Origin of the sequence: Serratia sp. OS31 (assembly GCF_014164835.1) — a bacterium.
GTDB classification, from domain to species: domain Bacteria; phylum Pseudomonadota; class Gammaproteobacteria; order Enterobacterales; family Enterobacteriaceae; genus Serratia; species Serratia liquefaciens_A.
Genome location: NZ_JACJFQ010000038.1, coordinates 1 through 42,392 on the forward strand (window position 1 = coordinate 1; position 42,392 = coordinate 42,392).

General features: G+C 56.8%; 45 protein-coding genes. 32 read left to right on the forward strand and 13 right to left on the reverse strand.

Annotated elements, in window-relative coordinates; all coding sequences use genetic code 11:
- A partial coding sequence (locus tag H5P17_RS22915; protein WP_182825407.1) for an integrase core domain-containing protein occupies positions 1–415 on the forward strand: 415 nt, incomplete at its 5' end.
- 45 nt (positions 416–460) lie between these two features.
- Here the strand turns inward: H5P17_RS22915 and H5P17_RS22920 are convergent.
- The 5 genes from H5P17_RS22920 to H5P17_RS22940 all read right to left on the reverse strand — a co-directional run bounded on the left by H5P17_RS22920 (position 461) and on the right by H5P17_RS22940 (position 5,019).
- The gene (locus H5P17_RS22920) at positions 461–685 is read right to left on the reverse strand and encodes a hypothetical protein (protein WP_182825409.1); all 225 of its coding nucleotides are present in this window, start codon (positions 683–685) and stop codon (positions 461–463) included.
- 239 nt (positions 686–924) lie between these two features.
- Positions 925–2,109, reverse strand: coding sequence for an MFS transporter TsgA (gene tsgA / locus H5P17_RS22925; RefSeq protein ID WP_182825411.1), 1,185 nt, complete (start codon positions 2,107–2,109; stop codon positions 925–927).
- A 193-nt stretch (positions 2,110–2,302) separates the two neighbouring features.
- The gene (locus tag H5P17_RS22930) at positions 2,303–3,280 is read right to left on the reverse strand and encodes a LacI family DNA-binding transcriptional regulator (RefSeq protein ID WP_044554855.1); all 978 of its coding nucleotides are present in this window, start codon (positions 3,278–3,280) and stop codon (positions 2,303–2,305) included.
- A 96-nt stretch (positions 3,281–3,376) separates the two neighbouring features.
- On the reverse strand, positions 3,377–4,684 hold the full coding sequence (locus H5P17_RS22935; protein ID WP_182825413.1) for a 6-phospho-beta-glucosidase: 1,308 nt from the start codon (positions 4,682–4,684) through the stop codon (positions 3,377–3,379).
- Positions 4,681–5,019, reverse strand: a complete 339-nt coding sequence (locus H5P17_RS22940; protein WP_041415733.1) for a PTS lactose/cellobiose transporter subunit IIA — start codon at positions 5,017–5,019, stop codon at positions 4,681–4,683. Before H5P17_RS22940 ends, H5P17_RS22935 begins: the two co-directional genes overlap by 4 nt.
- 357 nt (positions 5,020–5,376) lie before the next feature.
- Here H5P17_RS22940 and ppiA point away from each other — a divergent pair, with 357 nt between their 5' ends.
- From ppiA to H5P17_RS22970, 6 genes are all read left to right on the forward strand, one after another.
- Entirely contained in the window at positions 5,377–5,946 is a 570-nt protein-coding gene (ppiA, locus tag H5P17_RS22945) for a peptidylprolyl isomerase A (RefSeq protein WP_044554762.1), read from the forward strand.
- A gap of 161 nt (positions 5,947–6,107) precedes the next feature.
- Positions 6,108–7,793: a sensor histidine kinase gene (locus H5P17_RS22950; RefSeq protein WP_182825415.1), complete on the forward strand. Its 1,686-nt coding sequence runs from the start codon at positions 6,108–6,110 to the stop codon at positions 7,791–7,793.
- Entirely contained in the window at positions 7,793–8,518 is a 726-nt protein-coding gene (btsR, locus tag H5P17_RS22955; protein WP_020837306.1) for a two-component system response regulator BtsR, read from the forward strand. The genes H5P17_RS22950 and btsR overlap by 1 nt, the downstream gene beginning before the upstream one ends.
- A gap of 134 nt (positions 8,519–8,652) precedes the next feature.
- A complete protein-coding gene (locus H5P17_RS22960) occupies positions 8,653–10,179 on the forward strand; it encodes a helicase HerA-like domain-containing protein (protein WP_182825417.1) in 1,527 nt (508 codons plus the stop codon).
- Between the two features lie 105 nt (positions 10,180–10,284).
- The gene (locus H5P17_RS22965) at positions 10,285–10,860 is read left to right on the forward strand and encodes an aminodeoxychorismate synthase component II (protein ID WP_044554756.1); all 576 of its coding nucleotides are present in this window, start codon (positions 10,285–10,287) and stop codon (positions 10,858–10,860) included.
- Between the two features lie 131 nt (positions 10,861–10,991).
- Positions 10,992–12,209: an aspartate aminotransferase family protein gene (locus H5P17_RS22970; RefSeq protein WP_182825419.1), complete on the forward strand. Its 1,218-nt coding sequence runs from the start codon at positions 10,992–10,994 to the stop codon at positions 12,207–12,209.
- 37 nt (positions 12,210–12,246) lie between these two features.
- On the opposite strand, the gene H5P17_RS22975 is transcribed toward H5P17_RS22970, so the two are convergent.
- Positions 12,247–14,322, reverse strand: coding sequence for a YccS/YhfK family putative transporter (locus tag H5P17_RS22975; RefSeq protein WP_044554854.1), 2,076 nt, complete (start codon positions 14,320–14,322; stop codon positions 12,247–12,249).
- A 54-nt stretch (positions 14,323–14,376) separates the two neighbouring features.
- Positions 14,377–15,009: a cAMP-activated global transcriptional regulator CRP gene (gene crp, locus H5P17_RS22980; protein ID WP_004718520.1), complete on the reverse strand. Its 633-nt coding sequence runs from the start codon at positions 15,007–15,009 to the stop codon at positions 14,377–14,379.
- Positions 15,010–15,388: 379 nt separating this feature from the next.
- Between crp and H5P17_RS22985 the strand changes: the two genes are divergently transcribed.
- Entirely contained in the window at positions 15,389–15,796 is a 408-nt protein-coding gene (locus tag H5P17_RS22985) for an OsmC family protein (protein WP_044554754.1), read from the forward strand.
- 36 nt (positions 15,797–15,832) lie between these two features.
- Here H5P17_RS22985 and H5P17_RS22990 read toward each other — a convergent pair whose 3' ends face one another.
- The 3 genes from H5P17_RS22990 to H5P17_RS23000 all read right to left on the reverse strand — a co-directional run bounded on the left by H5P17_RS22990 (position 15,833) and on the right by H5P17_RS23000 (position 18,063).
- Positions 15,833–16,702, reverse strand: a complete 870-nt coding sequence (locus tag H5P17_RS22990; protein ID WP_182825421.1) for a phosphoribulokinase — start codon at positions 16,700–16,702, stop codon at positions 15,833–15,835.
- A 150-nt stretch (positions 16,703–16,852) separates the two neighbouring features.
- Positions 16,853–17,086, reverse strand: coding sequence for a YheU family protein (locus H5P17_RS22995; RefSeq protein WP_020837285.1), 234 nt, complete (start codon positions 17,084–17,086; stop codon positions 16,853–16,855).
- On the reverse strand, positions 17,083–18,063 hold the full coding sequence (locus H5P17_RS23000) for a hydrolase (protein WP_182825422.1): 981 nt from the start codon (positions 18,061–18,063) through the stop codon (positions 17,083–17,085). The genes H5P17_RS22995 and H5P17_RS23000 overlap by 4 nt, the downstream gene beginning before the upstream one ends.
- Before the next feature lie 119 nt (positions 18,064–18,182).
- Here H5P17_RS23000 and H5P17_RS23005 point away from each other — a divergent pair, with 119 nt between their 5' ends.
- Both H5P17_RS23005 and H5P17_RS23010 read left to right on the forward strand, forming a co-directional pair.
- Positions 18,183–18,785, forward strand: a complete 603-nt coding sequence (locus tag H5P17_RS23005; RefSeq protein WP_044554751.1) for a LysE family translocator — start codon at positions 18,183–18,185, stop codon at positions 18,783–18,785.
- A gap of 10 nt (positions 18,786–18,795) precedes the next feature.
- Positions 18,796–19,578, forward strand: coding sequence for a PhzF family phenazine biosynthesis protein (locus H5P17_RS23010; protein ID WP_182825424.1), 783 nt, complete (start codon positions 18,796–18,798; stop codon positions 19,576–19,578).
- Here H5P17_RS23010 and H5P17_RS23015 read toward each other — a convergent pair whose 3' ends face one another.
- Positions 19,579–20,559, reverse strand: a complete 981-nt coding sequence (locus H5P17_RS23015; RefSeq protein ID WP_044554749.1) for a LacI family DNA-binding transcriptional regulator — start codon at positions 20,557–20,559, stop codon at positions 19,579–19,581.
- 243 nt (positions 20,560–20,802) lie between these two features.
- On the opposite strand from H5P17_RS23015, the gene H5P17_RS23020 reads away from it, so the two are divergent.
- From H5P17_RS23020 to tauD, 9 genes are all read left to right on the forward strand, one after another.
- On the forward strand, positions 20,803–21,720 hold the full coding sequence (locus H5P17_RS23020) for a GNAT family N-acetyltransferase (protein WP_182825426.1): 918 nt from the start codon (positions 20,803–20,805) through the stop codon (positions 21,718–21,720).
- Between the two features lie 31 nt (positions 21,721–21,751).
- Positions 21,752–23,011, forward strand: coding sequence for an MFS transporter (locus tag H5P17_RS23025; RefSeq protein WP_182825428.1), 1,260 nt, complete (start codon positions 21,752–21,754; stop codon positions 23,009–23,011).
- Positions 23,004–24,089, forward strand: coding sequence for a Gfo/Idh/MocA family protein (locus H5P17_RS23030; RefSeq protein ID WP_182825430.1), 1,086 nt, complete (start codon positions 23,004–23,006; stop codon positions 24,087–24,089). The genes H5P17_RS23025 and H5P17_RS23030 overlap by 8 nt, the downstream gene beginning before the upstream one ends.
- Positions 24,086–25,150, forward strand: a complete 1,065-nt coding sequence (locus tag H5P17_RS23035; RefSeq protein WP_182825432.1) for a sugar phosphate isomerase/epimerase — start codon at positions 24,086–24,088, stop codon at positions 25,148–25,150. The genes H5P17_RS23030 and H5P17_RS23035 overlap by 4 nt, the downstream gene beginning before the upstream one ends.
- Positions 25,147–26,268, forward strand: a complete 1,122-nt coding sequence (locus H5P17_RS23040; RefSeq protein ID WP_182825434.1) for a Gfo/Idh/MocA family protein — start codon at positions 25,147–25,149, stop codon at positions 26,266–26,268. Before H5P17_RS23035 ends, H5P17_RS23040 begins: the two co-directional genes overlap by 4 nt.
- Before the next feature lie 108 nt (positions 26,269–26,376).
- Entirely contained in the window at positions 26,377–27,372 is a 996-nt protein-coding gene (gene tauA, locus H5P17_RS23045) for a taurine ABC transporter substrate-binding protein (RefSeq protein WP_182825436.1), read from the forward strand.
- Between the two features lie 9 nt (positions 27,373–27,381).
- The gene (gene tauB / locus H5P17_RS23050; protein WP_182825438.1) at positions 27,382–28,149 is read left to right on the forward strand and encodes a taurine ABC transporter ATP-binding subunit; all 768 of its coding nucleotides are present in this window, start codon (positions 27,382–27,384) and stop codon (positions 28,147–28,149) included.
- A complete protein-coding gene (gene tauC / locus H5P17_RS23055; protein ID WP_044554741.1) occupies positions 28,146–28,982 on the forward strand; it encodes a taurine ABC transporter permease TauC in 837 nt (278 codons plus the stop codon). The genes tauB and tauC overlap by 4 nt, the downstream gene beginning before the upstream one ends.
- A complete protein-coding gene (gene tauD, locus H5P17_RS23060) occupies positions 28,979–29,827 on the forward strand; it encodes a taurine dioxygenase (protein WP_020837270.1) in 849 nt (282 codons plus the stop codon). The genes tauC and tauD overlap by 4 nt, the downstream gene beginning before the upstream one ends.
- Before the next feature lie 32 nt (positions 29,828–29,859).
- Here the strand turns inward: tauD and H5P17_RS23065 are convergent, their stop codons facing one another.
- On the reverse strand, positions 29,860–31,773 hold the full coding sequence (locus H5P17_RS23065; protein WP_182825440.1) for an ABC transporter ATP-binding protein: 1,914 nt from the start codon (positions 31,771–31,773) through the stop codon (positions 29,860–29,862).
- A gap of 133 nt (positions 31,774–31,906) precedes the next feature.
- Here H5P17_RS23065 and kefG point away from each other — a divergent pair, with 133 nt between their 5' ends.
- The 4 genes from kefG (at position 31,907) to slyD (ending at position 35,211) form a co-directional block, all read left to right on the forward strand.
- Complete coding sequence (kefG, locus tag H5P17_RS23070; protein WP_182825445.1) at positions 31,907–32,458, forward strand: glutathione-regulated potassium-efflux system ancillary protein KefG; 552 nt, start codon at positions 31,907–31,909, stop codon at positions 32,456–32,458.
- 2 nt (positions 32,459–32,460) lie between these two features.
- Positions 32,461–34,269, forward strand: coding sequence for a glutathione-regulated potassium-efflux system protein KefB (gene kefB, locus H5P17_RS23075; RefSeq protein ID WP_044554739.1), 1,809 nt, complete (start codon positions 32,461–32,463; stop codon positions 34,267–34,269).
- A 14-nt stretch (positions 34,270–34,283) separates the two neighbouring features.
- Complete coding sequence (locus tag H5P17_RS23080; RefSeq protein WP_004951224.1) at positions 34,284–34,487, forward strand: YheV family putative zinc ribbon protein; 204 nt, start codon at positions 34,284–34,286, stop codon at positions 34,485–34,487.
- 121 nt (positions 34,488–34,608) lie between these two features.
- The gene (gene slyD / locus H5P17_RS23085) at positions 34,609–35,211 is read left to right on the forward strand and encodes a peptidylprolyl isomerase (protein ID WP_182825442.1); all 603 of its coding nucleotides are present in this window, start codon (positions 34,609–34,611) and stop codon (positions 35,209–35,211) included.
- Positions 35,212–35,271: 60 nt separating this feature from the next.
- Here the strand turns inward: slyD and H5P17_RS23090 are convergent, their stop codons facing one another.
- A complete protein-coding gene (locus H5P17_RS23090; RefSeq protein WP_020837259.1) occupies positions 35,272–35,499 on the reverse strand; it encodes a SlyX family protein in 228 nt (75 codons plus the stop codon).
- A 370-nt stretch (positions 35,500–35,869) separates the two neighbouring features.
- Here H5P17_RS23090 and fkpA point away from each other — a divergent pair, with 370 nt between their 5' ends.
- From fkpA to H5P17_RS23135, 9 genes are all read left to right on the forward strand, one after another.
- Positions 35,870–36,703 carry an FKBP-type peptidyl-prolyl cis-trans isomerase gene (gene fkpA / locus H5P17_RS23095; RefSeq protein WP_020837258.1) on the forward strand — a complete coding sequence of 278 codons (834 nt, stop codon included), beginning with the start codon at positions 35,870–35,872 and terminating at the stop codon, positions 36,701–36,703.
- Positions 36,704–37,104: 401 nt separating this feature from the next.
- A complete protein-coding gene (locus H5P17_RS23100; RefSeq protein WP_020837257.1) occupies positions 37,105–37,833 on the forward strand; it encodes a transcriptional regulator in 729 nt (242 codons plus the stop codon).
- Positions 37,827–38,216, forward strand: a complete 390-nt coding sequence (gene tusD / locus H5P17_RS23105) for a sulfurtransferase complex subunit TusD (RefSeq protein WP_370570054.1) — start codon at positions 37,827–37,829, stop codon at positions 38,214–38,216. The genes H5P17_RS23100 and tusD overlap by 7 nt, the downstream gene beginning before the upstream one ends.
- An 8-nt stretch (positions 38,217–38,224) precedes the next feature.
- Positions 38,225–38,584 (forward strand): sulfurtransferase complex subunit TusC, encoded by a 360-nt coding sequence (gene tusC, locus H5P17_RS23110; RefSeq protein WP_182825443.1) that lies wholly within the window; start codon positions 38,225–38,227, stop codon positions 38,582–38,584.
- Positions 38,585–38,593: 9 nt separating this feature from the next.
- Positions 38,594–38,881 carry a sulfurtransferase complex subunit TusB gene (gene tusB, locus H5P17_RS23115; RefSeq protein ID WP_044554736.1) on the forward strand — a complete coding sequence of 96 codons (288 nt, stop codon included), beginning with the start codon at positions 38,594–38,596 and terminating at the stop codon, positions 38,879–38,881.
- Between the two features lie 131 nt (positions 38,882–39,012).
- On the forward strand, positions 39,013–39,387 hold the full coding sequence (gene rpsL, locus H5P17_RS23120; RefSeq protein WP_004930426.1) for a 30S ribosomal protein S12: 375 nt from the start codon (positions 39,013–39,015) through the stop codon (positions 39,385–39,387).
- A 96-nt stretch (positions 39,388–39,483) separates the two neighbouring features.
- A complete protein-coding gene (rpsG, locus tag H5P17_RS23125) occupies positions 39,484–39,954 on the forward strand; it encodes a 30S ribosomal protein S7 (RefSeq protein ID WP_020837252.1) in 471 nt (156 codons plus the stop codon).
- Between the two features lie 97 nt (positions 39,955–40,051).
- A complete protein-coding gene (fusA, locus tag H5P17_RS23130; RefSeq protein ID WP_044554735.1) occupies positions 40,052–42,166 on the forward strand; it encodes an elongation factor G in 2,115 nt (704 codons plus the stop codon).
- Positions 42,167–42,236: 70 nt separating this feature from the next.
- A partial coding sequence (locus H5P17_RS23135; protein ID WP_230090452.1) for a GTP-binding protein occupies positions 42,237–42,392 on the forward strand: 156 nt, incomplete at its 3' end.

A 42,392-nucleotide genomic window follows, 5' to 3' on the forward strand; every position in this document is an offset into this window, starting at 1 on the left:
CACCCGCGAATGCCTGGGGATCTGCGTGGGGCAGAATTTGCGTTCAACAGAAGTGGCAGAAATGCTGAATAGCATAGCGCTCAGACGTCCTTTACCTCAGTTGCTGAAAACCGATAATGGTTCTGAATTTGCAGGGAAAATGCTGGACAGATGGGTGTACGAAAGAGGCATCAGAATCGACTTCTCACGCCCGGGAACACCGACGGACAATGCGACGGTGGAGTCCTTCAACGGCAGGTTACGGCAGGAATGTCTGAACGAGAACTGGTTTATGTCTTTGGAGGATGCGCGGTGCAAAATCGAGGCCTGGCGCATACACTATAACCAGAGGCGTCCCCATTCTGCGCTGGGCTGGATTACCCCGTCAGAATTTGCTGAGAAGTCTGCCGGTTGCCAGAATACACAACCAACATGAAGCCGGTAATTCCTGATTATGACTGGATCATATTCGGGGTCAGGGTCAAGCTTCTCGTCTTATTGCACTGTAGATAAGCCACTCTCCCGATGTCACCAGTCCGGTCATCCCGGATAATCTGGCCAGAGCAAGTTCGGCTCGGGTATTGAGATACTGATAGGATTTGGTATCAAGGTCAGGGGCAGAGGGCGGTAAAGACGCAGGCACAAAGGCATTAACGGTTTCCTGATGGCTCTGGGTTGTCACGAATCGGCCAGCTGTGCGCTTCATTAAACTCTCCTTTAATAAACCTGAACGTTATTAAATAACTCTTTAATAACACGGATGCCGATTAAAAATCTTTTTAATTAGTTGAGGTCTCGGGGGAGGGGGTAACAAAACGCTTATTGGCTCAAGTTTAGGAGCCCGCGGCTGAGTTAAAGCAAGCGGAGGGGGATAGCGGGGAAGAGGGCGCCGGCTTCAGCATAAAAAAGGGCGCCGAGGCGCCCTTTTCACATCACGTCGGCAGGTTAGTGCGTCACGTGACCGTGGCTGCGGTGCTTGGTCACGAAACCGAGCAGCAGACACATGACGAACACCGCCAGGTACAGGCCGTTAGCGGTAGTCAGCGCCGCATGCGCGCCGCCTTTCGCTACGATCGGGCCGGTGACCACGAAGGTCAGCATGGTGCCGATGGTGCCGCAGGTCAGGATGAAGTTAACCAGTTTCGGCGAAGAAACCTTGGTCTGCAGCGAGCCCAGAGTGATTAGCGTAGTGTAGATGGCGCTGGAAACGAAGCCCAGAGCCATAATGTAGTAGCTCAGGTGTTCCGGATTGTCGGTGCTGACGAACATGTACATCGCACCGGTCGCCAAAGCGGCCAGAATGGTGACGATACGCTGCAAGTCGAAGAAGCGCAGAATAAAGCTGAACACCCACATGCCCACCATGTATGAGGTCCAGAAATCGCTCACCAGTTTACCGGCCTGGCTGATATCCATACCGAATGACTTGGTGGCGTATTCCGGCACCCACTGGATGAAACCAAGCTGGCCGAGGATGTAGCACAGTGCGGCGATCGACAGGAACAGCACGCCGATACCCCATTTTTCTTTCGCCACCGGCTGGCCGGCGTCGGCGCCTTTGTTGCCCAGCACCGGGAACTCGGAGAACAGGGTCAGCACAAAGATACCTACATACAGCAGGCCGATGCAGGCGTACACCCAGTACCAACCGATCTGACGAGCCAGCAGCATTGCGGCGACAATCGGGAAGATCATCCCGGCCATGCTGAAGAAGGAGTCAGTGAACAGCAGGCGCGAACCGCGTTGGCGGCCGGCGTACATATGGGTGATCAGGAAGGTGCCTATCGACATGGTGATACCGCTGACCACGCCAAGGACGAACATGCACAACGAGAACATGGTCAGGCTTTTGCCGACCATCAACCCGGCGACAGCCAGCACCATCAGAACAAAGCCGAACATCAATTGACGTTTCAGCGGGATGATTTCCATCAGCCAGGCATTGAGGAAGATCGAAATCAAAATACCGGCGTTAAGAAAGGTAAAGGTATTGCTCATGCTGGAAACCGGCAGATTAAAGTACTCTGCAATGTTCCCCATCACCATCCCTGTGACGATAACTAAAGCACCGGTCAGCGCGTAAGAAAAATAGCTGATCCAGGTAAGCCGTAGACGGTTGCTGTCATTCATTATATAGGCCTGATTATGTCTGTGAGGAGTTTAAAACTGGCATAAGGCCGCTGGCTTTTCCTGGCAAAAGCAGAAAAAAGTCCCGATCAGGCCACCAGGGAGCGGATCCTAGCACAGACAACGGGAGTTTTTGTGATGGCTGTCGATTTTTTGATGCAATGAATGAGTAGTGGTGAAATATTTTTGTGATCTGTTAGCTCACCGTCACGATGGAGTCTCGACTGATGACGATCGGCGAGAAGCTAACCTCTGGCGTAGTCGGATCAATCAGCCGCCTTGCTGCGTATTGCGCCATTTCGGTAATCGGGAAATGTACGCTGGTCAGCGCCGGGCGAACGAAAGGCGCACGTTCGCCGCTGTCGTAACAGATCAGCGAGATATCTTGCGGAACCCGCAGACGGTGCTCGTTGATCGCCAGCAGCGCGCCGATGGCCATCTCTTCATTGCAGCAATAGATAGCGCTAGGCGTGGTTTCCATTTGCAACAGCAGATCGGCGCAGCGATAGCCGCTTTCCAAATCGTACAGCCCTTCGACGCAGGCAACCGGTTTGATGTGCGCAGCCTGCATTGCCTGTTCAAAGCCTTGCAGTCGCAAGTGGCTGGAGGGGCGGTCGCGGGGGCCGCTGATGCAGGCGATGCGCCGGTGACCGGCATCAATCAACTGTTGTGTCGCCATGCGGCTGGCGCGTGGATGATCGAAAGTGACGCAGCGTTCCTCCAGGCCGGGCACCAGGCGATCGAGCAGGATAAAAGGGCGTTGCTCGGTCGCCAACTGGCGCAGCTGGTCGTCGCTGAGGAAGCGGACATGAAGGATCACACCGTCGCAGCGCAGGCTGAACAGCCGTTGAATCGCCTGCCATTCATTTTCGGCGCTGTTGCGGCCTTGGGTCACCAGCAACTGTTTACCGTGGGATTCTGCTTCGGTTTGTACAAAGTCCATCAGCGCGCCGAAGAAGCCGCCGCGATATGAGGTCGTGACCAGCCCAAGGGTATTGCTGTGGCTGGAGGCCAATGCGCGTGCTGCAGGGTTGGGGGTGTAGCCGAGCTGAGCCACCGCGCGTTCCACTTTCTCGCGGGTCTGCCCTTTAACGTTAGTGTCGCCATTCACTACGCGGGACACGGTGGCGCGGGACACGCCCGCCAAGGCTGCGACATCTTCCAGTGTCACCATCATCCGACTCCTGATTACGACAAAAATGGGGTCGACGTATCGACCCCCTACAGATTAGTTATAGCAATGTATCAGCAACCGCGGCTGGCCCGGCGGTTATTTAAACTGTGGCAGATAAGGTGCATTCACCGCCAACACTTCATCCAGCAGCGGCTGGGCCACATTGGCATTGCCAACCAGCGGATTGGTCACCAACGCCAACAGACCACTACGGCGATCGCCATGCACTGCGGCTTCGATGGTAAGACGCTCGTAGGCTTTCACCTGTTGAGTCAGCGCGTGCATCGAATCCGGCAGAGTGCCGAAGGTCAGCGGGTGGGCGCCCTGGGCGTCGACGATACAGTTGGTTTCTATCACCGCATCGTCCGGTAAACCGCGAATGGCACCCCGGTTTGCAGTATTGACGACTAATTGCGTGCCGAGATTATTATGGATCGCACGAATTAGCTCCAGCGCGACTTCTGAATAATATGATCCGCCGCGGAAACTTAATTGTTCCGGTTTGCTGTCGAGGTGTGGATCGGCATACAGCTCAAACAGCTCTTTCTCTACTTTCATCACCTGCTCGGCACGGGTGCCGCGCTCGGCCGCCGCGGCAATTTCTTCGGCCAGCATCTCTTTGGTTTGGTAGAAATAGCGGTGGTACGGGCAAGGGATTGCCCCCACGGCGCGCAGGAAGTGCGGCTGCCAAGGCTCTTCCTTGATGTTGTTCATGGTCAACGCGGCGCCATCGCACAGCATATCGATCACCTTGGCGGTGACGTCACGGCCGTTTTGCAATACCTGGTGTACCCACACCATGTGGTTCAGCCCAGCGAACTGCAACTGTACCTCCTGATAAGGGCTTTTCAGCATGTTGGCGATCATATGGTGCATGCTGATCGGCACGTTACACAGCCCGATGATTTTCGCTTTGGTGTAACGCGAGACCGCTTCGGTGACGATACCGGCTGGGTTGGTGAAGTTGATGATCCAGGCATCCGGCGCCAGTTTTTCCACTCTGCGGGCGATATCCAGCATCACCGGGATGGTGCGCAGCGCCTTGGCAAAGCCGCCGACGCCGGTGGTTTCCTGGCCTATCAGATCGTATTTCAGCCCCAAGCGTTCGTCGGCGGCGCGTGCGGGCAGCTGGCCGACACGGAACTGGGTCAGAACGAAGTTCGCGTCCCGAATAGCTTCATCCAGCTCGAAATGCACGCTGACTTTGACCTGTTCCAGGCCATGGCGTGCCAGCATGCGTTCGGTCAGCGCGGCAATGATCTCTACCTTTTCGCGGCCGGGTTCAACATCTACCAGCGCCAGTTCGGTCACCGGCAGCTCTTCGATACGTTGGATCAGCCCATCAACCAATTCTGGCGTGTAGCTGCTGCCGCCGCCGATCACGGCGATTTTCAAGGCGCTCATGCGCGAACCTCCATCTGGGCCTGGCGGCGGTAGAGTTCAATCATGTCATCCGCCAGATCCTGGATCACCATGGCGTTCATCAGATGATCCTGGGCATGAACGGTAATCAGGTTGATGGCCAGTTTGCCGCAGCCTTCATCCATGCCGATCAGTTGGGTCTGGATCAGATGCGCCTTTTTCACCGACTGTTTGGACTCGGCCATGTGCTTGGCTGAGGCGGTAAAGTCACCGGCGCGCGCTTGCTGCAAGGCCATCAGCGCACTGCTGCGGGCGCCACCGGAGAACACCAGCAGCTCCATGATGGTGCTTTCAAAATCGGGGCTGATTTCCGTCATCAATTCACTCACATTATTTCTCCTGTTATTGCGCGGCGGCGGTGCCGGCGGATATTCGTTATTTTCGCTGTCACCCTCAAAATGAGAGCGCTCTCATTTGTTTAGATTAACCGGAACAGGAAATGAAACCGGGAGTTGTGTCGCAAAAAGCGAGCAAGGCGTAAAAAGGGCAAAAAATGCGTGATGCAGTTGGCAAAAAGGTCTAAGGCGATCATACTTTTGGCAGTAAAATTCGGGGCTGGCTGAGATAAGTCCCACAATTGCGTAAATATAGGTAAATGGCTGGCACTCGCAGGTTCAGCTCTTTAGAATCAAAGCGCTTTTCCGTTGTTTGTCTCTTAGAGAAAGGACCCGTTAATGTTCAAACGTACTTTAGTGACCTTCGTTGCGCTGTGTTCCCTGACAGCAATGGCACCCGCTGCGCTCGCCGCCGGTGAAACTCATGTCATGCTGACCACCTCAGCAGGGAATATCGAATTGGCGCTCGACAGTCAGAAGGCTCCGGTTTCCACCAAGAACTTCATCGACTACGTGAACAGCGGCTATTACAACAACACTATTTTCCACCGCGTGATCCCGGGCTTTATGGTTCAGGGCGGTGGCTTCACTGCGGATATGCAGCAAAAATCCACCCAGGCACCGATCAAGAACGAAGCGGATAATGGCCTGCGTAACCTGCGCGGCACCATTTCGATGGCGCGTACCGCCGATAAAGACAGTGCTACCAGCCAGTTCTTCCTGAACGTGGCGGATAACGCCTTCTTGGATCACGGCCAGCGCGATTTCGGTTACGCGGTGTTTGGCAAGGTGGTTAAAGGCATGGACGTGGTGGATAAAATTTCCCAGACGCCGACCGGCAACGTGGGGCCATACCAAAACGTTCCAAGTAAACCTATCGTCATTCTGTCAGCGAAAGTGCTGCCATAATGATTTTGCGCCGGCCCCCGGTGGGCCGGCTGCATTGCTTTCCCCGGAAGCCTTGCCTGCATCACTGTTTTTTTCCCCGTCGCATGCTTTAATCGCCAGCTTATAATCAGACCGGAAACCCGGCGTTCTGCATCTGTTTTGTTAAGGGATGAGCTGCTGCCATGTTTGAATTTAGCCAGGTTCTGCTGCTGTTACAGCAGATGTGCGTCTACCTTGTCATTGCTTATTTACTGAGTAAAACCCCGTTATTCATTCCGCTGACACAGGTGACTATCCGCCTGCCGCACAAGCTATTGTGCTACGTCATTTTCTCGGTGTTTTGCATCATGGGCACCTATTTCGGGCTGCATGTCGAAGGATCGATTGCCAACACTCGCGCGATCGGCGCCGTGCTGGGCGGCCTGTTGGGGGGACCTTCGGTAGGGTTCCTGGTAGGGTTGACCGGGGGCTTGCATCGCTACACTCTGGGCGGCATGACCGACATCGCCTGTGCGGTCTCTACCGTGGCGGAAGGGTTGGTGGGCGGGCTGGTGCACAGCATCGCCATGCGCCGGCGGCGTATCGACCTGCTGTTTAACCCCTTGTTTGTTGCCGGGGTGGCATTGGTGACCGAAGTGCTGCAAATGGCGATTATCCTGGCGATTGCACGGCCGTTTGACGAGGCGCTGCGGCTGGTGGAGCACATTGCTTTGCCAATGCTGATTGCTAACACGCTGGGGGCGGCGATGTTTATGCAGATCCTGTTGGACAGGCGGGCGATGTTCGAGAAATACACCGGCGCGTTCTCCGCCAAGGCACTGAAAATTGCCGAACGTACTGAAGGCATCTTGCGCCAGGGGTTCGATCAGGAAAACAGCATGCGGGTGGCGCGGGTGCTCTATCAGGAGTTGGGGATTGGTGCGGTCGCGATAACCGACCGTGAGAAGCTGTTGGCGTTTATCGGTATCGGCGACGATCACCACCTGCCGGGCACGCCGATCTCATCAAAGCATTCGCACCGCGCGATCGACAACAACGAAGTGGTTTACGCCGACGGCAATGAGCTTTCCTACAGCTGCTCGATCAACGCCAACTGCAAGCTGGGTTCAACGCTGGTGATCCCGTTGCGCGGTGAGAACCAACGGGTGATTGGCACCATTAAACTCTACGAGCCCAAAAGCCGTTTGTTCAGTACCATCAACCGCACGCTGGGTGAAGGTATCGCCAACCTGTTATCCGCACAGATCATGGCCGGCCAGTATGAGCGCCACACGCAGCTGCTGGCGCAGTCGGAAATCAAATTGCTGCATGCGCAGGTTAATCCGCATTTCCTGTTCAACGCCCTGAATACGCTGGTGGCGGTGATCCGTCGTGACGGGGACCGGGCCTGTGAGCTGGTGCAGTACCTTTCGACCTTTTTCCGCAAAAACCTCAAGCGTTCGGACGACGAAGTGAGCCTGGCAGACGAACTTGAGCACGTTAACGCCTATCTGCAGATCGAACAGGCGCGTTTTGCCGATCGGCTAGAGATTGCGGTATCGCTACCGGAAGAGCTGCTGGCGGTACGTCTGCCGGCCTTTTCACTGCAACCTATCGTTGAGAATGCCATCAAGCATGGCACTTCGCAGTTGCTGGGTATCGGGCGCATAGATATTGGTGCTCGGCTCGAGGGCGGCTGTCTGTTATTGCAGGTGACCGACAATGCGGGCTTATACCAGCCTTTGCCGAACAACAGCGGGCTGGGAATGAACCTGGTAGATAAACGTATTCGAGTACGCTACGGCGACGGCTATGGCGTACGGGTGGCCTGTGAGCCACAAACATTCACCCGCATTACGCTCAATGTCCCCTTGGCGAGGGCTGCCTGATGTTAAACGTACTGATTGTCGATGATGAACCCTCTGCGCGCGATAACCTGCGACATTTGTTGGAAGCGGAAGAAGGTATCAGCATTGTCGGCGAATGCGCCAATGCGATAGAAGCCATCAGCGGGATCCATCGCCTGCAGCCGGACGTGGTGTTTCTGGATATTCAGATGCCGCGCATCACCGGGCTGGAGATGGTGGGCATGCTCGATCCTAATCGCATGCCGCATATCGTGTTCCTGACCGCCTATGACGAATACGCGGTGCAGGCCTTTGAAGAGCATGCGTTTGATTACCTGTTGAAACCGGCGGAGCCGAAGCGGCTGAGCAAAACTCTGCAGCGCCTGCAGCAACAGCGCGGGCAGCAAAACATCGCCGCGCTGGACGAAAGCGCCGGCTACCTGAAATACATCCCCTGTACCGGCCACAGTCGCATCTATTTGCTGCGCTTTGACGAGGTAGTAGCGATACGTTCGCGACTGAGTGGCGTATTTGTGGTGCGTAATGACGGCATGGAATGTTTTACCGAGCTGACGCTGCGAACGCTGGAGCTGCGGACACCGCTGGTACGCTGCCACCGTCAGTATTTGGTCAATCTGGAGCAGGTGCGTGAAATTCGCTTCGATGAGGGTGGCGCTGCGGAAATGATCATGCCGGTTGGGGAGCCCGTCCCGGTCAGCCGCCGCTATCTGAAAGCCTTGAAAGAGGAGCTGGGGCTGCGGGGTTAGGGCGATTCTGAAATTATTGGCTTTACGGGCGTCTTGGTGACGCCCTTTTTGTTTGTCCTTGACGGGGTTAAGTCCCCCTTATAGCTTTATTGACATCAACAGGCGCTTTTTGCGTCGCGTCCAAGGAAAAGAAAATGAGTGAAGCACGGATTATCGCCAAAGCGATGAAAGACGGGAAACCGGTACAGGATCTGGTTATCCTGCCGGCATTGGCGAACCGCCATGGTCTGATCACCGGAGCGACCGGGACAGGTAAAACCGTGACGCTGCAAAAAATGGCCGAGCAGTTTTCGCGCATTGGCGTACCGGTCTTTTTGTCTGACGTGAAGGGAGACCTGTCGGGTATTGGTACCGAAGCCGTGCCTTCCGAGAAGCTGCAGGCGCGTTTGGCGGCAATTGGCGTCACTGACTGGCAGCCGCAGGCCTGTACGATTATTCCGTGGGACATTTATGGCGAGAAGGGCCATCCGATCCGCGCCACCGTATCCGATCTGGGGCCGCTGCTGTTGGCCCGATTGCTGGATTTGAACGAAGTGCAAAGCGGCGTGCTGCAGCTGGTGTTCAAAATAGCCGACGACAATGCGCTGCTGCTGTTGGATATGAAAGACCTGCGCGCCATGGTGCAGTACGTGGGGGACAACGCCAAACAGTTCCAAACCCAATACGGCAATATCTCTTCGGCTTCGGTCGGCGCTATCCAGCGCGGATTGTTGACGCTGGAAGAACAGGGGGCGAACCAGTTCTTCGGCGAGCCGATGCTGGACATCAATGACCTGATGAAAACCGACGCCAACGGCCACGGCATCATCAACCTGCTGGCGGCGGACAAGCTGATTAATCAGCCGAAACTCTATTCGGTGTTCCTGCTGTGGCTGCTGGCCGAGCTGTTCGAACACCTGCCGGAAGTGGGCGATCCTGAACAGCCGAAGCTGGTGTTCTTCTTCGACGAAGCTCATCTGCTGTTCAACGACGCACCGGCGGCGCTGCTGACGAAAATCGAACAGGTGGTACGCCTGATCCGTTCCAAAGGTGTCGGCATCTACTTTGTGACCCAAAATCCGCTCGACATCCCGGATAGTGTACTCGGACAGTTGGGCAACCGGGTGCAGCACGCGCTACGCGCCTTTACCCCTCGCGATCAGAAAGCGGTGAAAGCAGCAGCGCAAACCATGCGCGCCAATCCGGCCTTCGATGCGGAAACGGCGATCACCGAACTGGGCGTCGGCGAGGCGCTGGTCTCTTTCCTCGACGAAAAAGGGCGGCCAAACGTGGTGGAACGGGCAATGGTGATCGCGCCGGAATCCAAGATGGGCATGCTGGGGGCGGAAGGGCTGAACAGTGCGATCAACAAATCGCCGCTGTACGGTCGTTATGAGGATATGGTGGACCGCGAGTCTGCCTACGAGAAGCTGTCTGCGGAAGGTTTCGCCACCGTCGGTGCGCCGCAAGCGGGCCAACCGGCACAGCAACCCCAGGCGCAGCAGCCGGCGGGCGGCGGCCTGATGGGCGGGCTGAACGATATTTTGTTTGGCTCTACCGGCCCACGCGGCGGCAAGCGCGACGGTATAGTTCAAACTGCCGCCAAGAGCATGGCACGCGATCTCGGGCGTCAGATCCTGCGCGGCGTGCTGGGCTCGATCATGGGCGGTCGCAAGAAGTAAGCTGAAATTATCGGTAGCGGCAGTATCGTGGGGGCGTTGTATACTGCGCCCGTGTAAATCGGGGCGGCATATTCGCCCCCTACGATGATGTCTGTTGGAAACACTATGCTGCTGTTGATCGATAACTACGACTCTTTTACCTATAACCTTTACCAGTACTTCTGCGAATTAGGCGCCGAGGTGCTGGTGAAGCGTAACGACGAGCTGCAACTGGCCGATATCGAAAGGTTGGCGCCGCAGCGTCTGGTGATCTCTCCTGGGCCCTGTACCCCGAATGAAGCCGGCATCTCATTAGCCGCCATCCAGCATTTTGCCGGCAAGCTGCCGATCCTCGGCGTTTGTCTGGGGCACCAGGCGCTGGGGCAGGCATTCGGTGCTAAGGTGGTACGCGCCCGCGAGGTGATGCATGGCAAGACCTCGGCGATCCGCCATCTCGACAGCGGTGTTTTTCACGGTTTGAACAATCCGCTGACCGTTACCCGTTATCATTCGTTGGTGCTTGAAGCCGCCACGCTGCCGGACTGTTTTGAAGTCACCGCCTGGAGCGAGCGCGACGGCGTTCGCGATGAGATCATGGGCATCCGCCACCGGCAGTTGACGCTGGAAGGGGTACAGTTCCACCCAGAAAGCATCCTCAGCGAGCAGGGGCATCAGCTGTTGGATAATTTCCTTAAAAGTTAACTACTTAGATTTTTTTTAGCCGCCAAGGCGATTTGAGTTTGCCCTTAACTGGTTTTTTATGCATATTTTGTGATTATATTTTCACTTAATTGCAATCAAAAGACTGAGTCACTTTCAGGGTGGACCCCATAATGACCGAAAAATCTGCAGTAACCCGCAGCACCTTTGATCAGGTTATCCTGCCTGTTTATGCACCTGCTCAGTTTGTCCCGGTCAGGGGCAAAGGCAGCCGCGTGTGGGACCAGCAAGGGAAAGAGTACATCGACTTCTCCGGCGGTATTGCGGTGACGGCGTTGGGACACTGCCACCCGGCGTTGGTTGAGGCGCTGAAACAGCAGGGCGAAACCCTGTGGCATACCAGCAACGTGTTCACCAACGAACCGGCGCTGCGCCTGGCGACCAAGCTAATTAACGCCACCTTTGCCGATCGGGTGTTTTTTGCCAACTCCGGCGCAGAGGCTAACGAGGCGGCCTTCAAACTGGCGCGTCATTATGCGATTACCCGCCACAGTCCGTACAAAACCAAAATCATCGCCTTCTATAACGCGTTTCACGGCCGCACGCTGTTTACCGTCTCTGTAGGCGGACAGGCCAAGTATTCCGACGGTTTTGGACCGAAACCGGCCGATATCGTCCACGTGCCGTTCAACGATCTGGCCGCGGTGAAAGCGGTGATGGACGACCATACCTGCGCGGTGGTGATGGAGCCGATCCAGGGTGAGGGCGGGATTACCCCGGTAGATGCCGACTTCCTCAAGGGCGTACGCGAACTGTGCGACAAGCATCAGGCGCTGCTGGTATTCGACGAAGTGCAAAGCGGTATGGGACGCAGTGGCAAACTGTTCGCCTATATGCACTATGGCGTGACGCCAGACATCCTCACCACGGCCAAAGCGCTTGGCGGTGGCTTCCCGGTCAGCGCCATGCTGACCACCGAAGAGATTGCTTCGGTGATGCAGGTGGGCACCCATGGCACCACCTACGGCGGCAATCCGCTGGCCTGCGCGGTGGCGGAGGCGGCGCTGGACGTGATCAATACGCCGGAAGTGCTCAGTGGCATTGAACTGCGTCATGGATTGTACGTGCAGGCGTTAAAACAGATTGGCGAGAAATATGGTGTTTTCAGCGACATTCGCGGCATGGGCCTGCTGATCGGTGCCGAATTGACTGCGCCGTATCATGGCAAGGCGCGCGATTTCCTGACTGCCGCTGCTGCGCGCGGGTTGATGATCCTCAATGCCGGGCCAAACGTGATTCGTTTTGCGCCTTCGCTGGTAGTAGCAACCGAGGATATTGACGAAGGGATGGCGCTGTTTGAGCTGGCGGTACAGGACGTGATTAACGCTTAATACGTCGTGTTGATGTCGAGGGCGCCAGACGGCGCCCTTATTGATCGCGCAGTTTGCGTTTCAGCCAGATGCCATGGTGTGGACGCTGGCGCCAGGCCAACGACGAAATGGTGTGCATGACGCTCAGGTGGGACAAAATCCGCCGCAGGTGACGCTCCATTTCGGTTACCGGCATCTCCGGGTGCAAATCCGGCGGCTGCATAATGGCGCTGCCACTGCTCGGGCCGTCGTATTCCAGCCGCTGCTGACAGCTTTGCAGCGCGATTTCACAAGTCTGCAGATACTCCTCCGCCAGCTTTGGCGTCAGCATATAGTGTTCGCGCGCCAGAATGGTCATCGCATTCAGGTGTTCGACAATAAACTGGCTGTGCGTGACCCACAGGCGCATATCTGCCAGATAGCTCGATTCAAACCCCGGTTCCTGCATCGCCTGATTAAGTGAGGTGAACAGCGCGTTGTGCGCCTGATTGACCTGCATACGAGCATAGGCCAGCGCACTGGCATCGGGCTCTTGTTCTTCCAGCAACAGGCGCAGCGCCTGCTGATCGTTTTCCAATGCCTGATGGGCATTCTTGCGTAGCAAACCGCTTTGCCACTGTGGCCACAGCCAGATGGTGCTACCGAACACCAGCACGCAGCCGATCAGCGTGTCGATCAGGCGCGGCACCAGGAAGTGTGTGCCGTTCAGGGCCAACAGTTGCAGGGTATAGACCGCCGTCACCGTAAAGCCAATCACCGCCAGCCCGTAATTTTTACGTGAAACCAGGTAGGCCAGCAGCGTGATCACCAGCATCACGCCCAGCGTCTCAGCCTCGGGCAGCTGCAGTTGCAGTAACCCGGCGGCAATCACCAACCCAACCAGGGTGCCGAGCGCACGGTGCTGGATACGCACCCGAGTGGCGTTGTAGCCGTTTTGGCTCACCAGCATGATGGTCAACAGGATCCAGTAAGGCTTTGGCAGATTGAACATCATGCCCAGGCTGCTGCCCGCCGCCAGGGTGACTCCCAGCCGAGCCGCATTGCGCAGGGCGTTGGATTTGAACGACAGATAACTGACCAGCGCGGGCCAGAACGGCAGACGGTTTTGATTGGCCATCAGATCGCGTCGGTAGAGTGGGTGCTGGGTGCGCAGCAGGCGGGCGATGCGGCTGAAGTGGTAGTAACAGAATTGGCCGACCGGGTTGTCCGGATGCTGCGCCGCCACTTTTTCCAGGGCGGCCAGTTCATTGTCCATATTGAAACGCTGAGAATGCTGATGATAGAGAATGTCATGCGCTACCGTGCGCAGCCGGTTGGCAATCACCTGTGCATTGCGGCGGATGATGGCCTCGGCCTGGCTCTGTTCTACCAGCTTTTGTACCTCTTCCGGCAGATGCAGGCTGACGGTGATGTGCTCCTGTAAATCCAGAGCGACCTGGAAGGTGCGTTGCAGACGCTTTTGCTCGAGATTGCTGGCATGGGGCAGAAAATTAAGTTGTTGATACAGCAAAGTGATCAGGTCCATGACCTTTTGCTGGCGCACCAGCAGTGGCGGTAACGCGGTCTGTGGATCGGTGTGCTGGGTTAACAGTGAATATTTGGCTTCGAAGTAGTCCGCCAGTTCCAGATAGAGCTGGTTGAGCGATTCGCGCATCGGTTGCTCTTTCCACAGCTTGAACCAGAACCAGGTAAACAGGCCGTACCAGGCGGTGCCCACGATATACAACAGGGGCGCGTGCCAAAGCGGCACCGTACCAGCCATGCTGAGAGAGAAGATGGCGGCAACCAGCGCGGCGGGCAGCAGGCGGGCATGCAGCGGGCTGATTTCACCGCTGACGCCAAGCAGCAGCGCCAGGCCCAGCATCAGTATCGGCAGCGGCAACTGCCAAAGTAGCGCCTGTTGCAGCAGCAGGCTGCTGAGCGCAAAGAGCGAACCGCCGACGATCAGGCGTTTGAAGAAGCGTTTGTGGGGCGTGTCCAGCCCGGCGATGTTGCAGCAGGCGGGAACCAGAGAAAACAGCAGGCCGTATTGCAGTTGGCCGATCAGCAGGCCAAGCAGAACCGGCAGGCACAGCACCAGCGTTTGCCGCAGTGCGTAATTGACTTCCGGATGGTAAATCAGTCGGCGCCACATGATAAATCGGGGCATAAAAAAACGGCGCGAATCATCGCGCCGTTTTTTCAGTGATTAACGGGTGCCGTAAACGACAATAGTTTTGCCGTGAGCGGAGATCAGGTTTTGATCTTCCAGCATTTTCAGGATACGACCCACGGTTTCACGAGAGCAACCGACGATCTGGCCAATTTCCTGACGGGTGATTTTAATCTGCATGCCATCCGGATGGGTCATGGCATCAGGCTGTTTCGCCAGGTTCAGCAGGGTTTGCGCGATGCGGCCCGTAACGTCCAGGAAGGCGAGGTTACCCACTTTCTCAGAGGTTATCTGCAGGCGGTTTGCCATCTGGGCAGACAGGCGCATCAGGATGTCCGGGTTAACCTGGATCAGCTGGCGGAATTTCTTGTAGGAAATTTCAGCCACTTCGCAGGCGGTCTTCGCCCTAACCCAGGCGCTACGCTCCTGACCTTCTTCAAACAATCCAAGCTCGCCGATGAAATCCCCCTGGTTAAGGTAGGACAGGATCATCTCTTTACCTTCTTCATCCTTAATCAGCACCGCAACGGAGCCTTTAACGATGTAGTAAAGCGTTTCGGCTTTTTCACCTTGGTGAATCAGCGTACTTTTGGATGGATATTTGTGGATATGGCAATGAGACAGGAACCATTCGAGAGTAGGGTCTGTTTGCGGTTTGCCGAGAACCATTCGCTGTTATCCTCTGTTGTTATCGCTGCCTTGTGTCACAGGGGTCAGAGTTCCCTGTAAAACGTGCTGTCGCCGTTGTTTTAATGGTGGCTATCAGCAGGTTTTGAGGCGTGTCATAAATATACGCTGTCGCTCTAGCATATTAACTTGCCGGGAGAGCTGCAAGCTACATTCTGTTAACATACCGGTAAAGGAGCCTTTCCCTGGGAGTTTCCCTGAAATCAGTGTCCCGGAAAGATTTATTGCGGCTCTGTTTGTAGCACAGAGTGAGGCGGGTGTCTTGTGTTGTCTCGCTTCAGCATGATTAGCATCAGGTTCCGTTGCCAGTTTCTATGCGAAAGCGTACTGTGATTTTAAGAAATTAACCGGAGTGACCAGCATGCAGGCAAGAGTTAAGTGGGTGGAAGGGTTGACGTTTCTGGGCGAATCCGCGTCTGGCCATCAGGTATTGATGGACGGCAACGCCGGCGATAAAGCACCCAGTCCGATGGAAATGGTGCTGATGTCAGTAGGGGGATGCAGTGCAATCGACGTGGTGTCGATCCTGCAAAAAGGACGTAATGACGTGCGTGATTGCGAGGTGAAGCTGACCTCTGAACGTCGCGAAGAAGCGCCACGGTTGTTTACCCACATCAATCTGCATTTTATCGTGAGCGGCAAAGATTTGAGCGACAAGATCGTGGAGCGTGCGGTAAACCTCTCGGCCGAGAAGTACTGTTCGGTTTCACTGATGCTGAGCAAAGCCGCCAGCGTGACCCACAGTTTTGAAATCCGCGACCTGGCGTAACGGATAAAGGGGCGCGGTTGTGCCGCGCCCTGTTGTCTACTCGATTTTTTTTCCTTCCAGCAGTCGCTGCACCAGCGGCGCCATGATCAGCTCCATCGCCAGCCCCATTTTGCCACCCGGTACCACCAGCGTATTGATATGCGAGATAAAAGATCCCTGCAGCATTGCCAGCAGATAAGGGAAGTCGATCTGGTCCAGCCCGCGGAAGTGGATCACCACAAAGCTCTCGTCCAGCGAAGGGATAGCCTTGGCGGCGAACGGGTTGGAGGTGTCTACCGTCGGCACCCGTTGGAAGTTGATATGGGTGCGTGAGAACTGCGGCGTGATGTAGTTGATGTAGTCTTCCATCGAACGAACCACCGAATCCATCACCGCTTCGCGGGAGTGGCCGCGTTCACCGGTATCGCGGATCAGCTTCTGGATCCATTCCAGGTTGACGATCGGCACCACGCCAACCAGCAGATCGACGTGTTTGGCCACGTCGATCTGTTCGGTCACGACGCCACCGTGCAATCCTTCGTAGAACAGCATGTCGGTGGGTGCCGGCAAAGCTTCCCAGGGGGTGAAGGTGCCGGGAACCTGATTATAGGGCACCGCTTCATCGTAGGTATGCAGATACTTGCGTGAGCGGCCGGTGCCGTTTTTGCCGTAGTCGAGAAAGCTTTGCTGCAGCAGGCCGAAGTCATTGGCTTCGGGGCCAAAATAGCTGATATGGCGGCCGAGATCGCGCGCTTTGCGGATCGCCGCGTCCATTTCCGGCCGGGTGTAGCGGTGGAAGCTGTCGCCTTCCAGCTCGGCGGCGCGGATGTTCAACTGCTGAAAGATTTTACGGAACGCCACGCTGGTGGTGGTGGTGCCGGCCCCGCTGGAGCCGGTCACTGCGATAACGGGATGTTTGGCGGACATGGTATAGGTCACTCCGTGTTAAATGCGCAGGCGTCAGATATCATTATTGGTCTGTTTGACGCCCTTTCGCCAAGGGCAAAATTCCGCGCGTTGGTTTGCAATACCGCATTGTTACCTGATTTTTTCCGTCAGTCATAGAACCGATCGCCACTAAATTTCTTCCTGCCCGGCGCGGAACTGGCCGCGCGGCATGATGTTGACGGTCTCATGCAGTTCTGACCAAACCAGCAACACCTCGCCGTTTTTCAACTGGCGGCGCACGTCTTCCACTTTCTGTTCCAGCGAACGTTCGTGCTCGCCGTAGTCGGTGCCTTCGCGTAGCACAAAGGACTCGATCAGGCTGTTCAGGGTCTCAGTTTCCAGTTCTTTCCAGGGGATAATCACTTGGCGGTGTCCAGATAAGGGGAAAGCCAGGATGGAATACGGTATTCCAGCCACATTTGGGGATGTTTCAAGGTGCCGCCGACAAAACCGACGTGGCCACCAAACTCGGTCAACTGATACTCAATGTTGTGCGGCAGCGTGGCGACTTCGGGGATCACTTCGTCGGTCATAAAGGGATCGTCTTTGGCATGGATGATCAATAACGGCGTCTGGATCGTCGGCAACAGCGGCAGGGCGCTGCAACGACGGTAATAATCGCTGGCATCGCTGAAGCCGTGGATGCGCGAAGTAATGGCATCGTCAAAGTCGCGGATCCGGCGCAACGCCTTGAGCTGCGGCAGTTTGAGCGGCAGGGTATCAGGATAGTGCAGCAGCTTGCGAGTGGCGTTTTGTTTTAACTGCCCGAGCAGATAGCGCTGATAAACGCGCGAGAAGCCTTGTTCCATACGCCACGAACAGGGCTCCAGCATCAGCGGCGCGGAGACCACGACCGCCGCCTGCAGCAGGCTTTCCGCCCGCTGCTGCGCCAGGTAGCAGGCCAGCATGTTACCGCCGAGCGAGACGCCGACCGCGGCGGTGGGCGTTTCACCGTAGGTCGCGCGCAGCCACTGCAGGAAGAAACGCGCATCTTCCGTTTCTCCGGAGTGATAGATGCGCTGCTTGCGGTTCGGCACGCCGCTGCAACCGCGAAAATGCATCACCACGCCAAGCCAGCCTTTTTCACGCCAGGCGTTGAGTTGACCATGAGCGTAGGGGCTGTAGAAGTTGCCTTCCAGCCCGTGGAACAGCACCACGCGCGGTTTGCCGGCAGCCAGAGTCGGATCTTCGCTCCAGGCGAGATCGACAAAGTCGCCGTCGGGCAATTCCAGCCGCTGCCAGTGCGGTTTGAGCTGCACGCGGCGGCGTACCAGCCGTGGTAGCAGCGTCTGCAGATGCGGATTACTGGCCCCGGTCAAAGGGCGAAAGGATTCATGCATAACCTGAGTAAAAATCTTATTGGCGGCTATTGTGGGATTAATAGTGCGCTGTTAGCTTCACTATCCTGAACTGACAATAATACTGCAAAAAATCACCCTGGGTGAGGAGCACCCGCCTCATGGAACCGAGTTTATTTCTTTCGATGTTAGGCTTCCTGTGGGTCGCCGCCATCACGCCAGGCCCTAATAATATGCTGCTGACCACCTCCGGCGCCAATTTTGGCTTTATGCGCTCGCTGCTGTTGATGATGGGCATCATGCTGGGCATGCAAAGCATTTTGCTGCTGGTGGCGTTCGGGGTCGGCAGCCTGATCCTGGTTTACCCTGCGCTGCACCTGGTGCTGAAAATCCTCGGCAGCCTGTACCTGTTATGGCTGGCGTGGAAAGTGGCCACGGCCGCCTATGAAAAGCTGGAGACCGACGTGGCACCGCCCAAACCGATACGCTTGTATCAGGGCTGGCTGTTGCAGTTCCTTAACCCCAAGGCCTGGCTGATGGCGCTGGGGGCGGTGGCCAGTTTTAGCCTGGCAGGCGACAGGTACAACACGTCGATTGTGGCGATCTCGCTGGGCATTTTGGTGGTGAATATCGTCGCCGGGGTGATTTGGCTCGGATTCGGCACGGTGATTGGTCGCCTGCTACGCAGCAAAAAGGCCTGGATCATCTTTAATGTGTCAATGGGGCTGCTGACGGCGGCCTGTGTGTTACTCATCTGGCATTAAGGAGTTGCAGATGGCAGAAAATTACTTCCACGTAGTGGCCTTCACCGGCGAAGGGCTTCGCGGCAATCCGGCCGGCGTATGCCTGTTGAAACAGCCGTTGTCGACCGCCGAGATGCAAGCGATCGCCAATGAACTGAACCTGCCTGAAACCAGTTTTGTCTGGGACGATGGCGATATGTCGGCCATCCGCTGGTTCACTCCCCAGCGCGAGGTGGATCTGTGCGGCCACGGTACGCTGGCGGCGGCGCACGTGATGCTCAGCGCGGTCAATCCGGCGTTGCAGGATATCCGTTTCCGTTCGGCCAGTGGTGATTTGTACGTTAAGCGCGACGCCGAAGATGGCGAACGCTTGATCCTGGATTTTCCGTCCCGACCGCCGCAAAAAATCGCGACGCCTGCCGGGCTGACAGAGCTGTTGGGCGTTGAACCGCAGGAAGTGTGGCAAGCCAATGCGCTGCTGGTGGTGCTGGAAAACGAAGCGCAGGTGCGGGCGCTGCAGCCGGCTATCCCGGCGTTAATTGCTTTAACTGGTCGCGCGGTGATCGCCAGCGCACCGGGCGAAACGGTGGATTTCGTTTCGCGCTATTTCACGCTGGACGGCGGTGAGGATCCGGTCACCGGCTCTGCACACTGCACGTTGATGCCTTACTGGAGCGCACGTCTCGGGCGTCATCAATTACACGCGCGGCAGATATCGGCGCGCGGCGGTGAGTTGTTCTGTGAACTGAAAGGCGACCGTACCCTGATAGGCGGCGATGCGCAGATTTTTTTGCGTGGCGAACTGAGCCTGTAATCAGGCCGAACCGCGTTCTACCAGCCGCCATTCGAGCACGTCATTGCGTGGCGGCTGTTGCGGATCCTTGATTTTTTCCAGCAGCAGCTGCACGCTGCGCACGCCGAATTGATGCATCGGCTGTTCGACGGTGGTCAGCGGCGGGGTGGTAATGGCGCCAAAAGGCACACCGTCAAAGCCCATCACTGCGACCTGTTCGGGGATGCGCAGCCCTTGTTGGTGCAAGCTGCTCATTGCCCCGCCGGCAATCACGTCCGAGATGGCAAAGACCGCATCCGGGCGTGGCTCCGCGTCCAGCAGGCGGTTCATCGCCAGCGCACCGGCGGCATATTCCAATCCTTCGACGTATTCCACCCGGCAATAGTCCAGTTTGGCTTCGGCCAGCGCCTGTCGATAACCCTGCTCCCGTTGCTGTGAATAGAGATAGCGCATGTCGCTGTTGATCAGCGCAATACGTTGCCGGCCCTGAGCGACCAAATAACGTACGCCTGCCATCGCCGCCTGATGATTGTCGATGGTCACCGAGGAAGCGCGGAACTCGGGATCGCCTTCACCGCATTGTACCCAGGGGAAATCGCCGATCATCGCGGTCAGGCCGGGCAGGCAACTGACGGCGTCCATGGTAATGACTCCGTCGACCACCTTGCCGCTCAGCAGGCTGAGGTAGGCGGATTCCCGCGTCGGATTGGATTCAGAGTTGCACAGCAAAATGTGGTAGCCGTGACGTTCAGCCTCCTCTTCGATACCGCGTACTACCAGCGAGCAGAAAGGGTTGGTGATACTGGAAACCAGCACCAGCAACATGCGGCTACGCGAAGTGCGCAACTGACGCGCCAGCAGGTTGGGCTGATAGTCGCAGGCGCGGATCGCGGCCAGTACCTTGTCGCGAGTGGCCGGTTTGACGATCTGCTGGCCGTTCAACACCCGTGAAACGGTCGCGGCGGAGACGCCGGCGAGTTTCGCCACCTTTTCGATCGACATGGTTTGCTGTTCCTTCTGCCCATTTGCCCCGAACAATATGCTCAAGCACGGAAAAATGTCTGCGCCTGACCTCAGGATTGTGATGTTGATTACAAATTCATCTTATCAGCCCCTCTTATCACATTAATCGGGTTGCCGAAAAAAAGAAATCGATTACATTTTGCTCATGGTGAAAATGAAATCGATTACATTTTACGATTTCGCGGTATTTCGCTGAACCCATAATCTGAAAAGAGGTGGCGGATGCAGGTGCAACTGAGGGTAGCGGAAAGCGGCGATCGCCCGGAAATCGCGCAGCTGATTCATCTGTCGACCAATGCCTGGTACCAACGCCACGGCAGAGGGGCCATTTTTACCGCAGAGCCGGCCAGCTGTGGGCTGTTCGTTGACGTCTATCGCCAACTGGATCCCGGTCAGCACTGGATTGCGCGCGATGAGCAGGGCGTACTGTGCAGTTCCTGCTTTTTCCATCCGCGTGAGACACACCTCGGGCTGGGCATCATGAATGTGCATCCCGATTACTTCGGTCGCGGTATCGCCGCGCAGCTGATGGCGAAAGCCGATGAGCTGGCGGGATCGCTACCGATACGCCTGATTTCCAGCGCGTTAAATCTGGACTCCTACGCGTTGTACCACCGTGCCGGCTTCACGCCCTATGCGATTTATCAGGATATGGCGATCCCGGTGCCGACGCTGGGGTTCTCTTTTCCACGACTGACGCGCGGCAGGGTACGTGCCGCTCAGCAGGGCGATCTGCCCGGCATTTTGCAATTGGAGCGAACGCTGCTGGGCATTGAACGCCGTCGCGATATCGACCATTTCCTTAACGACACCAGCGGGTTATGGAGTATCGCCGTGTGGGAGCTGGACGGCGTGATTGGCGGCTATCTGGCGTCGGTGGCGCATCCGGCTTCACGCATGTTGGGGCCGGGCTGCAGCCACAGCGAAGAGATCGCCCTGGAGTTGATCAGTTGGATGCTGGACCAGCATCACCGCGGCACCACGCCGGTGGTGCTGGTACCGGCGCAGCGTTCTGCCCTCAGTCAGGTGCTGTTGCAGTGGGGCGGAAGGATTTGCGAATTGCATTTGGCGCAGGTGAAAGGCCAGGCGCAGCAACCCGGCGGTGTGGTTATGCCGTCCTTCCTGCCGGAAAGCGGTTAACCACCACCACAACAATACCAATGGGGAAATTATGCAAACTGACAGCGTGGCCCTGGGGGCCAACAGCGCCACATTCAAATGGGTAGTGCCGCGGCTGGCACTGATGATGTTTCTGCAATTCTTTGTTTGGGGCGCCTGGTACGTCACGCTCGGCGTAGTGATGGGCAAGTTTGGCCTGGCGGCAATCATCGGCGATGCTTATTCCACCGGGCCGATCGCGTCGATTCTTTCGCCGTTCGTACTGGGCATGCTGGTGGATCGCTTCTTTGCCTCGCAGAAGGTACTGGGCGTACTGCACCTGATCGGTGCCGGGTTGCTTTGGCTGATGCCGGGCTTTTTCAGCAGTGGGCAAAGCGGCCTGCTGTGGATCATCTTCGGCTATATGCTGTGCTATATGCCGACGATCGCCCTTAGCAACAACGTCGCGTTTTACAGCCTGAGCAACAGTGAAAAGGCATTTCCCGTGGTGCGGGCGTTCGGGACCTTCGGCTGGATTGTCGCCGGGCTGATCGTCGGCGCCAGCGGGTTGTCCGACAGCACCGGCATTTTCACGCTGGCGGCGGTCGCTTCGCTGGTGCTGGCTATCTACAGCTTCACCCTGCCACACACCCCGGCGCCGGAACGTGGCAAACCGGTAAAAATGCGCGACCTGCTGTGCGCCGATGCCTTTGCCATGCTGAAGCAACGGCACTTTCTGGTGTTTATCATCTGCGCGACGCTGATCTCCATCCCGTTGGCGGCCTACTATGCCTACGCCGCGCCGTTCGTTGCCGCCACGGGATTTAGCAACGTCGGTGGCGTGATGTCGCTGGGGCAGATGTCCGAGCTGTTCTTTATGCTGTTGATCCCGTTCCTGTTCGCGCGGTTGGGCATCAAAGTGATGCTGTTGATTGGCATGCTGTCGTGGTTCCTGCGCTACGTGATGTTTGCGTTGGGTATCACTGAGGAACTGCGCTGGATGATTTACCTCGGCATCCTGTTGCACGGCATGTGCTACGACTTCTTTTTCGTGATTGGTTTTATCTACACCGACAAGGTGGCGGGCGACAAGGTCAAGGGCCAGGCGCAGAGTCTGCTGGTGTTGTTTACCTATGGGCTGGGCATGCTGATCGGTTCGCAGATCAGCGGTGCGCTGTTTAATCGAATGGTGACGGCAGAGGGGGCGGCGGCGCTGCCGCAGTGGCAGAGCTTCTGGTGGTATCCGGCCATCGGCGCACTGGTGATAGCGGCGCTGTTTTTCTTCACCTTCAATTACCGCGAAATCCCGCAAGCGGAGAAAGGCGATGACTGACCTGCGCGTACTGGTTGTGGGGTGCGGCAACATGGGAGCCTCGCACGCCGAAGCCTATCACGGCATGAAAGGGGTTGAGATCTGCGGGCTGGTGGCGCGCGGCGATTCGCGGCATCGGCTCAATGCCAGGTTGGGCGGCGGCTACCCGACGTTCAGTGATTTTTCACAGGCGCTGACGGCGACGCATCCTGATGCGGTATGCCTGACGACCTGGCCCGATACTCACGAGGCTTACGCGCTGGCGGCACTGGCCGCCGGTTGCCATCTGTTCATTGAGAAACCCCTCGCCACCACCGTAGCCGGTGCGGAACGCGTGATCGCCGCCGCCCGTGCTGCCGGGCGGCAACTGGTGGTCGGTTATATCCTGCGTCACCATCCTTCATGGCGGCGATTCGTTGAATTGGCGCGCGGCCTCGGCAAACCGCTGGTGATGCGCATGAACCTCAATCAGCAAAGCCACGGCGCGATGTGGGACGTGCATCGTAATCTGATGCAGTCGCTGTCGCCGATTGTCGACTGCGGCGTGCATTACCTCGACGTGATGTGCCAGATGGCCCAGTCGGAGCCGGTCAGCGTCAGCGCCATCGGCGCACGGTTGAGCGATGCGCTGCCGCCGGGAATGTACAACTATGGCCAGCTGCAAGTGCGCTTTGCCGATGGCTCGGTGGGCTGGTACGAAGCCGGCTGGGGGCCGATGATCAGCGAAACCGCCTACTTTGTGAAAGACGTGATTGGGCCACTCGGCGCGGTTTCGATCGTGGCGCGACAGTCGGGTGCGGTGGGGGAGTCTGATAACGTTGACGGTCATACCCGCACCGATTCGTTGCGCGTCCATTATGCGACGCTGGACGGTGCCAATCAGTTTGTCCACCCGGACCGCTGGATCGACTGTCAGGACGAACCGGACCATTTGGCGCTGTGCCTGAGCGAGCAGCGCTATTTTCTTCAGGCGATACAAGAGGGGCTGGATCTCAGCCGGCATTGGCAGGATGCCTTAAACAGCCTGCGCGTAGTCCTGGCGGCGGATGAAGCGGTACGCAGCCAGAGAACGGTAATGTTAGGGAGGTCATCACCATGAAAACCATTCAGGGGCCAGGGCTGTTTCTGGCGCAGTTTATCGGCGCGCAGGCGCCGTTCGATTCACTGGACGGGCTGGCCGGTTGGGCCGCGGGCCTGGGGTTCAAAAGCGTGCAGATCCCGACCGGCGCTCCGGCCATTTTTGATCTCGAACGGGCCGCCCACTGCCAGGAATATTGCGACGGCATACGTGAACAACTGGCGGGATACGGCCTGGTCATTTCGGAGTTGTCCACTCACCTGCAAGGACAGCTGGTGGCGGTGCACCCGGTTTACGATCTGGCTTTCGACGCCTTTGCTCCGGCAGTGATGCGCGGCAATCCGCAGGCGCGACAGGCATGGGCGACCGAGCAATTGTTGATGGCGGCGCAGGCGTCGCAGCGGCTTGGATTAACCGCGCACGTTACTTTCTCCGGTGCGCTGGCCTGGCCTTATTTTTACCCCTGGCCGCCCCATAATGCGCTGTTGCTGGAGGAGGCCTTCGGGCAGTTGGCGCGGTGTTGGCGGCCGATCCTCGATGCTTTTGACAACGTGGGCGTCGATCTTTGTTATGAGCTGCATCCCGGGGAAGATCTGCACGACGGCGTGACGTTCGAGCGTTTTCTGCGCCAGGTTGGCAATCATCCGCGCTGCCATATTTTATACGACCCCAGCCATCTGCATTTGCAGCAAATGGACTACCTGGGCTTTATTGATGTTTATCATGCGCGTATCCGGGCGTTCCACGTCAAAGATGCGGAATATCGACCCAATGCCCGCAGCGGTGTGTATGGCGGCTATCAACCCTGGCTGGAAAGGCCTGGGCGTTTTCGTTCGTTGGGTGACGGGCAGATCGACTTCCCGGCGATCTTCAGCAAACTGGCGCAGTACGATTTCCCCGGTTGGGCCACGCTGGAATGGGAGTGCTGCCTGAAGTCGCCGGAGGCGGGGGCGCGTGAAGGGGCCGAGTTTATCACCCGGCATATTATTCCTGTTGCCGATCGGGCGTTCGATGATTTTGCCGCCTCCGGCGTTGAGCGCAAACAGATCCGGCGGATGCTGGGTATCGGAGAACAGCCATGAGACTACGTTTGGGTATGGTCGGCGGGGGCGAAGGGGCGTTTATTGGTGCAGTGCATCGCCTGGCTGCGCGAATGGACGACGAATTCGAGCTGGTGGCCGGGGCTTTTTCCTCCGATGAGGAAAATTGCCGTCGTACCGGTGAGCGGCTGCACCTGGATCCGCAACGCAGCTATCGCGATTTCCGGCAGATGGCGCAGGCCGAGGCGGCTCGCGAAGACGGCGTGGATGTGGTGGCGATCGTCACGCCCAATTATTTGCATGCGCCGGTAGCGACTGCCTTTCTCAACGCCGGTATCGACGTCATCTGCGACAAGCCGCTGTGCAACAGCTACGCCGAAGCGTTGCAGTTGGCCGAAACGGTGCGACGTAGCGGAAGGCAGCTGATATTAACCCATAACTACAGTGCTTATCCGCTGGTGCGCGAGGCGCGGAGCCGGGTGCTGGCCGGTGAACTGGGCGAGATCCGCTTTATCGAGGTGGAGTATCTGCAGGAATGGCTGGCACAGCCGCTGGAGTTGACCGATAACAAGCAGGCGGGTTGGCGCGCCCAGCCGGAGAAAGCGGGAGCCGGTTGCATCGGTGACGTCGGCACCCACGCCTGGCAGTTGGCGCAGTTTGTCAGCGGCCTGTTGCCGCAGGCGATCAGCGCCGAGCTGACGACGTTTATTCCCGGACGCAAGCTGGACGACGATGTGCGGGTACAAATGCGATACGCCAACGGCGCCAGAGGCAGACTGTGGGCCAGCCAGGTGGCTTGCGGCCATGAAAACGGCTTGCGGCTGCGAGTCTACGGCAGTGAGGGCAGCCTGGCCTTTTGCCAGGAGCAACCCAATCAGCTGTGGATGCACCCACGAAATGCACCAGCCTACTGCATCACGCGCGCTTCTTCATTCCAGTATGCGGAGAACCGCCTGTTGGCGCGTGTGCCTGCCGGCCACCCCGAGGGGTATCTGGAAGGATTTGGCCAGATTTACCGTGAAGCGGCGAGCCGTCTGCGTGAGGGGCCGCAGGCTGCCCCCTTGTTGCCGGGAATTGAAACCGGTGTGCAGGGGATGGCGTTTATTGACGCCGCCCAGCGTAGCAGCGCCGCCGGAGGGCAATGGGTCGATTTGATTTGATTAAATATTCCCATAAGTAATAACGCAGAGTTTTTTATTCTTTTATAGCTCGTCAACGCTCGGGTAAAACTGTCAGCAACTGAACAGACTTTTATCAACGGAGCGAACATGGCGAGCAAACTTTTTTCTCTACGCAGTGCGGTGCTGCTGGTGTTGTCACTTAGCGCAGCCAGCGCCTATGCAGTGGACGTGACCGTGGCCTACCAGACTTCGGCGGAACCCGCCAAGGTGGCGCAGGCGGAAAACAGCTTCGCCAAACAGTCCGGCGCTACCGTTGACTGGCGCAAATTCGACAGTGGCTCCAGCGTGCTGCGCGCATTGGCTTCAGGTGACGTCCAGATCGGCAACATCGGCTCCAGCCCATTGGCGGTGGCCGCCAGCCAAAAACTGCCTATCGAAGTGTTTCTGATCGCCTCCCAGCTCGGCAGTTCCGAAGCGCTGGTGGTGAAAAAAGAGATTAAAAGCCCGCAGGATCTGATCGGTAAGCGCATCGCCGTGCCCTTTATCTCAACCACGCACTACAGCCTGTTGGCTTCTCTGAAGCACTGGGGTATCAAGCCAGAGCAGGTCAAAATCCTCAATCTGCAACCGCCCGCCATCGCCGCGGCCTGGCAGCGCGGTGATATCGATGGCGCCTATGTTTGGGCCCCGGTGGTCAATGAGTTGGCCAAACAGGGCAAGGTGCTGACGGATTCTGCCCAGGTCGGACAGTGGGGTGCCCCGACGCTCGACGTTTGGGTGGTGCGCAAGGACTTTGCCGAGAAGCATCCTGAAGTGGTGACGGCCTTTGCCGCCAGCGCGTTGAATGCCCAAAAAGCCTATCTGGCGCAGCCGGAGCAGTGGCTGAAGGACAAGGGCAACCTCAGCACGCTCTCCCGACTGAGCGGCGTGCCGGAAGAGCAGATACCGGTGCTGGTGCAGGGCAATACCTACCTGCCGGTCGCCGAACAGATCACCCAGCTTGGCCAGCCGGTGGACAAAGCCATTCATGACACCGCCGAGTTCCTCAAACAGCAGGGCAAAATTCCCCAGGTCGACAGCGATTACAGTGCCTATGTCACCGATCGCTTTGTGAAACAGGTGCAGGCTGCGCCGCAGTCGTAAGGGAGCAGAATGCTAAACGTTAACCACCTTTCAGCAGAGTACCAGGGGCGCCCTGCGCTGCGCGACGTCTCGTTCCAGATTGACGCCGGACAACTGGTGGTGGTGCTTGGCCCCTCGGGCTGCGGCAAAACCACGCTGCTGAATTTGATCGCCGGGTTTATCGAGCCTTCAGCTGGCAGCATCACGCTTGACGAAGTTCCCGTAAAAGGCCCCGGAGCCGAGCGGGGCGTGGTGTTCCAGCATGAAGGTTTACTGCCGTGGCGTAACGTGGTGGATAACGTCGAATTTGGCTTGCAGCTGGCCGGGTTTGGCAAGCCGCAGCGTCGCGAAGTGGCGCTGCAGATGTTGCAGCGTGTCGGCCTGGCCGGTTATGAGCAGCACTTTATCTGGCAGCTTTCCGGCGGTATGCGCCAGCGCGTGGGCATAGCTCGCGCACTGGCGGCCAATCCGCGTTTGCTGTTGCTGGACGAGCCGTTCGGTGCATTGGATGCTTTTACCCGTGAACAAATGCAGGAACTGCTATTGACCATCTGGCGCGACACCGGCAAGCAGGTGTTGCTGATTACCCACGATATTGAAGAGGCGGTGTTCCTTGCCAGTGAACTGCTGCTGCTGTCGCCGGGGCCGGGGCAGGTGGTGGAGCGTCTGGCGCTGAATTTCGGCCAACGCTATGCCGACGGTGAACCTTGCCGTTCGATCAAGTCTGATCCTGAATTTATCGCCCAGCGTGAATACGTGCTGGGTAAAGTCTTCCAACAGCGTGAGGCCTTGTTATGAGCCTGCATTCTGCCCTTAAAGAGGTTGCCCAGCCGAAGGCGGCGGCACCGAGGCGCTTTAGCGTGCCACGCAACGTCTGGTTGAGCAGCGCCACCCTGTTAGTGGTGCTGGCTATTTGGTGGAGCGTGACTGCGTTGAACCTGATCAGCCCGTTGTTCTTGCCGGCGCCGCAGCAGGTCCTGCATCAGTTGATCACCATAGCCAGCCCGCAGGGTTTTATGGACGCCACGCTATGGCAGCATCTGGCCGCCAGCCTGGGGCGTATCCTGGTTGCACTGCTGGCCGCGGTGCTTATCGGGGTGCCGGTGGGTATTGCCATGGGGCTGAACGACACGGTACGCGGCATTCTCGATCCGCTGATTGAGATTTATCGCCCGGTGCCGCCGCTGGCCTATTTACCGCTGATGGTGATTTGGTTCGGCATCGGTGAAACTTCAAAGATCCTGCTGATTTATCTGGCGATTTTCGCCCCGGTGACGCTGTCCGCCGTGGCGGGAGTGCGCAGCGTGGCTCAGGTCAGGGTACGCGCGGCGCGTGCGCTGGGCGCCAACCGCTGGCAGGTACTGCGTTTCGTTGTGCTGCCGAGCGCCTTGCCGGAGATTTTAACCGGTATTCGCATTGGGCTGGGGGTCGGCTGGTCGACGCTGGTCGCAGCAGAACTGATTGCCGCCACCCGCGGCCTGGGATTTATGGTGCAATCCGCCGGTGAGTTTCTGGCTACCGATGTGGTGCTGGCCGGTATTGGCGTGATTGCGATTATTGCATTTGGGCTGGAGCTGGGGCTGCGTGCCTTGCAGCGTCGATTGACCCCGTGGCACGGAGTACAGCAATGAACGAACGTTTAAGTATCACCCCCCTGGGGCCTTATATCGGTGCGCTGGTGGAGAATGTTGACCTGGCGCGTCCTTTGGGCGACGGCCAGTTCGAGCAGCTCTACCATGCGTTGCTCAAACATCAGGTGCTGTTCTTGCGCAATCAGCCTATCACGCCGTTGCAGCAGCGCAACCTGGCCGGCCGCTTTGGCGACCTGCACATCCATCCGGTCTACCCGCAAGCCGCCGATGTGAAAGAGATTATCGTGCTGGATACCCATGACAATAATCCGCCGGACAACGATAACTGGCATACCGACGTGACCTTTATCGAAAACCCACCGCTGGGGGCGATTTTGGCTGCGAAAACCTTGCCGACCACCGGCGGCGACACGCTGTGGGCCAGCGGTATCGCGGCTTATGAAGCCTTGTCCGCCCCTTTTAAACAGCTGCTGGCGGGCCTGCAGGCGGAGCATGACTTCACCAAGTCATTCCCGGAATACAAACACCGCGGCAGCGAAGAGGAACATCAGCGCTGGCAGTTGGCGGTACAGAAAAACCCGCCGCTGTTGCATCCGGTGGTGCGCACCCACCCGGTCAGCGGCCGGCAGGCGCTGTTCGTCAACGAAGGTTTCACGACCAGAATTGTTGATTTGGCTCCGAAGGAAAGTGACGCGCTGCTGAACTTCCTGTTTGCTCACATTACCAAGCCGGAGTTCCAGGTGCGCTGGCGCTGGCAGGAGAATGACATTGCCATTTGGGACAACCGCGTGACGCAGCATTACGCCAACGCGGATTATCTGCCACAGCGGCGCATCATGCACCGTGCGACCATTCTGGGGGATAAACCCTTTTACAAGGGGTAACATGCAGGGGCGGCAGGCCGCCCCGTAAGCCCTTAGGATTCGAACTCTTGCGTGAAGCGTTCCAACTGCTCCTGCGCGTCCAGCCAGGTCATTTCCGTTTCTTCCAAAGCGGACTTGGCCTGACTTTGTTGCTGTAGGCAGAGGGTCAGATCGGCCTTGCGGCTGATGTCGTACAGCGCGGAGTCCGCCAGCTTCTCTTCTACCGCCGCCAGTTCGGTACCCAGTTTTTCCATCTGTTGTTCCAGCTTGGCAATTTGCTTGCGCAGTGGCTGAGTCTGGCTGCGGAACTCGGCTTCGCGACGCTTCTGGTCTTTACGTGCCTGCGCACTGTTGCCGTTGTTCTCTTTATCCGGGGCGTCCTGCTGATTTTCCTGACGTTGCAGGTCGCTCAGCCATTGCTGGTAGTCGTCCAGATCGCCTTCGAACACTTCCACCTGGCCATCATGCACCAGATAGAGATCGTCCGTGGTGGATCGCAGTAGGTGACGGTCGTGCGAGACCACCACCAATGCGCCCTCGAAATCGATCAGCGCTTCGGTCAACGCCTGACGCATGTCCAAATCCAGGTGGTTGGTCGGTTCATCGAGCAGCAGCAGGTTGGGGCGTTGCCAGACGATCAGCGCCAGTACCAGTCGCGCTTTCTCGCCGCCGGAGAACCGTTCGGTGGCTTCGGTGACCTTATCGCCCTGGAAGCCAAAGCCGCCGAGGTAATCGCGCAGCTGTTGTTCCAGCACCCGTGGAGCGATGCGACTCAAGTGCTGCAGAGGGGATTCGTCGGCCCGCAGGAACTCCAACTGATGCTGGGCGAAGTAACCCAGTTTAATCCCCTTTGCCAGACCAATTTCACCGCTCAGCGGCTCAAGCGAACCGGCCAGCATTTTGATCAGGGTCGATTTACCGGCGCCATTACGGCCCAGCAGGCCAATGCGTGAGCCGGGCACCAGGTTCAGCTTGATCGAGTTGAGGATCACCTTGTCGCCGTAGCCGGCACTGACCTTCTCCATACGCAGCAACGGGTTCGGCAAGCTTTCCGGCTGGCGGAAGCTGAAGCTGAATGGGTTATCCACATGGGCCGGCGCGATCAGCTCCATGCGTTCGAGCATCTTGATACGGCTCTGTGCCTGCTTGGCCTTGGTGGCCTGCGCGCGGAAGCGGTCAATATAGCTTTGCAGATGCGCCACTTTCTCTTGCTGGTTCAGGTACAGCGACTGCTGCTGGGCCAGCTTGGTCGAACGCTGACGCTCGAACGAGGAGTAGTTGCCGGTGTATTCGTTGATGGTCTCTTGTTCGATATGCAGAATTTTATCGACGATCGGATCCAGGAAATCGCGGTCATGCGAAATCAGCACCAGCGTGCCGGGATAACCCTTCAACCAGCGCTCGAGCCAGATCACCGCGTCCAAATCCAGGTGGTTGGTCGGTTCGTCGAGCAGCAGCAGGTCAGAACGGCACACCAGCGCCTGCGCCAGGTTCAAGCGCATACGCCAGCCGCCCGAGAAGGCCCTGACTGGATTTAGCAGCTGTTCATTGGAGAACCCCAGGCCGTGCAGCAGGCTGGCGGCGCGGGAGCGTATGGTCCAGGCGTCGATGGCATCCAGCTTGCCGTGCAGCGTGGCGATGGCGTGGCCGTCGTTTTTGTCGTTTGCCAGCTGCAGGTCGGCTTCAAGCTGGCGGAATTCGCGGTCGCCGTCGATAACATACTCAAGTGCCGGCACGTCGAGCGCCGGCGTTTCCTGGTTTACCCAGGCCAGGGCCCAGTTGCTTGGAAAGGTGTAGCTGCCGCCGTCTGCGGCCATCTCACCCTTCAGCAAGGCCAGCAGCGTAGATTTGCCACAGCCGTTTTTACCCACCAGGCCGACCTTCTGACCTGGATTAACCGTCGCCGTGGCGTTGTCCAGCAGGACGCGGGTGCCGCGTCGGATTTGTAGCGAGGAGAATACAATCATAAAGCGCCGTATGTTCAGAGTATGTTAAATTGAATGGATTCTAAGTTAACAGGACACAGACTGTCCTATTATTAGTCTTTGCGGAGCATGGTAACGGAAAACCGCTACCCTGACGACGCTTTGGAGGGGAATGATGTCGCAGCCGCCCAAGGTCTTGCTGCTGTATGCCCATCCGGAATCCCAGGACTCGGTCGCGAATCGGGTTTTGCTTCGACCGGCACAGCAGTTGGAACATGTCACCGTGCACGATTTATACGCGCACTATCCTGATTTTTTTATCGATATTCACCACGAACAACAACTGCTGCGTGAACATCAGGTCATTGTTTTTCAACATCCTCTCTATACCTACAGCTGCCCGGCCCTGTTGAAAGAATGGTTGGATCGCGTGCTGTCGCGTGGTTTTGCCAGCGGCATGGGCGGTAATGCACTGGCGGGAAAGTATTGGCGCTCGGTGATCACCACCGGGGAACCGGAGGGGGCCTATCGTACCGGCGGTTATAACCGCTACCCGATGGAAGATATTCTGCGGCCGTTTGAGCTGACCGCCGCCATGTGCCATATGCACTGGCTGACGCCGATGCTGGTGTATTGGGCGCGCCGTCAGAAGCCGGAAGTGTTGGAAAGCCATGCCACGGCGTATGGCGATTGGTTGCGTAATCCGCTGTCGCAGGGAGGAAGGTAAACATGGAAGGCTCAACGTTACTGACCGCAATTTTACTGTTTCTGTTTGCCGCCGTGGTCACGGTGCCGATTGCCCGTCGACTGGGTATCGGCGCGGTGCTGGGTTACCTGATCGCCGGTATTGCCATCGGCCCCTGGGGATTGGGTTTCATTCGCGACGTCGACGAGATCCTGCATTTTTCTGAGCTGGGCGTGGTGTTCCTGATGTTTATCATCGGGCTGGAGTTGAACCCGAGCAAGCTGTGGGAACTCAGGCGCTCAATCTTTGGCGTCGGCGCCGGACAGGTGTTGATCACCGCTGCGGTGCTGGGGGCATTGCTTTATCTGACGCATTTCGCCTGGCAGGCCGCCGTGATTGGCGGTATCGGGCTGGCGATGTCGTCAACCGCCATGGCGCTGCAACTGATGCGCGAAAAGGGCATGAACCGCAACGAAGGCGGCCAGTTGGGGTTCTCGGTGCTGCTGTTCCAGGACATGGCGGTGATCCCGGCGCTGGCGTTGATCCCGATCCTGGCCGGCGCCGGCGGCAGCAGCGACGATTGGGCACAAATTGCACTCAAGGTGGCGGCATTCGGCGGCATGCTGGTTGGCGGGCGCTTCCTGCTGCGTCCGCTGTTCCGTTATATCGCCTCTTCCGGAGTTCGCGAAATCTTCACCGCCGCCGCCCTGCTGGTGGTGCTGGGGGCGGCGATGTTTATGGATGCCCTGGGCCTGTCTATGGCGCTAGGCACCTTTATCGCCGGCGTGCTGCTGGCGGAAAGCGAATATCGCCACGAGCTGGAAATCTCCATCGAGCCTTTCAAAGGGCTGCTGCTGGGGCTGTTTTTTATCTCGGTGGGTATGGCGCTGAATATCGGCGTACTCTATACCCATCTGGCCGAAGTGCTGCTGGGCGTGGTGCTGTTGGTTGCGATTAAGTCAGGGGTGCTGTACTCGCTGTCGCGTATTTTCGGCCTGCGTAGTTCAGTGCGCTTGCAGTTTGCCGGCGTGCTCAGCCAGGGCGGAGAGTTTGCCTTCGTGCTGTTTTCGGCGGCGGGGGCGCAGAAGGTGTTGCAGCCCGATCAGCTTGCGCTGTTGCTGGTGGTGGTAACCCTGTCGATGATGACCACGCCGTTGCTGATGCAGATTATCGATCGCATCCTGGTGCGCCGTTATAACGCCCGGGATGAGGACGAAGAGACCCCGTATGTGGAAGACGATGACCCGCAGGTGATCATCGTTGGCTTCGGACGTTTTGGTCAGGTGATCGGCCGCCTGCTGATGGCCAACAAGATGCGCATTACCGTCCTGGAGCGAGATGTCAGCGCCGTCGGCGTACTGCGGCGCTATGGTTATAAGGTGTATTACGGTGACGCCACCGAGCTGGAACTGCTGCGTGCGGCCGGTGCGGCGAAGGCCAAGTCGATTGTGATCACCTGTAATGAGCCGGAAGACACCATGGAAATTGTCCGCCTGTGTCAGCAGCATTTTCCCGAGCTGACTATTTTGGCGCGGGCACGCGGCCGTGTGGAAGCGCACGAGTTATTGCAGGCAGGGGTCAAGCAGTTCAGTCGCGAAACCTTTTCCAGTGCGCTGGAGCTGGGGCGCAAGGCACTGATGGAACTGGGCATGCATCCTCATCAGGCCTATCGCGCGCAGCAGCACTTCCGTCGGTTGGATATGCGAATGTTGCGTGAGCTGATGCCGCCGCATCATGGCGATGTGGCACAAATTTCCCGCGTGAAGGAAGCGCGGCGCGAGCTGGAAGAACTTTTCCACCGGGAAATGCAAAAAGAGAGTCGCCAGTTCGACGGCTGGGATGAATACGAATAATTTGGAGCATTGAGATGTCTGCAACACGGAAAAGATTTATCGCCGGGGCGGTCTGCCCAAGCTGTAAGGCTATGGATACGCTGGCCGTTTGGCGTGAAGACCAGGTCGAAGTGGTGGAGTGCGTCAAGTGCGGCCATCATCAGCGGCAGACCGAACAGCAGGTGGAAAAGCACGTCCGGCCGCAGGAGCAGGTGATCGGTATTTTCCATCCGGAATAGCGTTATCGAGCGCGTTTTTTTATGCTGGAGGGTACAGCGGGGCAGATTTCCGATACAATCTGTCCGGTAAAGGCGCGGCCCCATGACGGCTGCGTCCAAGTATCCAACGGTAGGAGATATCATGAAAGTAGCAAAAGACTTGGTGGTCAGCCTGGCTTATCAAGTACGTACAGAAGACGGTGTGTTGGTTGATGAGTCTCCGGTGAGTGCGCCGCTGGACTATCTGCACGGGCATGGTTCTCTGATCGCAGGTCTGGAAAAAGCACTCGAAGGCCACGAAGCGGGCGATCGTTTTGACGTTAACGTTGGCGCTAACGATGCGTACGGCAACTACGACGAAAACCTGGTGCAGCGCGTGCCGAAAGACGTCTTTATGGGCGTTGACGAGTTGGAAGTTGGCATGCGTTTCCTGGCTGACACCGATCAGGGCCCAGTACCGGTCGAAATCACCGAAGTGGACGGCGATCACGTAGTGGTCGACGGTAACCACATGCTGGCTGGCCAGAACCTGAACTTCAACGTAGAAGTTGTCGCGATCCGCGAAGCTACCGCTGAAGAATTGGCTCACGGCCACGTACACGGCGAGCACGATCATCACCACGAACACGGTGAAGGTTGCTGCGGCGGCCATGGCCACGATCACGACCATGACCATGACCACGCGCATGATCACGGTCAGGCCAAGAAAGGCGGTTGCGGTAACGGCGGTTGCGGCTGCCACTAATAGCAGCGCAGTAACGGCAAAAAAATGGGCGGCCCTTAGGCTGCCCTTTTTTATGGTTTATCAATAATGTGGCGGCGGCGTTTCTTCCGACTGCGACGCGATCATTGACGTTTGGGTCGAACGCAGCTTGTCGGTCAGCACGCGCAGGTGATCCTGCAATTTCAGCATTTCAAGCTGGTGTTTCACCACGGTCTGATTGAGTTCTTCAATAGTGACTTCCTGAAAGGCCTGACGGCTTTCCAGTTCTTCGAGCCGCAGTAACAGGCTTTGGATATCGGCGTTGTGCATGATGCTACCTCTGACGCGGTTAAATCCTGGATCTGACGCTATGGTAACAGCAGCCGGCGGCTTTGCGCTGCGCTATTTCACCTCGCTGTGTGCGGGGGCAGACGGAAAACGCCGGTGCACTGTGTAAAGTGCTGAAAAATAGAGCGCTCGGTGTGGCGGTTTTTGTTACTGTGGATACCACGGGCGCAGGAAAAATCTGACTTATCATACGGGTAGCACATTAAACGAAACTTCTGTTTAAAGCTGGAGTCACACTTTGACTCGATTGGTTACCTGTGTGACTGTTTTGTTTTGTTTCGGACAGCTATAGTAGCCCGGTTATCTTACTTAATGATTGTTTGGGGCACCGCTTCAGACACTGGAGAAATGGATGAAATCTTTGTTTAAAGTCACGCTTCTGGCAACCACCATGGCTTTTGCTTTGAATGCGACCCAGGTCATGGCTGCCGATGCAGCTAAACCGGCAGAAGCGGCGAAAGCTGCCGACGCGGCGCCAAGCACCGGCAAGTTCAAGAACGATGACGAGCAAGCGGCTTACGCACTGGGTGCATCCCTGGGCCGTTACATGGACAACTCGCTGAAAGAGCAAGAAAAACTGGGTATTAAACTGGACAAAGACCAGTTGATCTCAGGCGTTCAGGACGCTTTTGCCAACAAGAGCAAGCTGAACGATGCTGATATCGAAAAAACTCTGCAGAGCTTTGAAGCGCGCGTGAAGGCTTCCGCTCAGGCGAAGATGGAGCAGGACGCGAAAGATAACGAAGCGAAAGGCACCAAGTACCGCGACACCTTCGCGAAAGAAAAAGGCGTGAAGAAAACCGAGTCCGGCCTGCTGTACCAGGTAGAGAAGCCAGGGACCGGTTCTGCGCCTAAAGACAGCGATACCGTTGTGGTGAACTACAAAGGCACCCTGACTGACGGTACCGAGTTTGATAACTCCTACACCCGTGGCGAGCCACTGTCATTCCGTCTGGACGGCGTGATCCCAGGCTGGACCGAAGGCCTGAAACACATCAAGAAAGGCGGCAAAATCAAGCTGGTTATCCCACCGGCGCTGGCCTACGGTAAAACTGGCGTTCCGGGCATCCCGGCTAACTCCACACTGGTGTTCGACGTTGAACTGCTGGATGTGAAAGCCGCTCCTAAAGCGGACGCCAAGGCTGAGAAGCCGGCTGACGCAGCGGCAGACGCCAAAGCGCAATAAGCCTGTCTGAGTCCCCACACCGCCGCGAACGTCCTTCGCGGCGGTGTTCATTTTAATCCGCCAAATCAGCGCTAACTTTCGCTTCCTGCCCACTGATCGCTTGACGCCTGCCGGGCATCGGGCTTAACGTCAATACCACGCGCAAACGCAAGGACTTTACTCTGGCTGTTTTGCTAGACTAATAATCCGGACTTATGAGTCATGCGCCTGCCCCTTAGGGCGTGTACCTAAAACTGTTCCTGGTCATCTCGGCCTGCGGACGCTCGTCGTGCTGTTTCAGACTGATATCAGCCAGCCCATCCCGCGTAACCTGAAGGGTGTGCCGCCTGTGGAAAGGAACCCGCACGAGCAGTTTTAGCTGCGCCCCCTGGCACAGGCGATCTTTGAGGGTGGTATTTTCGATGTCTAATTCGCTTTTATCCAGCGAAGCCAGCGAACTTGATTTGCTGAATGAACGTCCGTTTACCCAGACGGATCATGAAATCCTGAAGTCTTACGAAGCGGTTGTTGACGGCCTGGCGATGTTGATCGGCGGGCACTGTGAGATCGTGCTGCATGCTTTGGAGGATTTGAAATGTTCGGCGGTACGCATTGCGAACGGTGAGCACACCGGGCGGCAGATCGGCTCGCCGATCACCGATCTCGCGCTGCGCATGTTGCATGACATGGCCGGCGATGACAGCAGCGTGTCCAAGGCCTATTTTACCCGTGCCAAGAGCGGCGTGCTGATGAAGTCGGTGACTATCGCCATCCGTAATCGTGAACAGCGGGTGATCGGTTTGCTGTGCATCAACATGAACCTCGACGTGCCTTTCTCCCAGGTGATGCAGACCTTTATGCCGCCGGAAACTCAGGACGTGGCGCCCTCGGTCAACTTTGCGTCGTCGGTTGACGATCTGGTGGCGCAGACGCTGGAGTTTACCATTGAGGAAGTTAATGCCGATCGTAATGTCTCCAACAATGCCAAAAACCGTCAGGTGGTGTTGAACCTCTACGAGAAGGGCATTTTTGATATCAAGGACGCCATTAATCAGGTGGCTGACCGTCTGAATATCTCAAAACACACCGTGTATCTGTACATCCGCCAGTTCAAAAGCGGCGATTTGTTGGGAACCGAGCGCGGATGCTGAATTACTGCCTTTTGGTCACCGGCCCGGCTTACGGCACCCAGCAGGCCAGCAGCGCCTATCAGTTCGCGCAGGCTTTGCTGGCCAAGGGACACCGCCTCTCCAGCGTGTTTTTTTACCGTGAAGGGGTGTTGAACGCCAATCAACTGACTGCGCCGGCCAGCGACGAATTCGATTTGGTGCGGAGTTGGGTGCAACTGGCACAGCAGCATGGCATTGAGCTCAACGTCTGCGTAGCCGCGGCACTCCGGCGCGGTGTGACCGATGAGCAGGAAGCCGCACTGCAAGGATTGCCCAGCGCCAACCTTCAGCCGGGTTTTACCCTTAGCGGACTGGGCTCGCTGGCGGAGGCTTCGCTGAGCTGTGACCGCCTGGTGCAGTTCTGAGAGAGTTTATGAAACGAGTCGCTTTTGTTTTTACCCAGAGCCCACACGGCAGCGTCAGCGGCAGGGAAGGGCTGGATGCGTTGTTAGCCACTTCGGCGCTGAGCGAAGATCTGGGCGTGTTTTTTATCGGTGACGGCGTGCTGCAGATCATTCCGGGACAGCAACCGGAAAAAATTCTGGCGCGCAATTACATTGCCACCTTTGGCGTGCTGCCGCTGTATGACGTTGAGCAGTGTTATCTTTGCCAGGCATCGCTACAGGAGCGCGGCCTGAGTCAGGTGACTGACTGGGTGCTGGACGCCGAGATCTTGGCGCCGGATGCGCTGAGTCGCCAACTGGCCAGCTATGACGTGGTGATGACATTTTAGGAAACCCTGATGCTGTATACCCTTAGCCGTTCCCCCGCTCAATGCGATTTGCCTGCGCTGCTGCGTTTGACCGCGCCGGGCGATGACCTGCTGCTGCTGCAGGATGGCGTGCTGGCCGGCCTGGCCGGTAGCGCGCACCTTGAATTGCTGCTCAATGCCCCCATATCCCTTTATGCGCTGCAGAACGACCTGGATGCCAGAGGGTTGTCTGGTCATTTTTCACACAAAATCACTGTCGTCGGCTATAATCACTTCGTTGAATTAACCGAAAAACATCGCAGCCAAATGGCCTGGTGATGAGAGTGATGTTGTATATTTCTTGACACCTCTACTACTCAGCCATAAAATTCTGCGTCCTCGTACTTTGCCAGTAGTGCATACGAGGGGATTTATCACGTGTTTACGAAGCAAAAACCAGGAGCTTTTTAATGGCAACAATTAATCAGCTGGTACGCAAACCACGCTCTGTGAAGGCTGCTAAAAGCAACGTTCCAGCGCTGGAAGCCTGCCCGCAGAAACGTGGCGTATGTACTCGCGTATATACCACCACTCCTAAGAAACCAAACTCCGCACTGCGTAAAGTATGCCGTGTGCGTTTGACTAACGGTTTTGAAGTTACCTCCTACATCGGCGGTGAAGGTCATAACCTGCAGGAACACTCCGTGATCCTGATCCGTGGCGGTCGTGTAAAAGACTTGCCAGGTGTGCGTTACCACACCGTTCGTGGTGCACTTGACTGCTCCGGTGTTAAAGACCGTAAGCAAGCTCGTTCCAAGTACGGCGTGAAGAAGCCAAAGGCTTAATGGTTCTCCGTTAAGTAAGGCCAAACATTTTCACTTTAATGTCAAAATAAACTCGTAGAGTTTTGGACAATCCTGAATTAACAACGGAGTATTTCCATGCCACGTCGTCGCGTAATCGGCCAACGTAAAATCCTGCCAGATCCTAAGTTCGGATCCGAACTGTTGGCCAAATTTGTAAACATCCTGATGGTAGATGGTAAAAAATCTACTGCAGAAGCAATCGTCTATACCGCGCTGGAGACCCTGGCTCAGCGTTCTGGTAAAGATTACCTGGAAGCTTTCGAAGTAGCTCTCGACAACGTTCGCCCGACTGTAGAAGTTAAGTCTCGCCGCGTTGGTGGTTCTACTTATCAGGTGCCAGTTGAAGTTCGCCCGGTCCGTCGTAATGCTCTGGCAATGCGTTGGATCGTTGATGCTGCTCGTAAACGCGGTGATAAATCCATGGCTCTGCGCCTGGCGAACGAGCTTTCTGATGCAGTTGAGAACAAAGGTTCTGCTGTTAAGAAGCGTGAAGACGTTCACCGTATGGCCGAAGCTAACAAGGCGTTCGCCCACTACCGCTGGTAATTGCCACGCAGTAGTTATGCTAACCAAGCGGGCGCTTCAAGAAGCCAACCCGCTTGGGTTAACCGAACTTGAACGCCTAAGGCAATAGAGGAATCAAATGGCTCGTACAACACCCATTGAGCGCTACCGTAATATCGGTATCAGCGCCCACATCGACGCCGGTAAGACGACCACTACCGAACGTATTCTGTTCTACACCGGTGTAAACCACAAAATCGGTGAAGTTCATGACGGCGCTGCCACCATGGACTGGATGGAACAGGAGCAGGAGCGTGGTATTACCATCACTTCTGCAGCGACTACTGCTTTCTGGTCTGGTATGGCCAAGCAGTTTGAGCCGCACCGCGTAAACATCATCGACACCCCAGGGCACGTTGACTTCACCATCGAAGTAGAACGTTCCATGCGTGTTCTTGATGGCGCTGTAATGGTTTACTGTGCTGTAGGTGGTGTTCAGCCTCAGTCTGAAACTGTATGGCGTCAGGCTAACAAATACAAAGTTCCACGCATCGCGTTCGTTAACAAAATGGACCGCATGGGTGCTAACTTCCTGAAAGTTGTTGGTCAGATCAAAACTCGTCTGGGCGCGAATCCAGTGCCATTGCAGCTGGCTATCGGCGCAGAAGAGAAATTCACCGGTGTTGTTGACCTGGTGAAAATGAAAGCGATCAACTGGAACGAAGCTGATGCTGGCGTGACCTTCGAATACGAAGACATCCCTGCTGACATGCAAGAACTGGCTGAAGAATGGCGCCAGAACCTGGTTGAATCTGCAGCTGAAGCTTCAGATGAGCTGATGGACAAATACCTGGGCGGCGAAGAGCTGACCGAGGAAGAAATCAAGACTGCTCTGCGTCAGCGCGTGCTGAACAACGAAATCATCTTGGTTACCTGTGGTTCCGCCTTTAAAAACAAAGGCGTGCAGGCGATGCTGGATGCGGTAATTGATTACCTGCCATCCCCAACTGACGTCCCTGCAATCAACGGTATCCTGGACGACGGTAAAGATACTCCGGCTGAGCGTCACGCTAGCGATGAAGAGCCGTTTGCTGCTCTGGCATTTAAAATTGCTACCGACCCATTCGTGGGTAACCTGACCTTCTTCCGCGTGTACTCCGGTATCGTTAACTCCGGTGACACCGTTCTGAACTCAGTCAAGGCTGCTCGTGAGCGTCTGGGCCGTATCGTTCAGATGCACGCTAACAAGCGTGAAGAGATCAAAGAAGTTCGTGCGGGCGACATCGCTGCAGCAATCGGTCTGAAAGACGTGACTACCGGTGACACTCTGTGTGATCCAAACCACGTGATCATTCTGGAGCGTATGGAGTTCCCTGAGCCGGTAATCTCCGTTGCAGTTGAACCAAAAACCAAAGCTGACCAAGAAAAAATGGGTCTGGCTCTGGGCCGTCTGGCGAAGGAAGACCCATCATTCCGCGTATGGACTGACGAAGAATCAGGTCAGACTATCATCGCAGGTATGGGTGAACTTCACCTGGATATCCTGGTTGACCGCATGAAGCGTGAATTCAACGTTGAAGCTAACGTGGGTAAACCTCAGGTTGCTTACCGTGAAGCGATTCGCGCGAAAGTTACCGATATCGAAGGTAAACACGCCAAGCAGTCTGGTGGTCGTGGTCAGTACGGTCACGTTGTGATCGACATGTACCCACTGGAGCCGGGCTCAAATCCGAAAGGTTACGAGTTCATCAATGACATTAAGGGCGGTGTGATCCCAACGGAATACATCCCTGCCATTGATAAAGGCCTCCAGGAGCAGCTTAAGTCTGGTCCACTGGCTGGTTATCCGGTAGTTGATCTCGGTGTGCGTCTGCATTTCGGTTCTTTCCACGATGTTGACTCCTCCGAATTGGCGTTTAAACTGGCCGCTTCTATCGCCTTTAAAGATGGCTTTAAGAAAGCAAAACCTGTTTTGCTTGAGCCTATCATGAAGGTTGAAGTTGAAACGCCGGAAGAGAACACTGGTGACGTCATCGGTGACCTTAGCCGTCGTCGTGGTCAACTGAAAGGTCAGGAATCCAACGCTACTGGCGTTCAGATTCACGCTGAAGTTCCGTTGTCCGAGATGTTTGGATACGCAACTCAACTGCGTTCTCTGACCAAAGGCCGTGCTTCTTACTCCATGGAGTTCCTGAAGTACGATGATGCGCCGAACAACGTCGCTCAGGCCGTTATTGAAGCCCGTGGTAAATAAGCTTTCGGGTTTAACACATTGATCAGTGCTCTCTCCATGAGGGGAGAGCATAAGAGTAAGGAATATAGCCGTGTCTAAAGAAAAATTTGAACGTTCCAAACCGCACGTTAACGTTGGTACTATCGGCCACGTTGACCACGGTAAAACTACCCTGACTGCAGCAATCACCACCGTTCTGGCTAAAACCTACGGCGGTTCTGCACGTGCTTTCGACCAGATCGATAAC

Excerpts from the sequence above, each read along its gene's own strand:
- H5P17_RS23025 (WP_182825428.1), top strand. The coding sequence starts at position 21,752 with ATGCAAACTGACAGCGTGGCCCTGGGGGCCAACAGCGCCACATTCAAA.
- kefG (WP_182825445.1), top strand. The coding sequence starts at position 31,907 with ATGTCGCAGCCGCCCAAGGTCTTGCTGCTGTATGCCCATCCGGAATCC.
- H5P17_RS22940 (WP_041415733.1), bottom strand. The coding sequence starts at position 5,019 with ATGACGGAAATCAGCCCCGATTTTGAAAGCACCATCATGGAGCTGCTG.
- rpsG (WP_020837252.1), top strand. The coding sequence starts at position 39,484 with ATGCCACGTCGTCGCGTAATCGGCCAACGTAAAATCCTGCCAGATCCT.
- slyD (WP_182825442.1), top strand. The coding sequence starts at position 34,609 with ATGAAAGTAGCAAAAGACTTGGTGGTCAGCCTGGCTTATCAAGTACGT.
- H5P17_RS23100 (WP_020837257.1), top strand. The coding sequence starts at position 37,105 with ATGTCTAATTCGCTTTTATCCAGCGAAGCCAGCGAACTTGATTTGCTG.
- rpsL (WP_004930426.1), top strand. The coding sequence starts at position 39,013 with ATGGCAACAATTAATCAGCTGGTACGCAAACCACGCTCTGTGAAGGCT.
- H5P17_RS22990 (WP_182825421.1), bottom strand. The coding sequence starts at position 16,702 with ATGTCCGCCAAACATCCCGTTATCGCAGTGACCGGCTCCAGCGGGGCC.
- kefB (WP_044554739.1), top strand. The coding sequence starts at position 32,461 with ATGGAAGGCTCAACGTTACTGACCGCAATTTTACTGTTTCTGTTTGCC.
- crp (WP_004718520.1), bottom strand. The coding sequence starts at position 15,009 with ATGGTTCTCGGCAAACCGCAAACAGACCCTACTCTCGAATGGTTCCTG.
- tauB (WP_182825438.1), top strand. The coding sequence starts at position 27,382 with ATGCTAAACGTTAACCACCTTTCAGCAGAGTACCAGGGGCGCCCTGCG.
- tusC (WP_182825443.1), top strand. The coding sequence starts at position 38,225 with ATGAAACGAGTCGCTTTTGTTTTTACCCAGAGCCCACACGGCAGCGTC.
- H5P17_RS23005 (WP_044554751.1), top strand. The coding sequence starts at position 18,183 with ATGGAACCGAGTTTATTTCTTTCGATGTTAGGCTTCCTGTGGGTCGCC.
- btsR (WP_020837306.1), top strand. The coding sequence starts at position 7,793 with ATGTTAAACGTACTGATTGTCGATGATGAACCCTCTGCGCGCGATAAC.
- H5P17_RS22985 (WP_044554754.1), top strand. The coding sequence starts at position 15,389 with ATGCAGGCAAGAGTTAAGTGGGTGGAAGGGTTGACGTTTCTGGGCGAA.
- H5P17_RS23030 (WP_182825430.1), top strand. The coding sequence starts at position 23,004 with ATGACTGACCTGCGCGTACTGGTTGTGGGGTGCGGCAACATGGGAGCC.
- H5P17_RS23035 (WP_182825432.1), top strand. The coding sequence starts at position 24,086 with ATGAAAACCATTCAGGGGCCAGGGCTGTTTCTGGCGCAGTTTATCGGC.
- H5P17_RS23080 (WP_004951224.1), top strand. The coding sequence starts at position 34,284 with ATGTCTGCAACACGGAAAAGATTTATCGCCGGGGCGGTCTGCCCAAGC.
- tsgA (WP_182825411.1), bottom strand. The coding sequence starts at position 2,109 with ATGAATGACAGCAACCGTCTACGGCTTACCTGGATCAGCTATTTTTCT.
- H5P17_RS22920 (WP_182825409.1), bottom strand. The coding sequence starts at position 685 with ATGAAGCGCACAGCTGGCCGATTCGTGACAACCCAGAGCCATCAGGAA.
- fkpA (WP_020837258.1), top strand. The coding sequence starts at position 35,870 with ATGAAATCTTTGTTTAAAGTCACGCTTCTGGCAACCACCATGGCTTTT.
- H5P17_RS22930 (WP_044554855.1), bottom strand. The coding sequence starts at position 3,280 with ATGGTGACACTGGAAGATGTCGCAGCCTTGGCGGGCGTGTCCCGCGCC.
- H5P17_RS23000 (WP_182825422.1), bottom strand. The coding sequence starts at position 18,063 with ATGCATGAATCCTTTCGCCCTTTGACCGGGGCCAGTAATCCGCATCTG.
- H5P17_RS22950 (WP_182825415.1), top strand. The coding sequence starts at position 6,108 with ATGTTTGAATTTAGCCAGGTTCTGCTGCTGTTACAGCAGATGTGCGTC.
- ppiA (WP_044554762.1), top strand. The coding sequence starts at position 5,377 with ATGTTCAAACGTACTTTAGTGACCTTCGTTGCGCTGTGTTCCCTGACA.
- tauD (WP_020837270.1), top strand. The coding sequence starts at position 28,979 with ATGAACGAACGTTTAAGTATCACCCCCCTGGGGCCTTATATCGGTGCG.
- H5P17_RS22965 (WP_044554756.1), top strand. The coding sequence starts at position 10,285 with ATGCTGCTGTTGATCGATAACTACGACTCTTTTACCTATAACCTTTAC.
- fusA (WP_044554735.1), top strand. The coding sequence starts at position 40,052 with ATGGCTCGTACAACACCCATTGAGCGCTACCGTAATATCGGTATCAGC.
- H5P17_RS23015 (WP_044554749.1), bottom strand. The coding sequence starts at position 20,559 with ATGTCGATCGAAAAGGTGGCGAAACTCGCCGGCGTCTCCGCCGCGACC.
- H5P17_RS23020 (WP_182825426.1), top strand. The coding sequence starts at position 20,803 with ATGCAGGTGCAACTGAGGGTAGCGGAAAGCGGCGATCGCCCGGAAATC.
- H5P17_RS22975 (WP_044554854.1), bottom strand. The coding sequence starts at position 14,322 with ATGTGGCGCCGACTGATTTACCATCCGGAAGTCAATTACGCACTGCGG.
- H5P17_RS22935 (WP_182825413.1), bottom strand. The coding sequence starts at position 4,684 with ATGAGCGCCTTGAAAATCGCCGTGATCGGCGGCGGCAGCAGCTACACG.
- tauC (WP_044554741.1), top strand. The coding sequence starts at position 28,146 with ATGAGCCTGCATTCTGCCCTTAAAGAGGTTGCCCAGCCGAAGGCGGCG.
- tusB (WP_044554736.1), top strand. The coding sequence starts at position 38,594 with ATGCTGTATACCCTTAGCCGTTCCCCCGCTCAATGCGATTTGCCTGCG.
- tusD (WP_370570054.1), top strand. The coding sequence starts at position 37,827 with ATGCTGAATTACTGCCTTTTGGTCACCGGCCCGGCTTACGGCACCCAG.
- H5P17_RS23010 (WP_182825424.1), top strand. The coding sequence starts at position 18,796 with ATGGCAGAAAATTACTTCCACGTAGTGGCCTTCACCGGCGAAGGGCTT.
- H5P17_RS22970 (WP_182825419.1), top strand. The coding sequence starts at position 10,992 with ATGACCGAAAAATCTGCAGTAACCCGCAGCACCTTTGATCAGGTTATC.
- tauA (WP_182825436.1), top strand. The coding sequence starts at position 26,377 with ATGGCGAGCAAACTTTTTTCTCTACGCAGTGCGGTGCTGCTGGTGTTG.
- H5P17_RS23090 (WP_020837259.1), bottom strand. The coding sequence starts at position 35,499 with ATGCACAACGCCGATATCCAAAGCCTGTTACTGCGGCTCGAAGAACTG.
- H5P17_RS23040 (WP_182825434.1), top strand. The coding sequence starts at position 25,147 with ATGAGACTACGTTTGGGTATGGTCGGCGGGGGCGAAGGGGCGTTTATT.
- H5P17_RS22960 (WP_182825417.1), top strand. The coding sequence starts at position 8,653 with ATGAGTGAAGCACGGATTATCGCCAAAGCGATGAAAGACGGGAAACCG.
- H5P17_RS23065 (WP_182825440.1), bottom strand. The coding sequence starts at position 31,773 with ATGATTGTATTCTCCTCGCTACAAATCCGACGCGGCACCCGCGTCCTG.